The sequence below is a fragment of the Gordonia sp. VNK21 genome (assembly GCF_046098115.1).
In the GTDB taxonomy this organism is placed as follows: Bacteria; Actinomycetota; Actinomycetes; order Mycobacteriales; family Mycobacteriaceae; genus Gordonia.
Genome location: NZ_JBJURU010000006.1, coordinates 1 through 57,671, shown reverse-complemented (window position 1 = coordinate 57,671; position 57,671 = coordinate 1). Strand labels below are relative to the sequence as shown.

At 70.3% G+C, this 57,671-nt stretch carries 46 protein-coding genes and 1 pseudogene (1 of these 47 running past the window's edge); 40 read left to right on the top strand and 7 right to left on the bottom strand.

Annotated elements, in window-relative coordinates:
• The 5 genes from ACJMNC_RS08120 to ACJMNC_RS08100 all read left to right on the top strand — a co-directional run.
• Nucleotides 1-1,105 carry the 3' portion of an acetyl/propionyl/methylcrotonyl-CoA carboxylase subunit alpha gene (locus ACJMNC_RS08120; protein WP_408947439.1) on the top strand. It extends 923 nt beyond the left edge of the window, so 1,105 of the gene's 2,028 nt are visible here — the last part of the coding sequence; its start codon lies off the left edge, out of view; its stop codon occupies nt 1,103-1,105.
• A gap of 87 nt (nt 1,106-1,192) precedes the next feature.
• Entirely contained in the window at nt 1,193-2,350 is a 1,158-nt protein-coding gene (locus ACJMNC_RS08115) for an acyl-CoA dehydrogenase family protein (RefSeq protein WP_408947438.1), read from the top strand.
• A gap of 36 nt (nt 2,351-2,386) precedes the next feature.
• On the top strand, nt 2,387-3,208 hold the full coding sequence (locus tag ACJMNC_RS08110; protein ID WP_408947437.1) for an enoyl-CoA hydratase family protein: 822 nt from the start codon (nt 2,387-2,389) through the stop codon (nt 3,206-3,208).
• Nucleotides 3,205-3,810 carry a TetR/AcrR family transcriptional regulator gene (locus ACJMNC_RS08105; RefSeq protein WP_408947436.1) on the top strand — a complete coding sequence of 202 codons (606 nt, stop codon included), beginning with the start codon at nt 3,205-3,207 and terminating at the stop codon, nt 3,808-3,810. Before ACJMNC_RS08110 ends, ACJMNC_RS08105 begins: the two co-directional genes overlap by 4 nt.
• Nucleotides 3,811-3,946: 136 nt before the next feature.
• On the top strand, nt 3,947-4,831 hold the full coding sequence (locus ACJMNC_RS08100) for an exodeoxyribonuclease III (protein WP_408947435.1): 885 nt from the start codon (nt 3,947-3,949) through the stop codon (nt 4,829-4,831).
• A 26-nt stretch (nt 4,832-4,857) separates the two neighbouring features.
• On the opposite strand, the gene ACJMNC_RS08095 is transcribed toward ACJMNC_RS08100, so the two are convergent.
• On the bottom strand, nt 4,858-6,225 hold the full coding sequence (locus ACJMNC_RS08095) for an MFS transporter (RefSeq protein ID WP_408947434.1): 1,368 nt from the start codon (nt 6,223-6,225) through the stop codon (nt 4,858-4,860).
• A 125-nt stretch (nt 6,226-6,350) separates the two neighbouring features.
• Here ACJMNC_RS08095 and ACJMNC_RS08090 point away from each other — a divergent pair, with 125 nt between their 5' ends.
• The gene (locus ACJMNC_RS08090) at nt 6,351-6,809 is read left to right on the top strand and encodes a MarR family winged helix-turn-helix transcriptional regulator (RefSeq protein WP_408947433.1); all 459 of its coding nucleotides are present in this window, start codon (nt 6,351-6,353) and stop codon (nt 6,807-6,809) included.
• A gap of 82 nt (nt 6,810-6,891) precedes the next feature.
• Here ACJMNC_RS08090 and ACJMNC_RS08085 read toward each other — a convergent pair whose 3' ends face one another.
• From ACJMNC_RS08085 to ACJMNC_RS08065, 5 genes are all read right to left on the bottom strand, one after another.
• On the bottom strand, nt 6,892-8,004 hold the full coding sequence (locus ACJMNC_RS08085; RefSeq protein WP_408947432.1) for an NDMA-dependent alcohol dehydrogenase: 1,113 nt from the start codon (nt 8,002-8,004) through the stop codon (nt 6,892-6,894).
• Between the two features lie 54 nt (nt 8,005-8,058).
• Complete coding sequence (locus ACJMNC_RS08080) at nt 8,059-9,558, bottom strand: aldehyde dehydrogenase family protein (protein ID WP_408947431.1); 1,500 nt, start codon at nt 9,556-9,558, stop codon at nt 8,059-8,061.
• Between the two features lie 136 nt (nt 9,559-9,694).
• Nucleotides 9,695-11,305, bottom strand: a complete 1,611-nt coding sequence (locus ACJMNC_RS08075) for a sigma-54-dependent Fis family transcriptional regulator (protein ID WP_408947430.1) — start codon at nt 11,303-11,305, stop codon at nt 9,695-9,697.
• Between the two features lie 76 nt (nt 11,306-11,381).
• Nucleotides 11,382-12,287, bottom strand: a complete 906-nt coding sequence (locus ACJMNC_RS08070) for a universal stress protein (protein ID WP_408947429.1) — start codon at nt 12,285-12,287, stop codon at nt 11,382-11,384.
• Between the two features lie 38 nt (nt 12,288-12,325).
• Entirely contained in the window at nt 12,326-13,585 is a 1,260-nt protein-coding gene (locus tag ACJMNC_RS08065) for a CynX/NimT family MFS transporter (RefSeq protein ID WP_408947428.1), read from the bottom strand.
• Between the two features lie 478 nt (nt 13,586-14,063).
• Between ACJMNC_RS08065 and rpsL the strand changes: the two genes are divergently transcribed.
• The 16 genes from rpsL to ACJMNC_RS07985 all read left to right on the top strand — a co-directional run bounded on the left by rpsL (nt 14,064) and on the right by ACJMNC_RS07985 (nt 29,171).
• Entirely contained in the window at nt 14,064-14,435 is a 372-nt protein-coding gene (gene rpsL, locus ACJMNC_RS08060; protein ID WP_008376090.1) for a 30S ribosomal protein S12, read from the top strand.
• A gap of 3 nt (nt 14,436-14,438) precedes the next feature.
• Nucleotides 14,439-14,909 (top strand): 30S ribosomal protein S7, encoded by a 471-nt coding sequence (gene rpsG, locus ACJMNC_RS08055; RefSeq protein ID WP_408947427.1) that lies wholly within the window; start codon nt 14,439-14,441, stop codon nt 14,907-14,909.
• A 90-nt stretch (nt 14,910-14,999) separates the two neighbouring features.
• On the top strand, nt 15,000-17,105 hold the full coding sequence (fusA, locus tag ACJMNC_RS08050; RefSeq protein ID WP_408947426.1) for an elongation factor G: 2,106 nt from the start codon (nt 15,000-15,002) through the stop codon (nt 17,103-17,105).
• A 135-nt stretch (nt 17,106-17,240) separates the two neighbouring features.
• The gene (gene tuf / locus ACJMNC_RS08045; protein ID WP_408947425.1) at nt 17,241-18,431 is read left to right on the top strand and encodes an elongation factor Tu; all 1,191 of its coding nucleotides are present in this window, start codon (nt 17,241-17,243) and stop codon (nt 18,429-18,431) included.
• A 264-nt stretch (nt 18,432-18,695) separates the two neighbouring features.
• Nucleotides 18,696-19,589 carry a type IV toxin-antitoxin system AbiEi family antitoxin domain-containing protein gene (locus ACJMNC_RS08040; protein WP_408947424.1) on the top strand — a complete coding sequence of 298 codons (894 nt, stop codon included), beginning with the start codon at nt 18,696-18,698 and terminating at the stop codon, nt 19,587-19,589.
• 75 nt (nt 19,590-19,664) lie between these two features.
• The gene (locus ACJMNC_RS08035; protein WP_408947423.1) at nt 19,665-20,435 is read left to right on the top strand and encodes an alpha/beta fold hydrolase; all 771 of its coding nucleotides are present in this window, start codon (nt 19,665-19,667) and stop codon (nt 20,433-20,435) included.
• Nucleotides 20,436-20,456: 21 nt separating this feature from the next.
• Nucleotides 20,457-21,497 (top strand): o-succinylbenzoate synthase, encoded by a 1,041-nt coding sequence (locus ACJMNC_RS08030; RefSeq protein ID WP_408947422.1) that lies wholly within the window; start codon nt 20,457-20,459, stop codon nt 21,495-21,497.
• Between the two features lie 135 nt (nt 21,498-21,632).
• Nucleotides 21,633-22,973, top strand: coding sequence for a cytochrome P450 (locus tag ACJMNC_RS08025; protein WP_408947421.1), 1,341 nt, complete (start codon nt 21,633-21,635; stop codon nt 22,971-22,973).
• On the top strand, nt 22,973-23,557 hold the full coding sequence (locus ACJMNC_RS08020) for a TetR/AcrR family transcriptional regulator (RefSeq protein WP_408947420.1): 585 nt from the start codon (nt 22,973-22,975) through the stop codon (nt 23,555-23,557). The genes ACJMNC_RS08025 and ACJMNC_RS08020 overlap by 1 nt, the downstream gene beginning before the upstream one ends.
• 44 nt (nt 23,558-23,601) lie before the next feature.
• Nucleotides 23,602-24,474: an SDR family oxidoreductase gene (locus ACJMNC_RS08015; RefSeq protein WP_408947419.1), complete on the top strand. Its 873-nt coding sequence runs from the start codon at nt 23,602-23,604 to the stop codon at nt 24,472-24,474.
• A gap of 39 nt (nt 24,475-24,513) precedes the next feature.
• Nucleotides 24,514-25,101: a hypothetical protein gene (locus ACJMNC_RS08010; protein ID WP_408947418.1), complete on the top strand. Its 588-nt coding sequence runs from the start codon at nt 24,514-24,516 to the stop codon at nt 25,099-25,101.
• Nucleotides 25,098-25,616: a hypothetical protein gene (locus ACJMNC_RS08005; RefSeq protein ID WP_408947417.1), complete on the top strand. Its 519-nt coding sequence runs from the start codon at nt 25,098-25,100 to the stop codon at nt 25,614-25,616. The genes ACJMNC_RS08010 and ACJMNC_RS08005 overlap by 4 nt, the downstream gene beginning before the upstream one ends.
• Nucleotides 25,613-26,233: a hypothetical protein gene (locus ACJMNC_RS08000; protein ID WP_408947416.1), complete on the top strand. Its 621-nt coding sequence runs from the start codon at nt 25,613-25,615 to the stop codon at nt 26,231-26,233. The genes ACJMNC_RS08005 and ACJMNC_RS08000 overlap by 4 nt, the downstream gene beginning before the upstream one ends.
• Nucleotides 26,230-26,745, top strand: a complete 516-nt coding sequence (locus ACJMNC_RS07995; RefSeq protein WP_408947415.1) for a hypothetical protein — start codon at nt 26,230-26,232, stop codon at nt 26,743-26,745. The genes ACJMNC_RS08000 and ACJMNC_RS07995 overlap by 4 nt, the downstream gene beginning before the upstream one ends.
• Before the next feature lie 289 nt (nt 26,746-27,034).
• The gene (locus ACJMNC_RS07990; protein ID WP_408947414.1) at nt 27,035-27,718 is read left to right on the top strand and encodes a response regulator transcription factor; all 684 of its coding nucleotides are present in this window, start codon (nt 27,035-27,037) and stop codon (nt 27,716-27,718) included.
• Between the two features lie 10 nt (nt 27,719-27,728).
• Nucleotides 27,729-29,171 carry an ATP-binding protein gene (locus ACJMNC_RS07985; protein WP_408947413.1) on the top strand — a complete coding sequence of 481 codons (1,443 nt, stop codon included), beginning with the start codon at nt 27,729-27,731 and terminating at the stop codon, nt 29,169-29,171.
• 162 nt (nt 29,172-29,333) lie between these two features.
• Here the strand turns inward: ACJMNC_RS07985 and ACJMNC_RS07980 are convergent.
• Nucleotides 29,334-30,962: pseudogene (locus tag ACJMNC_RS07980) on the bottom strand (AMP-binding protein); the annotation flags it as partial.
• 492 nt (nt 30,963-31,454) lie between these two features.
• On the opposite strand from ACJMNC_RS07980, the gene rpsJ reads away from it, so the two are divergent.
• From rpsJ to ACJMNC_RS07890, 18 genes are all read left to right on the top strand, one after another.
• Nucleotides 31,455-31,760, top strand: a complete 306-nt coding sequence (gene rpsJ / locus ACJMNC_RS07975; RefSeq protein ID WP_003938093.1) for a 30S ribosomal protein S10 — start codon at nt 31,455-31,457, stop codon at nt 31,758-31,760.
• 16 nt (nt 31,761-31,776) lie between these two features.
• The gene (gene rplC / locus ACJMNC_RS07970; protein ID WP_408947412.1) at nt 31,777-32,433 is read left to right on the top strand and encodes a 50S ribosomal protein L3; all 657 of its coding nucleotides are present in this window, start codon (nt 31,777-31,779) and stop codon (nt 32,431-32,433) included.
• Nucleotides 32,430-33,095: a 50S ribosomal protein L4 gene (gene rplD / locus ACJMNC_RS07965; protein WP_408947411.1), complete on the top strand. Its 666-nt coding sequence runs from the start codon at nt 32,430-32,432 to the stop codon at nt 33,093-33,095. The genes rplC and rplD overlap by 4 nt, the downstream gene beginning before the upstream one ends.
• 2 nt (nt 33,096-33,097) lie before the next feature.
• Nucleotides 33,098-33,403, top strand: coding sequence for a 50S ribosomal protein L23 (gene rplW / locus ACJMNC_RS07960; RefSeq protein ID WP_408947410.1), 306 nt, complete (start codon nt 33,098-33,100; stop codon nt 33,401-33,403).
• A gap of 33 nt (nt 33,404-33,436) precedes the next feature.
• Nucleotides 33,437-34,276 carry a 50S ribosomal protein L2 gene (gene rplB / locus ACJMNC_RS07955; protein ID WP_408947409.1) on the top strand — a complete coding sequence of 280 codons (840 nt, stop codon included), beginning with the start codon at nt 33,437-33,439 and terminating at the stop codon, nt 34,274-34,276.
• An 18-nt stretch (nt 34,277-34,294) separates the two neighbouring features.
• The gene (rpsS, locus tag ACJMNC_RS07950) at nt 34,295-34,576 is read left to right on the top strand and encodes a 30S ribosomal protein S19 (protein ID WP_006899370.1); all 282 of its coding nucleotides are present in this window, start codon (nt 34,295-34,297) and stop codon (nt 34,574-34,576) included.
• A gap of 2 nt (nt 34,577-34,578) precedes the next feature.
• Nucleotides 34,579-34,989, top strand: coding sequence for a 50S ribosomal protein L22 (gene rplV, locus ACJMNC_RS07945; RefSeq protein WP_408947408.1), 411 nt, complete (start codon nt 34,579-34,581; stop codon nt 34,987-34,989).
• Between the two features lie 2 nt (nt 34,990-34,991).
• Complete coding sequence (gene rpsC, locus ACJMNC_RS07940; RefSeq protein WP_408947407.1) at nt 34,992-35,819, top strand: 30S ribosomal protein S3; 828 nt, start codon at nt 34,992-34,994, stop codon at nt 35,817-35,819.
• Nucleotides 35,820-35,823: 4 nt separating this feature from the next.
• Nucleotides 35,824-36,240 carry a 50S ribosomal protein L16 gene (rplP, locus tag ACJMNC_RS07935; protein ID WP_408947406.1) on the top strand — a complete coding sequence of 139 codons (417 nt, stop codon included), beginning with the start codon at nt 35,824-35,826 and terminating at the stop codon, nt 36,238-36,240.
• A complete protein-coding gene (gene rpmC / locus ACJMNC_RS07930) occupies nt 36,240-36,473 on the top strand; it encodes a 50S ribosomal protein L29 (protein WP_408947405.1) in 234 nt (77 codons plus the stop codon). Before rplP ends, rpmC begins: the two co-directional genes overlap by 1 nt.
• A complete protein-coding gene (gene rpsQ / locus ACJMNC_RS07925) occupies nt 36,470-36,751 on the top strand; it encodes a 30S ribosomal protein S17 (protein ID WP_408947404.1) in 282 nt (93 codons plus the stop codon). The genes rpmC and rpsQ overlap by 4 nt, the downstream gene beginning before the upstream one ends.
• A gap of 132 nt (nt 36,752-36,883) precedes the next feature.
• A complete protein-coding gene (locus ACJMNC_RS07920) occupies nt 36,884-38,128 on the top strand; it encodes a sensor histidine kinase (RefSeq protein WP_408947403.1) in 1,245 nt (414 codons plus the stop codon).
• Complete coding sequence (locus ACJMNC_RS07915) at nt 38,128-39,135, top strand: hypothetical protein (protein WP_408947402.1); 1,008 nt, start codon at nt 38,128-38,130, stop codon at nt 39,133-39,135. Before ACJMNC_RS07920 ends, ACJMNC_RS07915 begins: the two co-directional genes overlap by 1 nt.
• Before the next feature lie 119 nt (nt 39,136-39,254).
• Nucleotides 39,255-40,742, top strand: a complete 1,488-nt coding sequence (locus ACJMNC_RS07910) for an ATP-binding cassette domain-containing protein (protein ID WP_408947401.1) — start codon at nt 39,255-39,257, stop codon at nt 40,740-40,742.
• Nucleotides 40,739-41,569, top strand: coding sequence for an ABC transporter permease (locus ACJMNC_RS07905; protein WP_408947400.1), 831 nt, complete (start codon nt 40,739-40,741; stop codon nt 41,567-41,569). The genes ACJMNC_RS07910 and ACJMNC_RS07905 overlap by 4 nt, the downstream gene beginning before the upstream one ends.
• Entirely contained in the window at nt 41,566-42,426 is an 861-nt protein-coding gene (locus tag ACJMNC_RS07900; protein WP_408947399.1) for an ABC transporter permease, read from the top strand. The genes ACJMNC_RS07905 and ACJMNC_RS07900 overlap by 4 nt, the downstream gene beginning before the upstream one ends.
• Nucleotides 42,427-42,691: 265 nt before the next feature.
• The gene (locus ACJMNC_RS07895) at nt 42,692-50,719 is read left to right on the top strand and encodes an amino acid adenylation domain-containing protein (protein WP_408947398.1); all 8,028 of its coding nucleotides are present in this window, start codon (nt 42,692-42,694) and stop codon (nt 50,717-50,719) included.
• The gene (locus ACJMNC_RS07890; protein ID WP_408947397.1) at nt 50,716-57,558 is read left to right on the top strand and encodes an amino acid adenylation domain-containing protein; all 6,843 of its coding nucleotides are present in this window, start codon (nt 50,716-50,718) and stop codon (nt 57,556-57,558) included. Before ACJMNC_RS07895 ends, ACJMNC_RS07890 begins: the two co-directional genes overlap by 4 nt.
• Nucleotides 57,559-57,671: the final 113 nt, after the last annotated feature.

Sequence of the window (57,671 nt, the reverse complement as noted above, 5' to 3'; positions counted from 1 at the left end):
ACTGACCACCGGCCAGGACCTGGTCGAATGGCAGTTGCGGGTGGCCGGCGGTGAGGCGCTGCCCCGATCGGAGCCGGTCACCACCGGCCACGCCATCGAGGTGCGGCTCTACGCCGAGGACCCGGCGCACGACTGGCAGCCGCAATCCGGCACGGTCAGCACCATCGACATCCCCGCCGACACCCGCTTCGCGCTGCTCGACCGGCCCGGGATCCGGGTGGATTCGGGGATCGCCGACGGCAGTGAGATCTCCACCTTCTACGACCCGATGCTCGCCAAGGTGATCTCCTGGGCGCCGGAGCGCCGGCGGGCCGCCGCCATGCTGGCCCGGGCCCTGGACTCGGCCCGCATCCACGGCCTGGTCACCAACCGGGACATGCTGGTCAACACCCTGCGCGAGAAGCGCTTCCTGTCCGGGGTCACCGACACCGGCTATCTCGACACCGTGGGGCTGGACACGCTGTCGGCGCCGCTGGCCGGCGAGGACGACGTGCAGCGGGCACTGGTCGCGGCCGCACTGGCCCAGTCCGAACGCAACCGGGCCGGCGCCCGGGTGCTGGGATCGCTGCCGTCGGGCTGGCGGAACCTGGCCGCGGACTATCAGCACAAGAGCTACCTGCGGCCGGACGGCGGGGAAGCGCTGGTGAGGTACCGCCGCACGCGCGACGGCGGCGTGGAACTGCCGGATCTCCCCGGGACCCGACTGATCTCGGCGACGCCCACACAGGTCGTGCTCGCCGACGACGGCGTCAGCCGGCGCTACCGGGTCGACGTGGACGGCGATCGCGTCTACGTGGACTGGCCGGGCGCCTCGGTGGCGCTGACCCGCTGCCCGCGCTACGTGGATCCGGCCGCGGTGACCCGGCCCGGTTCGCTGCTCGCCCCGATGCCCGGATCGGTGATCCGGGTGGAGGTGGCCGAAGGCGAGCGGGTGAGCGCCGGGCAGCCGCTGCTGCGCCTGGAGGCGATGAAGATGGAGCACACCATCTCCGCTCCGGCCGACGGCGTGGTCTCCGTGCTCGCCGTCACCGAAGGCCGCCAGCTGAGCGTGGGGGAGGTGCTCGCCGTCATCACCGCCGACGACGAATCCGCGCCCGCCGGCTGAACCCCAGACGGCCACCGGCCCGGCCGGGTGCGCCGTGACTCACCACCCGAACATCCATCGAATCGACCCGAAGAGGACTGAGAACCAATGACTTTCGTCGAAACCCAGGAACGCGCCGAACTGCGTGCCGCCGTTGCGGCCCTCGGGGCCAAATACGGTCAGCAGTACTTCCAGGACTGCGCCCGGCAGGGCCGCAAGACCGACGAACTGTGGGCCGAGGCCGGTGAACTCGGCTTCATCGGCGTGAACCTGCCCGAGGAGTACGGCGGCGGCGGTGCCGGCATGTACGAGCTGTCGATCGTGATGGAGGAGCTGGCCGCCACCGGCACCGGACTGCTGATGATGGTGGTCTCCCCGGCCATCTGCGGCAACATCATCGCCCGCTTCGGCACCGACGACCAGAAGCAGCGCTGGATCCCGGGGCTGGCCGACGGCTCGCTCACCATGGCCTTCGGCATCACCGAACCGGACGCCGGCTCCAACTCACACCAGATCACCACCACCGCCCGCCGTGACGGCGACGACTGGATCCTGTCGGGCCGCAAGGTGTTCATCTCCGGGGTGGATCAGGCGCAGTCGGTGCTCATCGTCGCGCGCACCGAGGACGCCAAGACCGGCAAGCTCAAGCCGGCGCTGTTCGTGGTGCCCACCGACTCCCCGGGGTTCGAGTACTCGCTGATCGACATGGAACTGCTCAACCCGGAGAAGCAGTTCGGGCTGTTCCTCGACGACGTCCGGCTGCCCGCCGACGCGCTGGTGGGCTCGGAGGATGCGGCACTGAGTCAGCTCTTCGCCGGGCTGAATCCGGAACGGATCATGGCGGCCGCCTCGGCCGTGGGCATGGCCCGCTTCGCACTCGGCAAGGCCGTCGAGTACGTCAGCGACCGCACCGTCTGGAAGGCGCCGATCGGCACCCACCAGGCGATCGCCCATCCCCTGGCCGAGGGCAAGATCCAGCTGGAGATGGCCAAGCTGATGATGCAGAAGGCCGCCACCCTCTACGACGCCGGCGACGACTGGGGCGCTGCCGAACCGGCGAACATGGCCAAGTACGCGGCGGCGGAGGCCGCGGTGAAGATCGTCGACCAGGCCGTGCATTCGCTCGGCGGCAACGGCCTGACCTCCGAGTACGGGCTGGCCCCGCTGCTCTCGCTGGTGCGCATCTCGCGGATCGCGCCGGTGAGCCGGGAGATGATCCTCAACTTCGTGGCGCAGACCAGTCTGGGACTGCCCAAGTCGTACTGATCTACTGGTCCCATTCGATCGAAAGCAGGTGAGCAGATGACGGATGAGCAGCAGGAGCTGGTCCGGTGCGAGCAGTCCGGGCCGGTGCTGGCGCTGACCCTGGATTCGCCGGACAACCGCAATGCGCTCAGTTCGGCACTGGTGAGCCGGCTCCGGGACGGGCTACGCCGTGCCGCCGACGATCCGCAGGTCCGGGTGGTGGTGCTCACGCACACCGGCGGAACCTTCTGCGCCGGAGCCGATCTCGGTGAGGCACTGCGCCGCGGACTGGACCCGGAGCAGGCGACAGCCGAATCCGGGGCGGCGATGGTGGAGTTGATCAAGGCCGTCCTCGAGCTCGAGGTGCCGGTGGTCGCCGTGGTCGACGGTCACGTGCGGGCCGGTGGTCTGGGGCTGGTGGCCGCCGCCGACATCGTACTGGCCGGCGAGTCCGCCAGCTTCGCGCTCACCGAGGCGCGGCTGGGTCTGGCCCCGTCGATCATCTCGGTGCCGCTGCTGGCCAAGATCTCCGCCCGGGCCGCCGGCCGGTACTTCGTCACCGGGGAGACCTTCGGGGCGCAGACCGCCGAACGCATCGGACTGATCACCACCGCGGTGACCGCCGAGAAGCTCGACGCCGAGCTGGCGGCGGTGCTGACCGGCATCGCCAAGGCGTCCCCGCAGGGGCTGGCGGCCAGCAAGAAACTGACCACCGCGGCCCTGCTCGACGGCTACGACGTCGCCGCGCAGGCCCGAGCGGCCGAGTCGATGGCGCTCTTCGGCAGTGACGAGGCGCGGGCCGGCATGACCGCCTTCCTGAGCAAGGAGCCGCCGCCGTGGGCGGTCGAGGCGCCCGCGGTTCAGGTGCGCCGGCCGTGAGCGTGTCGGCGCGGCAGCCGCAGCAGGACCGTTCCCGGGCCACCCGGGAACGGCTGCTCGCGGCCACCGTCGACCTGCTGGCCACCGAAGGGTGGGCGGCGGCGACGGTGTCGGCGGTCGCCGAGGCCGCCGGGGTCTCGCGCGGCGCCGCGCAGCATCACTTCCCGACCCGGGAGGCGCTGATCACCGCGGTTCTCGAGGAGATGTTCGAGGAGATGACCGCCGAGGCGGCCGCCACCGTGGCCGATCTGCCCGACGGTCCCGAGCGGATCGACACGGTGGTCGACCGCGCGGTGTCGATCTACACCGGCAAGCAGTTCAAGGCGGCCCTGCAGGTGTGGGCGGCCGCGGCCTCCGATCCGGTGCTGCGGGAGGCGATCCTGCCGCTCGAGGCCAAGCTGGCGCGGGCCGCGCATCGGCTGACGGTGTCCGGACTGGACCCGGCCGGCACCAACCCGCAGACCCATCGGCTGGCCCAGGTCACCCTGGACCTGGCACGCGGACTGGGTCTGGCCGACACCCTCTCCGACGACTCGGCCCGACGCGCCCAGGTGACGGCGGCCTGGGCCGAGCAACTGCGCGCCGCGCTCGGTTCCGGCTGAACCGCCGCGGGCCCCGAACCCGGAGAACTTGGGCTGCCTGACCGACCTCAGAGGTCGGTCAGGCAGCCCAAGTTCTCGGCCACACCGGGTATACAGCCGCGTCGGGTGCCGTGACGGCGCGCAGTACGCTGAGCGCATGCGTGTGGTGACCTGGAATGTGAACTCGATCAAGCAGCGCGTGCCCCGCTTCCTGCCCTGGCTCGACGAGCGTGCCCCGGACGTGGTGTGCCTGCAGGAGACCAAGGTCTCCGACGAGGTCTTCGCCGAGGAGCTCGGCGACGAACTGTCCTCCCGTGGTTACGAATTCGCGCACGCCGGCCAGGGCCGCTGGAACGGGGTGGCGCTGCTGAGCCGGGTGGGTCTGACCGATGTGCAGGTGGCCTTTCCGGATGCCCCGGGCTACCCCGACCCCGCGGATCCGCCGGAGGGCCGGGCGATCTCCGCGGTCTGCGACGGCGTCCGGATCTACTCGGTGTACGTGCCCAACGGCCGCGAGGTGGACTCGGACCACTACACCTACAAGCTGACCTGGCTCGATCGGCTGCGCGCGGCCGTCGCCCCGGAGGCGGCCGGCACCATGGTGTGCGGCGACTTCAACATCATTCCGGCCGATCAGGACGTCTTCGATCCGCTCGCGCTTGCGGGGCACACCCACGTGACCGAACCCGAGCGCGCCGAGCTGGCCGGCTTCCTGGCGCTGGGCATGGACGATGTGGTCCGCGAGCACTGGCCGCACGAGCGCATCTACTCGTACTGGGACTACCGCGGCGGCATGTTCCACCGCGATCTGGGCATGCGGATCGACCTGATTCTGGCCGGTGCGCCGCTGGCGCAGCGGGTGCAGGCCGCCTGGGTGGACCGTGCCGCCCGCAAGGGCACCAAACCCAGCGACCACGCGCCGGTGGTGGTGGACCTCGACACCGCGCCGGACGGGAACGTGGGACCGGTGGTGCCGCCGCCGTCGCGCCCGGCCACGATCACGCCCGGCACCGTCACGCTGCCGCACACCGTGGCCGACTGACCGGCGAACCTCTCCGGCGGCCGCGCTCAGCGGGAGCGGTCGGCGATCGTCTCGTCCCGTCCGCCGAACTCCTGCCCGCTGAACTCCCGGTCGCCGTGCAGGGCGTCCTCGGCGAGCACCGCCTCCTCCTCGACGGCCGGGATCTCCCGGACCGCTTCCTCGGAGTCGCGGCGTTCATTCGAGACCGCCTGGCGCGATTCGGCGTCGGCCGCGTCGAGATCGCTGCGCAGGGTGGCCAGCAGCAGCCCGCCCAGACAGACCGCGGCCGCGCCGATCAGGAACGGGATGCGGTAGTCGGTGGCCTCCGGGTGGCTGCCGCTCATCACGGTCTCGGCGATCTTGCCGCCGGCGTAGGGGGCCAGGCCGCCGCCGATGAAGCGCGCGAAGCCGTAGGTGGCCGAGGCGGTGGGCCGCGGCACCGGCGCGATGCTCATCACCGCGGAGGTGACCAGGGTGTTGTTCAGGCCGACGAAGACGCCCGAGGCGATCACCGCGACGATCACCGCCACCTTGGTGTCGGCCCAGATGCCGATCACCAGGGAGACCACCACCATGCCGCCGAGCGCGATGAACAGCGCATTGGTGGTGCCGATCCGGGACTTGAGGAACGGGGCGCCGAAGACGGCGAAGACGGCGACGAGGATGCCCCAGCCGAAGAAGATGCCGCCCATCGGGATCGGCTTGAACTCGATGAGGAACGGCGAGACCGCGAGAATGGTGAAGAAGCCCCAGTTGTAGAGCAGGCCGACGACGCTGGTGGTCGCCAGGCTGCGATGCCGCAGGGCCTTGATCGGTTCGAGGACCGACTGCTTCTCGGCGGGTTTCGGGGTGGGCTCGACCAGCACCACGGTGGCGACCAGGGCGATCAGCATCAGCACGGCCACACCGAAGAACGGCCCGCGCCAGCTGACCTCGCCGAGCAGCCCGCCGATCAGCGGGCCGGTGGCGATGCCCACGCCGAGGGCGGTCTCGTAGAGCACGATCGCTCCCTCGAAGCCGCCGCTGGCCGCGCCGACGATGACCGCCAGCGAGGTGGCGATGAACAGGGCGTTGCCCACGCCCCAGCCGGCCCGGAAGCCGATGATCTGGCTGATCGAGTCGCTGGCGCCGGCCGCTGCGGCGAAGGCGACGATCAGCACCAGGCCGGCGATCAGCGTGTTCTTGGCGCCGATCCGGGACGAGACCGCGCCGGTGATCAGCATGGCCACGGCGGTCACCACCAGATAGCTGGTGAACAGCATGGTGGTCTGCGAGTCGGTGGCGCCGAGATCTCCCTTGAGGGAGTTGAGGATCGGGTCCACCAATCCGATGCCCATGAACGAGACGACGCAGGCGAAGGCGACCGCCCACACCGCCCGCGGCTGCTGGAACGGACTTGCCGAGGAATGAGCCATATAAAGATAGATAGGCTATATAGATAGTCAATGCAAATTGGCGTCGGCGGCGACCGCATAGACTGGGCGGATCACCCCCGCCCGGTCCGGTCGTCCCGGACGGGGACGGATCGAAGGAGGACTCGATGGCCGAAGCGGCCGCGACCGACGACCAGCGCGGCGCTCAGTCGTACGAACTCGCCGAGGTCCTCTACTCGCTGTTCTCCCAGCTGCACCGCCAGATACCGCGCGAGATCAGCCCCACCGCCGGGGCGACGATGGCGCGGCTCAACGACGTGGGCCCGCAGCGCATCACGGTGCTCGCCGAGCAGCAGGGCGTGGCGCAGCCGTCGATGACCGCACTGGTGTCCGGGCTCGAGCAGTCCGGCTCGGTGGTGCGCCGCAGGGACCCCGCCGACGGCCGGGCGATCCTGGTGGAACTGACCGAGCAGGGCCGCGACGAGGTCGCCGCCCGCAGGCGCAGCCGGGCCGCCTGGTTCTCCGGGTACATCTCCGAACTCAGCGCCGTGGACCGCGAGCGACTCACCGCCGCCGTGCCCGCGCTGCAGTCCCTCGACCAGCTCATGCGCGGCGCCGGCTCCTGACCGCCGAGCCGCAGCGCGCGATGCGCTGAGCCGCCCCCGGGCGGGGGCGGCTCAGCGGTGTCCGGGGGGACCGGGGGCGGTGCTACACGGCGTGATCGATGACGCCCCGGATGTTCACTCCGTTGCGCAGATCCTCGTAGCCCTGGTTGACCTCCTCGAGGGAGTACCGCGTGGTCACCAGCTCATCGAGCTTGAGCTCGCCGGCGTCGTAGAGCCGTAGAAGCCGGACGATGTCGTACTGCGGGTTCATCGACCCGAACAGGGTGCCCATGATGGTCTTCTGGTTGAGCGTGAGATCGGTGCCCGAGACGTGCACCGTCAGCTTGGTCGGATCGGCCAGTCCGGTGATGACCACCTTGCCGCCCTTACCGATGACCGCGGTCGCCGCGCTCACCACGGCCTCGTCGACGGTGCCCACCAGGATCAGGGCCGCATCGGCGCCCTGCCCCCAGGTCAGCTCGGTCACCTTGGCGTGCGCCTCCTCCGCCGTCGCGAAGGCGTGTGTGGCACCGAACTTCAGTGCCGTCTCCCGCTTGAGCGGGATCGGATCGACCACGACCACGTACTTGCAGCCGGCCGACACCGCGCCCTGCACGGCGTTGATGCCCAGCCCGCCGATGCCGTAGACGACGGCGGTGTCCCCGGCGCGCAGATCGCCGGCGCTGACCGCCGTGCCCCAGCCCGAGGGCACTCCGCAGCCGACGAGCACCGCGGTCTCGAGCGGCAGCCAGTCGTCCACCTTGACCACCGAGTGCTGCGAGATGGTGGCGCGTTCGGCGAAGGTGCCGAGCATGCACATGGCACCGAAGTCCTTGCCGTCGGCGTGGAAACGGTACGTGCCGTCGGGCATACAGCCCTCGAGGATGGTGGCACCCATGTCGCACAGGTTCTGGCGACCTGTCGAGCAGTACCGGCAGGTGCCGCAGTTGGGGATGAAGCTGCACACCACGTGGTCGCCCGGCTTGACCTTGGTCACGCCCGGTCCCACCTCTTCGATGACGCCCGAGCCCTCGTGGCCGCCGACGATCGGATACCGCGGCGGGAGGTCGCCGTCGGTGAGGTGCAGATCGGAGTGGCACAGGCCGGCGGAGGTGTATTTGATGAGCACCTCACCCGGTCCGGGACCGTCGAGCTCGAGTTCCATGATCTCGAAGGGCTTGCCGGCCTCGAGGAGCACAGCGGCTTTGGTCTTCATGACGTCCTGCTTTCTTGGTCGATACTTGTCGTGAGTCGAGCGGGAGGGGAGTGGTCAGAGTGCGACGTTGACGGCTTTGGTCTGGGTGTAGAGGTCGATGGCGCAGTCGCCGAGCTCCCGGCCCCAGCCCGACTGTTTGAAGCCGCCGAACGGCAGGGCGGTGTCGAAGCCGTTGTACTGATTGACCCAGACCGAGCCGGCCTGCACGGCGGCGGCGGTGCGGTGCGCCTTGGAGATGTCCCTGGTCCAGATGCCTGCGGCGAGGCCGTAGATCGAGTCGTTGGCGGCCCGGGCGACGTCGTCCTCACCGTCGAAGGGCAGCGCCGCGACCACCGGACCGAAGATCTCCTCTTCGACGATCGAGAAGTCCGGCCGTACGTCGACGAAGACGGTCGGCTCGACGAAGTAGCCCTCGGTGCCCCAGCGCTTGCCGCCGGTGAGCGCCCGTGCGCCGTCGGCCAGGCCCTGCTGGATGTAGCCGTCGACCCGGTCGAACTGCTCCTGCGAGACCAGCGGTCCGAGTTCGGTCGCGGGATCGAGGCCCGGGCCGATCTTGGCCTGCGCTGCCGCGTCGGCCACCGCCTGGGTGAAGTCGTCGAAGATCTCCCGCTGGACGAACAGCCGGGTGCCGGCCACACAGCACTGACCGTGGTTGAACATCCAGGCAGCCACCGAGCCGGCGACGGCGGCGTCGAGGTCGGCGTCGGCGTAGACGATGTTCGGGCTCTTGCCGCCCAGTTCGAGGGAGACCTTCTTCAGGTTCCCGGCCGCGGCGTGCACGATCTTCTTGCCCACCTCCGTCGAGCCGGTGAAGGCGACTTTGTCGACGCCGTCGTGTGCGGAGAGCGCGGCACCGGCGTCGCCGTAGCCGGTCACGATGTTGACCACGCCGGGCGGGAAACCGGCCTCCTCGAAGACCTCGCCGAGCAGCAGTGCGGTCAGCGGCGTCTGCTCGGCCGGTTTGAGGATGACCGTGTTGCCGGCGGCCAGCGCCGGTGCGAGCTTCCAGCTGGCCATGAGCAGCGGGAAGTTCCACGGCACGATCAGGCCGCACACGCCGAGCGGCTGCCGCAGCGTGTACGCGTGGAAGCGGCCGTCCGGTGAGAACGGCATCGAGACGTTCACCGAGTCGCCCTTGATCTTGGTGGCCAGGCCGGCGTTGTAGCGCCACACGTCCGCGGCCCACGCGGTGTCGACGGCGGTGGCGATGGTGGCGGCCTTGCCGTTGTCGAGTGCTTCGAGCTGTCCGAAGATCTCGGCCCGCTCGGACAGGATGTCGCCGACCCGCCAGAGCAGCCGTTCGCGCTCATTGGGTTTCATCCGGGCCCACGGACCCTCCTCGAAGGCGATCCGGGCGGCCTGCACGGCGCGGTCCACGTCCTGCGCGTCGCCCTGGGCGACCCGGGTGATCGGCCGGCCGGTGGCCGGGTCCTCCGTCTCGAAGGTCTGGCCGGACTGCGCGGGCACCCATGCGCCGCCGATCAGCAGACGCTTGTCCTGCGCGACGAATTCCGCGACTTCGGGGAGCAGCCGGGATTCGGTGGAAGTGGTCATCGGGGACTCCATCACTATGTCGTCGACCACGCGGAAGAGAAATCGTGATCGGCACCACTGTGTGTGCCCCTTCAGTTCTGCCAGGTCCGGCCGGGGCCGCGATGTCCAGAAACTGAACAGTTGTGCGCGGTGCGGCTCAGAGGTCGACGCCCAGCGCCCGGATCCGGGCGTACAGGGTGGTCCGGCTGATGCCCAGGGCGCGGGCGGCGTGCACCTTGTTGCCGCCGGCCGCCTCGAGGGCCTCGATGATTGCCAGCCGCTCGGCCTGTTCGCGTCCGGACAGGCGCGCCGCCCGGGTGGTGGTGCGGTACTCGGTGGGCAGATCGCCCACATCCACCCGGTCGGTGCCGCGGGCGGCGGCCGCGGCCGCGGCGCGTTCGAGGACGGCGTGGAGTTCCCGGAGATTGCCCGGCCAGCTGCGGCTGAGCAGCGCGTCGACCGCCGGGCCGGTCAGCGCCGGTGCCGTCGGTGCGCCCTCCCGCAGGCGGGTCAGCATCGCCTGGGCCAGCGCGGCGAGCTCGTCGGGCCGGCGGCGCAGCGGCGGCGTCTCCACCCGGCGGCCGCAGCGGTGAAGCAGCGACGCGACCGCCGGCCGCGGGTCGTCGCCGGCCACCAGCACCAGGGCGTGGCGCCCCACCGCGCGCTCGACGGCGGCGGCGAGCAGCGCCAGCGAACGATCGTCGAGCAGGTCGACGCCGTCGACGAGCAGAGACCGCCCTCCCGCCCATGCCCGGCGCACCGCACCGGTCACGTCGACGGTGTCGGTCCCGAGGATCCTGGCGGCCACGTCGAGTTCGTCGGCCGGGCGTCCGGCGAGCAGGGTGCGGGCCCGGGTGGTGCGGCCGCTGCCGGGCTCCCCGAACACGGCGACCGCGGCGGCCTCCGATCCGATGGCCGCCGCCGGAGTCCCGGCCGGCTCCGCCGGGGCCGCTTCGCGGAGCGTGAACAGGGCCGCGTCCCGGATACCGGGCAGCCGCTCGACGAGGACCTCCACGACGGCACCGGACGACAGACTGAGGGTGTGCATCCGGCCGTCGGGGGCGTTGACGAGCATGCGGAGCAGCCCCATGTCGGCGATGTCGAGCAACCGTGCGGCCCGCGCATTGGTCAGCTGCACGTCGTGGCCGAGGGCGACGACCGGCGCTCCGCCGGCGGCGGTGGCGCGTTCGAAGGCGCTGAGTACCAGGTGCTTGTCCCGGTTGGAGCGGCTGAGCAGACGCTCGCCGATGCCGTCGACCAGACTCCGGACCATCGGCACCGACAGCGGTGTCGCCTGATCGGCGGATTCGGCCAGGCACAGCACACCGGCCAGCCGGCGGGTCACCGGGTGGATGATCGGCTGCCCGAAGCAGCTGATCCCGCGGAACTGTTCGAGATAGTGGTCGGCGCCGTGCACGGTCACCTGACCGCGGACTTCCGCGACGGTGCCGAGCGCGGTGGTGCCGATGCTGTCCTCGTCAACCCGCGCGCCCGGCTCGATGCCGTTGGCGCGCAGGGTTCGCTCCAGCGTCGATCCGCCGGACACCGACGAGACGAGCCGGCACCGCTGATCCATCAGCAGCAGCGCGGTCTCCGTCCCCTGCAGCGCCGACGCCGCCTGGGCGAGCACCGGCCGGGCCGCGTCGAGCAGCGGGTCGGCGTCGTAGATGTCGGCGAACTCGGGCGACGGTCGTGCGTCCCGGCTGAGCCCGGCCGCTTCGGACCGTTGCCACGACGCAGTGATCAACGTCTGCTGTGGTGCCGTCATGGTTCCTCGGTGCCTCCGGATCCCATCCCTGACCGCCACTGTGCCACAGTTCACAGCGGAGGTGGAGCGCTGATCGTCAGTGCACGACGAGCAGCGGGCAGCGCGCGTGATGAAGCAGCGCCTGGCTCACCGAGCCGAGCACCGCGCCGGCCAGCCGGCCGCGGCCGCGGCTGCCCACCACCAGCAGCTGCGCGGATCCGGAGACCTCCGTCAGCCCCTTGATCGGGGTGGTGTCGGTGCGCACCTCCACCTGGTGCACATGCGGGAAGTCCGTGGCGACCGGTGCCACCAGCGCGGTGATCTGCTGTTCCTGCTCGGCTTTGAGGACATGTTCGAGGGGCCAGTCGGTGGGGCCCTCGCCGTAACCCAGGCCCACCGCCGCACCGGTCTCCCACATGTGGGCCACCTGCACCGGCGCGCGCAGCACCGCCGCGGCGGCGAAGGCCGCGCGGACGGCGCGCTCAGCGGGTTCGGACTCGTCCACGCCCACCGCCACCGGCAGCGGCGGCCCGGTCCGGGTGGCCTCCGGGGCGCGCCAGACCACGACCGGCACCGGTGAGCTGAGCACCGTGCGGGTCACGTGGCCGCCGAGCATCGCCTCGCGCAGCCCGCCGCCGGCGCTGCCGGCCGCGATCACCAGCAGGAGTGAGTCGGCCGCCGCCTGCGCGAGGGCCTCGGCCACGGCGCCGCCGTCGAGCACCTGGGTCTGCACGGACAGCCCGGGGGCCGCCTCGCGTGCGGTGGTCGTCGCCCGGGCGAGGACCTCGTCCGCGTGCTGAGACAGCTTGGCGCCCAGCCCCTCCGGGGAGAAGGCGACCGCGGCGCCGAACATCCACTCGACCGGTGCGATCGCATGGACCAGGCGCAGTCCGGTGTTCGCCGCATCGGCGTAGCGAGCCGCCCAGGCCACGGCGCCGAGCGCCTCGTCGGATTCGTCGACGCCCACGGTCACCGGGGCGGGCGGGCTGGCAGGGGTCGTCACCGGACTTCGGTCCTTTCGGCGGCAGCGGGATCTGCCGCTCAGCCTAGAGCGTCCGGCGCGGCCGCGGCGGAGCGCCGGGCCAGATCGTCCTCCAGGTTCCGCGGCCGGCAGATGATCCACGCGCCGATGGTCATCAGCGTGGTGGCCACCAGCAGCACCCCGAAGGACAGGTCCCAGCCGCCGGAGGCATCGTGCAGCACCCCGAAGAGCAGCGGTCCGGCGCAGGCCAGCAGGTAGCCCAGGCCCTGCCCGAAGCTCGAGAGCGCCGACGAGCCGTCGGCGGTGCGCGTGCGCACATTGATCAGCGTCAGCGACATCGGGAACGAGCAGACGCCGACACCGGTGAGCAGCGCCCAGAAGATCCAGCCGTCCATCGGCGCCCACCGCAGCCCGGCCAGACCGGCCAGCATGCACACCGCGAAACCGGCGACGAAACCGAACGGATTGGCGAACCGGACGGTCAGCCAGGGCACCACCACCGTGGCGGCCAGACCCACGCCGGAGAAGACCGCCACCGCGGTGCCGCCGAGCGACTCGCTGCCGCCGGCGTCGGTGATCACCTTGGGCATCCAGGTCAGCAGCGAGTACGTCAGCAGTGAGGTCATGCCGAACATCAGGGTCAGGCCCCAGGCGATGGGCGAGCGCCAGACCGGCAGCTTCCGGCGCTCGGCGACGCCGGCGTCGTCGACCGGAGCCCCGCGGCGCTCGCGGACCACCATCAGCCAGGCCGGCAGCGCGATCAGCGGCACCAGCGCCCACAGGGCCAGCGAGACGCGCCAGCCGGCGGCGTCGGCCACCGGCACCGCGATCGCGGCCGGGACGGTGGTGCCCAGCTGCACGCAGAGGATGTAGACGGTGCTCACCACCGCGATCCGGTCGGCGAAGTACCGCTTGACCAGGGGCGGCACCAGTACGTTGCCCAGCCCCATGCCGAACAGGGCGAGCGTCGAGGTGAGGATGAGCGACCAGGCCGACGAGCAGAAGGCCCGGGTGCCGATACCCACCAGGGTGAGCACCACCGCGGCGGTGGTCACCTGCTCGAGCCCGAACCGCCGGCCCAGCCCGGCCCCGACCACCCCGGCCACACCGAAGAGCAGAGTCGGCAGCATGCCCAGCAGGCCGGTGGCCACGCTTCCGAAACCGAGGTCGTCGCCGATCCGGCCGAGCAGCGGGGTCAGCGAGGTGACGGCCGTGCGCAGACTGAGGGAGAAGACCAGGATCGCGATCAGCACCAGGACCCGGCCCCGCCGGCCGGTGCCGTGCAGGGACGCCCGGAGGCCGCCGACGGTGGGGGACATGGGCACCATGCTGTCACCGCCCACCCGATCCGGCTCGGCCGGGGCGGGCCGGACGTGACCGGCCGCACCCCCGTCCGATGCGCCGCACCGTGTGGTGACCGGGCCGGTGCCGTACCCTGGAATCCGGGGTCGCCGAGACGGCGTCCACACCAGCCCTGAACAGCGATGTCAACGATTTTGACCTGTCGAAATCTGGCCTGTAAAGTATGTCGACGGCGCCCAGCCCGCTGGGTGCTGCCCAGCTGTCGTCTGCCGGTACGGAGATGACGGTGCGTAAAGACCTGCACCGAACCGGGCTGCACGACACGCCCGACCTCGGGTGCAAAAAACCATCACTGACCAGTGTGAGAACGCTGGTGGGGCGAATCGCGGAAGTCGCCGGCGGGGCACCTGCCCGTGCCGACGGCCTGCCCGGAGCACCAACCGCGATGGCAGACAGGACCGGCGCACTGCCGGACCACGAGATGAGAGATAACTAGTGCCAACCATTAATCAGCTGGTCCGAAAGGGCCGCAAGGACAAGGCTTCGATCAAGAAGACCGCAGCCCTGAAGGGGAGCCCGCAGCGTCGCGGCGTGTGCACCCGCGTCTACACCACCACCCCCAAGAAGCCGAACTCCGCTCTGCGTAAGGTCGCCCGTGTGCGCCTGACCAGCGGCGTCGAGGTCACCGCTTACATCCCGGGTGAAGGCCACAATCTGCAGGAGCACTCGATGGTGCTGGTGCGCGGTGGTCGTGTGAAGGACCTTCCCGGTGTTCGCTACCGGATCATCCGCGGCTCGCTCGACACCCAGGGTGTCAAGGACCGCAAGCAGGCTCGCAGCCGTTACGGCGCCAAGAAGGGAAGCTAAGTCATGCCACGTAAAGGACCCGCTCCCAAGCGCCCCCTCGTCCAGGATCCGGTCTACGGTTCCACTCTGGTCACCCAGCTGGTGAACAAGATCCTGCTGGACGGCAAGAAGTCCACCGCCGAGCGCATCGTCTACCAGGCCCTCGAGCAGACCCGTGAGAAGACCGGCACCGATCCGGTGATCACCCTCAAGCGTGCGCTCGACAACGTCAAGCCCACCCTCGAGGTGAAGAGCCGTCGCGTCGGTGGCGCCACCTACCAGGTGCCCGTCGAGGTCAAGCCCGGCCGCGCCAACACCCTCGCCCTGCGCTGGCTGGTCACCTTCAGCCGGCAGCGTCGCGAGAAGACCATGGTCGAGCGTCTGGCCAACGAGCTGCTGGACGCCTCCAACGGTCTCGGTGCCGCGGTCAAGCGTCGTGAGGACACCCACAAGATGGCCGAGGCCAACCGCGCCTTCGCCCACTACCGCTGGTGATCTCCGCTGCGCGGGGCCCAGGCCCCGCGCAGCGCTTCGCCGAACAGTAACGACAGGCCCAAGCCCTCACGACTTCCCGAAGGGAACGACATGGCACAAGAAGTGCTGACCGACCTGAAGAAGGTCCGCAACATCGGCATCATGGCGCACATCGATGCCGGTAAGACCACCACCACCGAGCGCATCCTGTACTACACGGGTGTCAACTACAAGATCGGTGAGACCCACGACGGTGCGTCGACCACCGACTGGATGGAGCAGGAGAAGGAGCGGGGTATCACCATCACCTCGGCCGCCGTCACCTGTTTCTGGAACAAGAACCAGATCAACATCATCGACACCCCGGGCCACGTCGACTTCACCGTCGAGGTGGAGCGTTCGCTCCGCGTGCTCGACGGCGCCGTCGCCGTCTTCGACGGCAAGGAGGGCGTCGAGCCCCAGTCGGAGCAGGTCTGGCGTCAGGCCGCCAAGTACGACGTGCCGCGCATCTGCTTCGTCAACAAGATGGACAAGATGGGCGCGGACTTCTACTTCACCGTGCAGACCATCATCGACCGCCTCGGCGCGAAGCCGCTGGTGCTGCAGCTGCCGATCGGTGCCGAGGATGCCTTCGACGGCGTCGTCGACCTGATCGAGATGAAGGCCATCACCTGGCGGGGCACCGTCGAGATCGGCGCCGAGCCGACCATCGAGGAGATCCCGGCGGATCTGGCCGACAAGGCCGCCGAGTACCGCGAGAAGCTGCTCGAGACCGTCGCCGAGTCCGACGAGGAACTCATGGAGAAGTACTTCTCCGGCGAGGAACTGACGGTCGACGAGATCAAGGGCGCCATCCGCAAGCTGACGGTGAACTCCGAGCTGTACCCGGTGCTGTGCGGTACCGCGTTCAAGAACAAGGGCGTTCAGCCCCTGCTCGACGCGGTCATCGACTACCTGCCGGACCCGCTGGACATCGGCGAGGTGCACGGCCACGCCCTGGGCAACGAGGAAGAAGAGCTCACCCGCAAGCCGAGCAAGGACGAGCCGTTCTCGGCGCTGGCCTTCAAGATCGCGGCGCACCCGTTCTTCGGCAAGCTCACCTTTGTGCGCGTCTACTCCGGCCAGGTGGAGCCGGGCACCCAGGTGCTCAACGCCACCAAGGGCAAGAAGGAGCGCATCGGCAAGCTCTTCCAGATGCACGCCAACAAGGAGAACCCGGTCGACGAGGCGGTGGCCGGCCACATCTACGCGATGATCGGCCTGAAGGACACCACCACCGGTGACACCCTGTGCGCCTCGGACGCCCCGATCGTGCTCGAGTCGATGACCTTCCCGGACCCGGTCATCAAGGTTTCCATCGAGCCGAAGACCAAGTCCGACCAGGAGAAGCTGGGCATCGCGATCCAGAAGCTCGCCGAAGAGGACCCGACCTTCTCGGTCGAACTCGACGAAGAGGCCGGCCAGACCGTCATCGGCGGTATGGGCGAGCTGCACCTCGACATCCTGGTCGACCGCATGAAGCGCGAGTTCAAGGTCGAGGCCAACGTGGGCAAGCCGCAGGTGGCCTACCGCGAGACGATCCGCAAGACCGTCGACAAGCACGAGTTCACCCACAAGAAGCAGACGGGTGGCTCGGGTCAGTTCGCCAAGGTCATCATCAAGCTCGAGCCGCTGGTCGACGCCGAGGACGGCGCCACCTACGAGTTCGACAACGCCGTCACCGGCGGTCGTGTCCCGCGCGAGTACATCCCGTCCGTGGATGCCGGCGCCCAGGATGCGATGCAGTACGGTGTGCTGGCCGGCTACCCGCTGGTCAACGTGAAGGTCACCCTGCTCGACGGTCAGTACCACGACGTCGACTCCTCGGAGATGGCCTTCAAGATCGCCGGTTCGCAGGCCCTCAAGGAGGCTGCGAAGATGGCTCAGCCCGTCATTCTGGAGCCGATCATGGCCGTCGAGGTCACGACTCCCGAGGACTACATGGGCGATGTCATCGGCGACCTGAACTCCCGCCGTGGCCAGATCCAGGCCATGGAGGAGCGCAGCGGTGCGCGAGTCGTCAAGGCTCAGGTTCCGCTGTCGGAGATGTTCGGCTACATCGGAGACCTTCGGTCGAAGACTCAGGGCCGGGCGAACTACTCCATGGTTTTCGATTCGTACGCTGAAGTTCCGGCGAACGTCTCGAAGGAGATCATCGCGAAGGCGACGGGCGAGTAGTCGCCCGCCGGCTCGGCGACCGCGCTACGGCGCACAAACGAATACCCCCGGTCAACGGTGTGAAGTCGGCGACCGGAACTGTAAACCCCATCTGCTGGGAACCACCCGGCAGACGATAAGTCCAGGAGGACACAAGTGGCGAAGGCGAAGTTCGAGCGGACCAAGCCGCACGTGAACATCGGCACCATCGGTCACGTCGACCACGGCAAGACCACCACCACGGCCGCCATCACCAAGGTGCTGGCCGACAAGTACCCGGATCTGAACGAGAGCTTCGCTTTCGACCAGATCGACAAGGCGCCGGAGGAGAAGGCTCGTGGTATCACGATCAACATCTCCCACGTCGAGTACCAGACCGACAAGCGTCACTACGCTCACGTCGACGCCCCGGGTCACGCCGACTACATCAAGAACATGATCACCGGTGCCGCCCAGATGGACGGCGCGATCCTGGTCGTGGCCGCCACCGACGGCCCGATGCCGCAGACCCGTGAGCACGTGCTGCTCGCGCGTCAGGTCGGCGTGCCGTACATCCTGGTCGCCCTGAACAAGGCCGACATGGTGGACGACGAGGAGATCATGGAGCTCGTCGAGATGGAGGTCCGCGAACTGCTGGCCGCCCAGGAGTTCGACGAGGACGCCCCGGTCATCCCGATCTCGGCGCTGAAGGCGCTCGAGGGCGACGAGAAGTGGGTCAAGTCCGTCGAGGACCTGATGACTGCTGTGGACGAGTCGATCCCGGATCCGGTCCGCGAGACCGACAAGCCGTTCCTGATGCCCGTCGAGGACGTCTTCACCATCACCGGCCGCGGCACCGTGGTCACCGGTCGTGTGGAGCGCGGCGAGATCAACGTGAACGCCGAGGTCGAGATCGTCGGTATCCGCGAGAAGAGCACCAAGACCACCGTCACCGGTATCGAGATGTTCCACAAGCTGCTCGATTCGGCTCAGGCCGGCGACAACGCGGGTCTGCTGCTGCGCGGCCTGAAGCGTGAGGACGTCGAGCGCGGCCAGGTCGTCGTGGAGCCGGGCACCACCACCCCGCACACCGAGTTCGAGGGCCAGGCGTACATCCTGTCGAAGGACGAGGGCGGTCGCCACACCCCGTTCTTCAACAACTACCGTCCGCAGTTCTACTTCCGTACCACGGACGTGACCGGCGTCGTGACCCTCCCCGAGGGCACCGAGATGGTCATGCCGGGCGACAACACCGAGATGAGCGTCAAGCTGATCCAGCCGGTCGCCATGGACGAGGGCCTGCGCTTCGCCATCCGCGAAGGTGGCCGCACCGTCGGTGCCGGCCGCGTCACCAAGATCATCAAGTGATCGGTTGATCGCATGATCTGATCCGTCGGTTCCCTCGCGGGGACCGAAGGAGACTCCCAGAGCGCCCGCTCCCGAGACATCGGGGCGGGCGCTCTGCGCATCCCGCGCCGGTTCCGGGCCTCTCCCGCCCACCGCGGCGCACGCGCGCGGATCCGGTAGCGGAAGTCGCCCTCAGGCCCGCGAACGCTACCGGATCGGCCCCGACGGCGGGCCGTTCCCGGAGTGTCGGGGAACCGCGCACCGGCCCCATGCGTCCAAGTCCGTATGGGAGACACGGGGGAGATCGCGCGGCTGCTGGCCGCGCAGGACGGCATCGTCACGGCGCGGCAGGCGGCCGGGCACGGTCTGAGCCGCGACCGGATCCGCGGGCGGGTGGGCCGCGGAGAGTGGATACCCGTGGCGCGGGGCGTCTACCGCAGCGCCGGCCACGAATTCACCGAAGCGGCACTGGTCCGGGCGGTCGCCGCCGCTCATTGCGGCATCCCCGACCGGCTCACCGCCTGCTGGTGGCACGGTCTGATCGAGACTCTGCCGGCGCCGCTGACCATCGCTGTGACCGGTCCGGTACGCACGGATCGCTGGCCGGGTTGCGAGGTCCGGGCGCTGCGGCGGCGCATACCGAGCCAGGACCGATGCCGGGTGCGCGGACTGGAGGTGACCGCGCCGGCGTGGAGCCTGCTCGGTTCCCTGGTCCTGCTCGACGATGCCTCCCGCGTCCTCGATCGGGCGCTGCAGCAGGGGGCGGTGACTCTTGCGCAGCTGCGCGCGACCCTCGAGCGCAATGCCGGAGCCGCGGGACTCGCGGGAGCCCGGCGGCTCGTCGCCGCCCTCGACGGCGATACCGAATCCGACGCCGAGCGCACCTTCGCCGGTCTGCTGCGCGGCGATCGGATCACCGGCTGGGTTCAGCAGCTGCCGTTCGGCCGCTGGCGGATCGACTTCGCCTGGCCGGAGCTGAAGGTGGCGGTGGAGATCGACGGGTGGGCCTTTCACCGCGATCACCGGCGTTTCCGCAGCGACATCCGCAAGCGGAACCAGCTGATCGCCGCCGGCTGGCTGCCGCTGACGTTCAGCTGGCACGATCTGCAGGAGAACCCCGTCGGCTGCCTGGAGTTGCTGGTGCGGGTGCTTCGCGAGCGGGCGAGCACCCTCGGATGACGGCCGGACACCGCGCGGTGCGATCGTGGGGACGGCGCCCGGAGGCCGGCGGCATGGTTGGTTAGCATGGTCGGCATGCGCGTGATCTCCCGGCCGGACCGCCGGCACCCCGACCTGGCCGTGGCCGTCGCCGGGCCGCTCGGCGACACGGCTCAGCGGCCGGTGGTGCTGGTGCACGGCATGGGCGGCGACCACACCGCCTGGCGACGCTTCACCCGCGACCTGCGCTCGGCCGGCCGCCCGGTGGTCGCCGTCGACCTGCGCGGCCACGGCCGCAGCGGGCACGCCGAGAGTTACCGGCTCGGCGAGTTCGCCGACGATCTGCGGGTGGTGGCCGACGAGCTCGGCCTGGACCGCTTCGATCTGGTCGGTCACTCGCTGGGGGCGCACACCGCGCTCCGGGTGGCGATGACCGAGGGCGATCGGGTGCAGCGGCTGGTGGTCGAGGAACCGCCGCCCATGCCGCGCAACGACGACGACCTCGCCGAATCGATCGTGCCCACCGCGAGCCTGGGGGAGCGGATCCGCGGGCTGCGAGCGCTGGCCGCGAACCCCCGCCCCTTCCTGGCCTTCGACCGGGCACTGCCCGACCAGGTGGGGAGCCAGTTCCAGGCGATCGATACCCAGTGGTGGGACGAGCTGTCGCAGATCAGTGCCTCCGCGCTGGTGATCTCCGGCGGTGCGGCCAGCTTCCTGCCGTCACGGCACCTTTCGGCCCTGGCCGAGGCGATCCCGGCGGCCGGGTTCACCACCATCGAGACCGGGCACAGCGTGCACCGCGACCGGCCGCGCGAGTTCGCCGAGCACGCACTGGGACATCTGAACGCGGCCGCGCCGGGCGCCTGAGGCATCCCCTACGCTGGCGGCATGGTCTATCAGCCCGGCGGTACCAACGTCTTCGGTCTCGGCGTCAACAAGAAGGGCGAGGTGCCCACGTTCACCTTGCGCGCCAGCAAACCGACCGTGCCCCCGGTCGACGAGATCCTGGCGACCGCCGAGGTGGTGGCGCTGCCCATGCGGACACGCTTCCGCGGCATCACCGTGCGCGAGACCATGATCTTCCGCGGCCCCAAGGGCTGGGGCGAGTTCGGCCCGTTCACCGAATACGACGACGCCGAATCGGCGCCGTGGCTGGCGGCGGGCATCGAAGCGGCCTGGCAGGGGCCGCTGCCGGCGGTCCGTGAGCAGATTCCGGTCAATGCCACGGTGCCGGCGGTGCCGGCCGACCAGGTGGCCGCGGTGCTCGCCCGCTATCCGGGCGCCACCACCGCCAAGGTGAAGGTCGCCGAACCCGGGCAGAGTCTCGACGACGACGTCCAGCGGGTGGCCGCCGCGCGCGAACTGGTGCCGACGGTGCGGATCGACGCCAACGGCGCCTGGGATGTGCCCACGGCGATCGACGCGATCGAGGCGATCGGCGAGGTGGAGTACGTGGAGCAGCCGTGCGCCAGCGTCAAGGAGCTGGCGGTGGTCCGCAAGTCGGTGAGCGTGCCGATCGCCGCCGACGAATCGATCCGCCGGTCCGACGATCCGCTCAAGGTGGCCCGCGCCGAGGCCGCCGACATCGCGGTCCTCAAGGTGGCCCCGCTCGGCGGTATCCGGGCCACGCTGGCGATGCGGGCGCGGCTGAACCTCGACGTGGTGATCTCCAGTGCGCTCGACTCGGCGATCGGCATCTCGGCGGGCCTGGCCGCCGCGGCCGCGCTGCCCACCCTGAACCACGCCTGCGGGCTGGGCACCGGGGCCCTCTTCGAGCAGGATGTGGCGCCGTCGTTCGAGATGCGCGACGGTGTGCTGGTGCCGCGCCGGGTCGAACCCGACGACGACCTTCCGCTCGCCTCGCCCGAACGGAAGCAGTGGTGGGAGGACCGGCTGCGCCGTTGCCACGCCCTCCTCTCCGCGGCGTAACCGGGAGCGGGACCGCTCCGGCCGGACCGACGACGCTCCCGCACACCCCGAAAACTAGAAACACAGCGTGAAATCTGTTCCAATGGAATGAGGCACATCACAGTCCGATGCCGCCGACGTCCGAGGGAGGATCTCATGGCCACGCCACTGCTCGCCCAGCCCGCTGACGGCAGCGAACTGTTTCCGGTGCCGGTCAGCGAGCGCAACGGGGTCCTGGAAGTGCTCAGCATGCGCCGCGATCCGTTCGCCTTCGCGACGAAGCGGCGCGCACAGTACGGCGACCTGTTCGCCATGAATGCGCTCGGCGTCCAGCTGGTCAACGCCTTCGGGGCCGAGGCCGCCGCCGAGATCCTCATGAACAAGGACAAGGCCTTCGCCAACGCCCCCGCGTGGAGCTACTTCATCGGCCCGTTCTTCAACCGCGGCGTCATGCTGCTCGACTTCGACGAGCACCGCCATCACCGGCACATCATGCAGGCCGCATTCACCCCCAAGAAGCTGGCCGGTTACTTCGGCGAGATGGAACCGCTCATCCGGGATCGGGTGGCGGCGCTGCCCACCGGCCGGGTGAAACTGTTCAGCGAATTCAAGCAGCTCACGCTCGACGTGGCCCTGGAGATCTTCCTCGGACTGGAACTGCCGCAGGACGAGGCCGACCGGCTCAACAAGGCGTTCATCGAGACGGTGCGCGCCGGCGTCGCCTTCGTCCGCAAACCGGTGCCCGGCGGGCGCTGGTGGAAGGGACTGCGCTCGCGCAAGGTCCTCGAAGAGTTCTTCTACGCCAACATCGCCGCCAAGCGCGCCGCTGAGACGCCCGACCTGTTCTCGGTGCTCTGTCATGCGCAGAGCGACGACGGTCACCGGTTCACCGACGAGGACGTGGTCAATCACATGATCTTCGTGCTGATGGCGGCCCACGACACGTCGACCATGACGATGACGCAGATGGCCTACCGGATGGCCGAGCACCCGCAATGGCAGGACCGGGCCCGCGCACAGGCGCTGGAGCGGCCGGAGGTGCTGGCCTACGACGACCTCGCCGAGATGGACGTGCTCGATCTGGTCATGCGCGAGTCGCTGCGGCTGTGCCCGCCGGTGCCGGCGCAGCCCCGGATGGCGATCAAGGACACGCAGGTCCTGGGCCACTTCATCCCGAAGGACACCATGGTGGTGATCCCGCAGATCTCCAACCATCGCGACCCGAAGTACTTCACCGACCCGGACACCTTCGATCCGGAGCGATTCTCACCCGAACGCGCCGAGGACAAGGGGCACCGGATGGCGTGGATGCCGTTCGGCGGGGGCGTGCACAAGTGCATCGGCTTGTACTTTGGACAGATGGAGATCAAGACGATCATGCACAATCTGCTGCGCGACTACGAGTGGTCGGTGCCCTCCGGATACCAGATCCCGATGGACTACAGCGCCCTGCCGGTACCCAAGGACAAGCTGCCCGTCGCACTGGTGCGCCGCTGATGGCGCGCAAGGCACGGGTCACCGCCCCGCCCCGCGAACAGGAGGCCGCCATCCTGCGTGCCGCCGCCGCCGAATTCACCGAGGCCGGGGTCCGTCAGGCCAACATGGATGCGATCGCCACCACCGCGGGCGTGAGCCGGTCCACCCTGTACCGGCGCTTCCCGAGTAAGGACAATCTGCTTCTGGCGCTGGCCAACGACACCTTCGAACGCGGCATGGCCGACCTCGAGCGGGCCACCGAGGGGCTGGCGCCGGCCGACGCCGTCGTGGAGGCCTTCACACGCGGCGCGACCATGATCAACGAAGACCCGCTGCTGCGCCGGATGGTGCTCGAGGACTCCGAGATCCGCGGGCTCACCGCCTCACTGAGCAGCCTGTTCATCGACATGGTGACCGAGCGGGTGGCCGGCACCCTGCGGGAGGCCGGTGCGCAGATGCCCGATCACGCTCTGCGCCGGGCCGTGGAGATCCATGTGCGCCTGGTGATCTCATATCTCGAGGTGCCCAGCTCCGACGAGTCGGTGCACACTCCGGCCGGCGCCCGGGCGCTGGCCGCCGAATTCCTCGCGCCGATGATCCACTGATCCGACCGGCCGAACCCCCGATCACCCGTCTCCCAGGAGCTTTCATGCAGTTGCCGATCCCGGCCGTGTTCGACCGGCGCGCGCAGAACCGGCTGGCGCGCCGGCGTGCCGCCCTGAACGGCAAGGTGGTGGCCATCACCGGCGCCGCCCGCGGTATCGGATTCCAGACGGCCACCGACCTGCTCGGCGCGGGGGCGCGGGTGGCGATCGGCGACATCGACGCCGAGGCGGTGGGCAAGGCGGCCGCCGACCTCGGGGTGGAGGGCATCGAACTCGACGTCACCGACCCGGCATCGGTGCGCCGCTTCCTCGACGAGGTGGAGCAGCGCGTCGGCCCGGTGGACGTGCTGATCAACAACGCCGGGATCATGCCGGTCGGTTCGTTCCTCGACTACGACGAGACGCTGATCCGCCGCACCCTCGAGATCGACCTGATGGGGGTGATGCTCGGCACCCAGGAGGCGGCCCGCCGGATGGTGGCCCGCGGGCACGGGCAGATCGTCAACGTCGCCTCCGTGGCGGGCCGGCTGCCCACCCCGGGGCTGACGGTCTACAACGGCGCCAAGGCCGGGGTCATCGAATTCTCCGAGGCCGTCGACGCAGAACTGTCCGGCCGGGGTGTGCGGGTCTCCACCGTGATGCCCACCTTCACCCGCACCGGGCTGATCGACGGTCTGACCACCAACGCCATGGTGCAGTCGGTGCCGCCGCAGGAGATCTCCGCGCAGATCGTCGGCACCATCGTGCGTCCCCGCGTCCGGGTGGCGGCTCCGCGCGCGATGGGCTGGGTGAACGTCAATCCGGCACTGCCGCAACGACTCAAGGCGGGTATGCGCCGGCGGACCGGGATCGACACCATGTTCCTCGACTACGACCCCGCGGCGCGCGCCGACTACAGCGCCCGCATCGGTCAGTAGCCGGCCGGAGGGCCGGGGCGAGCCACTAGGGTGTGACGCGTGTCCCGATCCAGCACCGGCCTGCAGGCCTGGCGCCGTGCGCGCGCCGATGCCGCCGCCGCCCGTGACGAGCTCGCGGTGGCCGAGGCCGAGGCCGGACTGCGCCCGCGCGGGGATCGCCGGCTCCGGCTGGTGCTCACCGCCGCGCTGACCGTGGCCCTGGTGCTGGCCGCAGTCGCGGTATGGCAGGCGGTGGTGCGCACCCCCGAGTTCACCGACCGGCAGATCGTCGACGCCGCCCGCGACCGCACCAGGCTGCTGCTGACCGCCGACGCCGGCGACGCGGATCGCGCGCGGCAGATCCTCGCCGGTGCCACCGGGGGGTTCCACGACAGCTTCGCCCAGTCGGCGGAGGCCTACACCCAATACATCGAGAAGGCCGGCAGCCGCGGCGAGGTGCGGATCGACGCGGCGACGCTGGCCCGGCGCGGCGACCCGGACTCGGTGGTGCTGATCGTCGCCTCGCTCAAGGTGGGCGGCACCGGGGTCTCCGCCGATGCCGCCGGCACCCAGCAGCTGCGGCTGCGGGTGGTGGTCACCCCCGACGACGGGGTCCTCAAACTCTCCGGCGTGGGATTCGTCGAATGAGTGTCCGCAGCCGCGTGCTCGGCCGGCTCGAAGCGCCCATGACGCCGGCCGGTGCTGCGGTCCGGCTCGCCGCGGCCGGACTGCTGGTGGCCGCCGGTCTCGCCGCCCTGATCCTGGTGCAGCTGTGGCGGGCTCCGGTGGCCGAGCGGATCGACACCGGCGACGAGCTGCGCGCACAGGCCGGGATCGTGATCTCCGAGGTGTTCTCCGCCGACGCAGGCAGCTGGCAGGCCGATCGCGCCCGGGCCCGCACCCTGGTGGGCGGTCCGCTGCAGACGTCGATGGCCGAGGCCCTCGGCGCTCCGGTGCCGGCAGGGGTGAGCGCGGTGCGCTGGCAGCCGCTGGCCGTCGGCGTCGTCGACGAACAGGCGGACAGCGGCACCGCCGTGATCGTGGTGCGGGTGCTGGTGATCCCGGAGAGCGGGCAGAGTACGGAGTCGATCAAATCGGTGAACGCCGACTTCGCCCGCAGCGACGGGCGCTGGGTGCTGACCGGGATGGACGAGCTGCAGTGAACCACATCGACCACCGGCCCGCGGAGACCGTGCGATTGCGCACGGCCCGTCAGAAGTATGCGGAGGCCCGGCGCACCGAACGGCTGGCCCGGATCGCGGCCGCCGACGAGCTGCGGGTGCGGGCGCGCCGCCGACGGGCCGGGGTGCGGCTGGCGCTGCTCGCCGCAACCCTGGTGACCGTCGTCCTGCTGGCGATCACCGTCACCGATGTGGTGCTGCGCCACCGTGACACTGACCGGCTGGAACGGCACGCGGCGGCGCGGGAGGCCGCGATCAGCGCCGTGACCACCATGCTCGACGCCGACCCCGCCCGGCCGGACGAGTATCTGCGTGCGGCGCTGGCGGTGACCACCGGACAGCAGCACGAGCGGCTCGAGAAGGCGACGCCCGCGCTGCGGGAGGCGGTCGCCCGACTCGGGCGGCCGGCCACCGGGCAGGTGCTGTCCGCCGGCGTCGCCGCAGATGCGGGGGATCGGGTGGACGTGGTGCTGGTGGCGCAGGCGAGCGCACCGGAGCTGATCGGGGCGGAGGCGGCGGCCAACCGGGTGGCCTTGCGGGTGACCATGGTCCGTCACGACGGGACGTGGCTGGTCGGTGCGACGGAGCCGGTGTCGTGACGGGCTGGTGGCACCGGCTGCTGCCGGCCGATCGACGATGGGTTCTGCTCTCCGGGGTGCTGACGGTGCTGGTGCTGGCCGTCGCGGTGGCCGCGACCGTGGTGGCCGTGCGGGCCGGCTCCGACGACGACGCCGAGCGCACCGCCGCCGGAACCGCGGCCGCCCACGCGGTCACCGAGCTGATGACCTTCGGCCCCGGCGACGACGCGGCGCGCCGCGCGCAGGTGCGCGAGCTGCTCACCGGTGCGCTGGCCGCCGACTACGCCGGTCGCGGCCCGGACGTGGTGTTCTCCGGCGCCGTGGAATCGAAGGTGAGCATGTCGGCGAGGGTGCTCGACGTGGCCGTCGGCCGGCTCGACGAGAACCGGGCGCGGGTGCTGGTCTTCGTCGACCAGTCGGTGTCGGTGGCCGGCGATCCGGCGACCGACCGGCTGCCGGTGAGCCGGTGGGCCACCCTGCAGCGCTCCGGCGGACACTGGCGGCTCGCCCGCCTCGAACCGGTGTCCGGCTGACGCCGCGCCTCTCCCGGGGCGGGGTCTCGATACGCCCGCCTCGGCTAGCGCCTCGCCGGGCACTCGACCACCGAGAACAAGCGCCGCGGACCCTGATCGGTGGTTGAGTGGGCCGTACGGCCCTGAGCTACGCCACCGAACACCTCGACGCGGCCCGGCGCGCCGGCCTCCGCGCCCGCTGATCCCGTGCCCGCCGGCCCCGCTCCGGCAGTATTCGCACCGGTGGCGGGGCTGCGACACGTGCGGCATCCTCAGACCACTCTCAGCCCGGGTGGATAAGACTGTAGACATGCGCATTCTCGTAGTGGACGACGACCGGGCGGTCCGGGAGTCGCTGCGCCGCTCCCTGACCTTCAACGGGTACACCGTGGAGACGGCGGGCGACGGGCTCGAAGCACTGGAGAAGGTGGTCGCCGACCGGCCCGACCTGATGGTGCTCGATGTGATGATGCCGCGGCTGGACGGTCTCGAGGTGTGCCGTCGGCTGCGTTCGGCCGGCGACGATCTGCCGATCCTGGTGCTCACCGCCCGCGACTCGGTGTCGGAGCGGGTCGCCGGCCTCGACGCCGGCGCCGACGACTATCTGCCCAAGCCGTTCGCGATGGAAGAACTGCTGGCCCGGCTGCGGGCGCTGTCCCGGCGCACCGCTCCCGACGAGGAGGACTCGGAGGCGATGACCTTCGAGGACCTCACCCTCGATCCGGTGACCCGGGAGGTGACCCGCGGCGAGCGCCAGATCAGCCTCACCCGCACCGAGTTCTCGCTGCTGGAGATGCTGATGGCCAACCCGAAGCGGGTGCTCACCCGCAGCCGCATCCTCGAGGAGGTGTGGGGTTACGACTTCCCCACCTCGGGCAACGCCCTCGAGGTGTACATCGGCTATCTGCGCCGCAAGACCGAGGCCGACGGCGAATCCCGCCTGATCCACACCGTGCGCGGCGTGGGCTACGTGCTGCGCGAGACCGCCCCGTGATGCCGCACCCGTGAAGGCCGTCTACCCCGAACTCAAACCGCTCCGGGATCCCAATCCGCTGACCCGTTCGGTGTCGCTGCGCACCCGGGTGGCGTTGCTGGCCGCGGCCGTGGTGCTGCTGTCGGCGTCGCTGATGGCCGCGGCCACCTACATCTTCGTGCATCGGGCGCTCTACGCCGATGCCGACGACCAGCTCACCGCCCGCGCCGACGGCATCACGGTGCTCGCCAAGGCCGGTGGGCTCAACGATCCGCGCGGCCTGCTCTCGGGCACCGTCTTCTACAACACGATCAGCGTGGCGCTGGTCGACTCGAGCGGTCAGGCCATCGGCGCCGGCGACGTCCCGTTCGGCATCCCGGAGCGCCAGGTGATGCTGGCCTCGCTCAAGGGCGAGCACAAGCAGAGTCTGCGCACGGTGGGCCACTACCGGGTGCTGGCCCGGGCACTGCCCGACGGGCGGTCGGTGATCCTGGCGCAGAACCTCGACCACATCGAGGCGATGCTCCGCCGGCTGGCCACCGTGCTGCTGATCGCCGCGGGAATCGGGGTGGCGTTCGCGGCGCTGGCCGGCACGCTCGTCGCCCGGGGCGGTCTGAGACCGGTGTCCCGGCTCACCGCGCACGCCGAACGGGTGGCGCGCACCCAGGATCTGACACCGCTGCCGGTGACCGGCAAGGACGAGATCGCCCGGCTCACCGAGGCCTTCAACTCCATGCTGGCCGCGCTCGCCGAGTCACGCGCCCGGCAGGTGCGTCTGGTGGCCGACGCCGGCCACGAGTTGAAGACGCCGCTCACCTCGTTGCGCACCAACCTCGAACTGCTGATCGCCGCCTCCGAGCCGGGCGCCCCGCCGGTGCCGGCCACCGACATGGTGGAGCTGCGCTCGGATGTGATGGCGCAGATCGAGGAGCTCTCGACCCTGGTCGGCGACCTGGTGGATCTGGCCCGCGAGGACGCCCAGGACGTGGTCTTCGAAGAGGTGGACCTCGAGGAGGTGATCGACGGCGCGCTGGCCCGCGTGCGGCGCCGGCGTCAGGACGTCGACTTCGTGGTGAACTCCTCGCCCTGGTTCGTCTTCGCCGAGCAGAGCGGTATCTCCCGGGCAGTGCTCAACGTGCTCGACAATGCGGCCAAGTGGTCGCCGCCGGGCCGTACGGTGCGGGTGCTACTCCGGCAGGTCGGCCCGGAATGGGCGGAGCTGTCGGTCACCGACAGCGGCCCGGGGATCCCGCCGGAGGACCGGGAACTGGTCTTCGAGCGCTTCTACCGCGCCGACACCACGCGCTCGATGCCCGGTTCCGGGCTGGGGCTGGCCATCGTGCGGCAGGTGGTGGTGCGTATGGGCGGCAGCGTGGTGGCCGAGCAGTCGCCGGAGGGCGGCGCGCTCATCCGCATGATGCTGCCCGGGCACCCGGTGCACACCGAGCCCGAGCCGGTCCGCATGCCGCGCTGACCCTAGAGGCGGGTTTCGATACGCGTCCTCGTCGCAGGCTCCTCGGCCGCTACTCAACCAGCAAGGATCCGTGGCCCGCCCCGGCTCGTACATAGAGGATTGGTGCCCGGCGTATCGAGGTCCCGCGCCGAGGTCCCCTCGAAAGACCCGGCTACTCGTCGAGGGGCCGGTGGGGAGGAGGCGGCGGACGAGCTTGCCGGTCGGGTTGCGCGGCAGGTCGTCGACGATCACCACATCGCGCGGGACCTTGTAGCGGGCCAGATGCGCCTTGACGTAGGCGCGCAGCTCGTCGGCGTCGGGTTCGGCGCCCTCGGCGGCGACGATGAAGGCCCGCAGCCGGGTGCCGTACTCGTCGTCGTCCACGCCGATCACCGCCACGTCGGCGACCGTGGGATGGGTGGCGAGGTGGTTCTCCACCTCCAGGGGGTAGAGGTTCTCGCCGCCGGAGACGATCATGTCGTCGTCGCGGCCGGCGATGAACCACAGACCGTCCTCGTCGACGTAGGCCATGTCGCCGGTGGACATGTAGCCGTCGATCTCGGCCTTGGTCCGGCCGTCGGTGTAGCCCTGGAACGGGGCCAGGGTGCGGGCGAAGAGCCGGGCCTTGACGTTCGGACTGCTCACGCGGCGGCCGTCGTCGTCGAACAGCGCCAGGTGGCTGGTGGTGGGCGGCCGGCCGATGGTGCCGGGCCGGGCGCGCAGTTCGGCGGGGGTGGCGATGGCCACCACGCCCACCTCGGTGGACCCGTACAGGTTGTAGAGGACCTCCCCGAAGGCGTCCTGGAAGCGTTCGCACAGGGTGGGGGAGAGCGACGAGCCGGCGACCACCACGGTCGTCAGCGCGCTCAGGTCGTATTTGCCGATGATCTCCGGACCGAGCTCGATCATCCGGTGCAGCATGGTCGGCACCGCGACGAGCCCGGCCGAGCGGTGTGCGGCGAGCGCGGCGAGGGTGGCTTCGGCGTCGAAGCGGCGCATCACCACCGTCTCGTTGTGCAGCGCGGTGCTCACCGACCACAGGGCGAAGCCGGTCGAGTGGAACAGCGGGGAGACGATCACCATCGAGCCGTCGCGCGGGAAGCCGATGCGGTCGAGCAGCAGCACCGAGGCGAACGGGGAGAACTTGGCGCGGTTGGCGCCCTTGGGCAGTCCGGTGGTGCCGCTGGTGAGGATCACCATCCCGCCCCACTTCTCCGGCTCCGGCGGCGGCACCCGGCTGCCGGAGGCGACGGCCTCGTCGAGGGTGAGGACACCGTCGGGGACGAGCGCATCCGGCTCGTGCCAGGTGAGGATGCGCGGCAGATCTGCCGGCAGGTCGGCGGTGACCTCGGCGAACTCCTCGTCGTAGAGCAGCGCGTCGAGCTTCTCCCTGGCGGCCACCTCGGTGAACTGTGCGCGGCCGGTGCCGGTGTTCATCAGCGCGAGCCGCAGTCCGGCCCGGCCTGTCCCGGCCAGCGCCAGCGGCACCGCCCGCGAGTCGCGTGCCATCAGGCCGACGGTGTCACCGGGCTGCAGGCCTGCGGTCAGCAGCGTGTTGGCCAGGGCGTTGGCCTGCTCGTCGAGGTCACGCCAGGTCAGGGTGCCGTGTTCGTCGGTGAAGCCGGGGGCGTCGGGAACGTCGTGCGCATTGTGCTTGAGGACGGTCGCCGGCGGTCCCACGGTCTTGTTGCCTTTGGCCAGGTCGACGAAGCGCCCCGGATCCCGGACGTCGATCAGCCCCTCTCGGTGCAGGCATCTGATGGCGCCGGCGGTGTCGGTCAGCTGGCCGCGGATGTCCCCGAGCTTTCCCATGCGGCCTACCCTAGGGGGCGTCATCGGCGCCCACAGGCGGTTCCCGAGACCGCCGGAGGTTCCCGAGACCGATCAGCCGGTCTCGGGAACGCGCCACGGTCGCGCCGAACGCGGCAGTCTCCGCGCTCGGGGGCGTCGGACCGGCCTCGATTTGTCCTGAGTCCGGCCGTACTGCATACTGGTCAGGTTGCCTCTGATGAGGCGATGAACTCCACCGGACCGCAGACGCGGATCCGGGCGTGTAACGCGTGCCCGCCTCTGGCGGAGCCACGGTCACGACACGCCCGACCGCGGGTACCGGGGAAGCTGCCGGCGGAAGCCGGCGCCGGATCGTGGGATCCGGCAGCGTACAACGACGAAAAGAACAGCGTCGATCACCGCCTTGTCAGGCGTGGTCATGTGGCTCACGTTGCCGCTCGCGCCCTGCTGCGCGAGTGTTGGTCCACGCGGTGTTCTGCTCGTCGAGAGACCCAGAGACGAAGAGGACACAGCGTGGCGGGACAAAAGATCCGCATCAGGCTCAAGGCCTACGACCACGAGGCGATCGACGCTTCGGCGCGCAAGATCGTGGAGACCGTCACCCGTACGGGTGCGCGCGTGGTCGGCCCGGTGCCGTTGCCCACCGAAAAGAACGTGTACTGCGTCATCCGTTCGCCGCACAAGTACAAGGACAGCCGCGAACACTTCGAGATGCGCACTCACAAGCGACTCATCGACATCCTCGACCCGACGCCGAAGACCGTCGACGCGCTCATGCGCATCGACCTGCCGGCCAGCGTCGACGTCAACATCCAGTGACGGGGGCGAAGAGATAATGAGCAATCAGACTGCAACCAAGGGCCTGCTGGGCACCAAGCTCGGCATGACCCAGGTCTTCGACGAGAACAACCGGGTGGTCCCGGTGACGGTCATCGCGACCGGCTCCAACGTCGTGACTCAGCTGCGCACCGCCGAGCGTGACGGCTACACCGCCGTGCAGCTCGCCTACGGTGCCATCGATCCCCGCAAGGTGAACAAGCCGGTCACCGGCCAGTTCGCCAAGGCGGGCGTCACCCCGCGCCGGCACCTCGCCGAGATCCGGGTGGCCGACACCGCCGAGTTCGAGGTGGGCCAGGAGCTCAGCGCCGACATCTTCACCGACGGTGTCAAGGTGGACGTGACGGGCACCTCCAAGGGCAAGGGCTTCGCCGGCGTCATGAAGCGTCACGGCTTCGCCGGCCTGGGCGCCAGCCACGGTGCGCACCGCGTGCACCGTGCGCCGGGCTCGATCGGTGGCTGCGCCACCCCGGGCCGTGTGTTCAAGGGCATGCGTATGGCAGGCCGTATGGGCAACGACAAGGTGACCACGCAGAACCTCACCGTCCACAAGGTGGACGCCGAGGCCGGTCTCCTGCTGATCAAGGGCGCGATCCCCGGCCGCAAGGGCGGCATCGTGGTGATCCGCGACGCAGTGAAGGGTGGCGACAAGTGAGCACCGAAACCGCAACCAAGCTGACGCTGGACGTCCGCAACGCCGACGGCAGCACCGCCGGCACCGTGGACCTGCCGGCCGAGCTGTTCGACCAGACCGCGAACATCGCGCTCATGCACCAGGTGGTCATCGCCCAGCAGGCGGCCGGCCGTCAGGGCACGCACTCGACCAAGACCCGCGGCGAGGTCCGCGGCGGCGGCGCCAAGCCGTACCGCCAGAAGGGCACCGGCCGGGCGCGTCAGGGTTCGACCCGCGCTCCGCAGTTCGTCGGCGGTGGCACCGTTCACGGTCCGCAGCCGCGCGACTACACGCAGAAGGTCAACAAGAAGATGAAGGCCGCCGCGCTGCGCGGTGCCCTCTCCGACCGGGCGCGTAACGAGCGGATCCACGTGGTGACCGAGCTGGTCGCCGGACAGACCCCGTCCACCAAGGCGGCCCGGACCTTCCTCGAGGCGCTCAGCGCCCGCCGGAAGTTCCTGGTGGTCCTGAACCGTGAGGACGAGGCGGCTCGCAAGAGCGTCGCGAACCTGCAGAACGTGCACGCGATCACTCCGGATCAGCTCAACACCTACGACGTCATCGACTCCGATGAGGTGGTCTTCAGCGTCGCTTCGCTGAACGCCTTCATCGAGGCGAACACCAAGACCGTGAAGGAGGCGTGAGGATGGCTACCATCGCTGACCCGCGCGACATCATCCTGGCGCCGGTGATCTCGGAGAAGTCCTACGGGCTGATCGAAGACGACGTGTACACCTTCCTGGTGCACCCGGACTCGAACAAGACCCAGATCAAGATCGCCATCGAGCAGATCTTCGATGTGAAGGTCGCCAGCGTCAACACCGCCAACCGGCAGGGCAAGCGCAAGCGCACCCGCTACGGCTACGGACAGCGCAAGAGCACCAAGCGTGCCATCGTGACCCTGGCCGAAGGCAGCAAGCCCATCGAGATCTTCGGAGGCTCGGTCAGCTGACCGGGGCTTCGAAAGAAGAGGGACTAGAGACTCATGGCTATTCGTAAGTACAAGCCGACTACCCCGGGCCGCCGCGGCTCGTCGGGTGCCGACTTCTCCGAGGTGACCCGTAACCACCCCGAGAAGTCGCTGGTGCGCCCGCTCCACGGCAAGGGTGGGCGTAACGCCCACGGTCGTATCACCACCCGTCACAAGGGTGGCGGCCACAAGCGCGCCTACCGCGTCATCGACTTCCGTCGCAACGACAAGGACGGCATCAACGCCAAGGTCGCTCACATCGAGTACGACCCCAACCGCACCGCGCGGATCGCGCTGCTGCACTACGTCGACGGCGAGAAGCGCTACATCATCGCCCCCAAGGGCCTGAAGCAGGGCGACGTCGTCGAGTCGGGTGCGAACGCCGACATCAAGGCGGGCAACAACCTGCCGCTGCGCAACATCCCGACCGGTACCCAGATCCACAACGTGGAGCTGCGTCCGGGCGGCGGGGCCAAGCTGGCCCGCAGCGCCGGCGCCTCGATCCAGCTGCTGGGCAAGGAGGGCACCTACGCCTCCCTGCGCATGCCGTCGGGTGAGATCCGCCGTGTCGACGTGCGCTGCCGCGCCACCGTCGGCGAGGTGGGCAACGCCGAGCAGGCCAACATCAACTGGGGCAAGGCCGGCCGCATGCGGTGGAAGGGCAAGCGCCCGACCGTCCGCGGTGTGGTCATGAACCCGGTGGACCACCCGCACGGCGGTGGTGAGGGCAAGACCTCCGGTGGCCGCCACCCGGTCAGCCCGTGGGGCAAGCCCGAGGGCCGCACCCGCAAGCCGAACAAGCCGAGCGATCAGCTCATCGTCCGCCGCCGTCGTACCGGCAAGAACAAGCGATAACAAGGAGGAGGTAAGAAAATGCCACGCAGCCTGAAGAAGGGCCCGTTCGTCGACGACCACCTCCTGAAGAAGGTGGACGCGCAGAACGAAAAGGGCACCAAGCAGGTCATCAAGACCTGGTCCCGGCGTTCGACCATCATCCCGGACTTCATCGGTCACACTTTCGCCGTCCACGACGGCCGGAAGCACGTCCCGGTGTTCGTGTCCGAGTCCATGGTCGGCCACAAGCTGGGCGAGTTCGCACCCACCCGTACCTTCAAGGGTCACATCAAGGATGACCGGAAAGCGAAGCGCCGGTAATCATGACTACCAAGACTGAGAACGACGTGCAGACGGCACGCGCCACCGCGCGGTTCGTTCGCGTCACGCCGATGAAGGCGCGTCGCGTCCTGGACCTGATCAAGGGCAAGAGCGTCGACGAGGCGCTCGACATCCTGCGGTTCGCCCCGCAGGCCGCCAGTGAGCCTGTCGCCAAGGTGCTTGCGAGCGCCGCGGCCAACGCCGAGAACAACCAGGGCCTCGATCGCCGGACCCTGGTCGTGAGCGAGGCCTTCGCCAACGAGGGCCCGACCCTCAAGCGGTTCCAGCCGCGTGCGCAGGGTCGTGCTTTCCGGATTCGCAAGCGCACCAGCCACATCACCGTGGTGGTGGCCAGCGTGGGCGAGGCCGGCGGCCGTAACCGCTCGCGTCAGCAGAAGAAGAAGGGAGCCTAGTAGTGGGCCAGAAGATCAATCCCCACGGCTTCCGTCTGGGCATCACCACCGACTGGAACTCGCGTTGGTACGCCGACAAGCAGTACGCGGATTACGTGAAGGAAGACGTCGCGATCCGCAAGCTGCTGAGCACCGGCCTCGAGCGGGCCGGCATCTCCAAGGTGGAGATCGAGCGCACCCGTGACCGGGTCCGCGTCGACATCCACACCGCCCGTCCGGGCATCGTCATCGGCCGCCGCGGCGCCGAAGCCGATCGCATCCGCGGCGAGCTGGAGAAGCTCACCGGCAAGCAGGTCCAGCTGAACATCCTCGAGGTGAAGAACCCCGAGTCGGATGCGCAGCTGGTGGCGCAGGGTGTGGCCGAGCAGCTGAGCAACCGTGTGGCGTTCCGCCGCGCGATGCGCAAGGCGATCCAGTCGGCCATGCGTCAGCCGAACGTGAAGGGCATCCGGGTCCAGTGCTCGGGTCGTCTGGGCGGTGCTGAGATGAGCCGCAAGGAGTTCTACCGCGAGGGTCGCGTCCCGCTGCACACGCTGCGTGCCGACATCGACTACGGGCTCTACGAAGCCAAGACCACTTTCGGCCGTATCGGCGTGAAGGTGTGGATCTACAAGGGCGACATCGTCGGCGGACGCCGCGAGCTGGCTGCGGCCGCTCCGGCCGCCGAGGACCGTCGTTCGCGTCGTCCCAGCCGTCCGCGTCGCAGCGGTGCCTCGGGCACCACCGCGACCGGTACCGAGGCCGGCCGCTCCGCGGCCGCCGAGGCCACGGCTGCCGACGCTCCCGCGACCGCGTCTGCGCCCGCGCAGGCCGAGAACCAGGAGGGCTGAGGCAATGTTGATCCCTCGTCGGGTCAAGCACCGCAAGCAGCACCATCCGAGCCTGAAGGGTCAGGCCAAGGGCGGCACCAAGGTCACCTTCGGTGACTACGGCATCCAGGCCCTGGAGGGTGCGTACATCACCAACCGTCAGATCGAGTCCGCTCGTATCGCGATCAACCGCCACATCAAGCGTGGCGGCAAGGTCTGGATCAACATCTTCCCGGACCGCCCGATCACGAAGAAGCCGGCCGAAACCCGCATGGGTTCCGGTAAGGGTTCGCCCGAGTGGTGGGTCGCCCCGGTCAAGCCGGGCCGCGTGCTCTTCGAGATGACCTACCCCAATGAGGAGATCGCTCGCGAGGCCCTGCGTCGCGCGCAGCACAAGCTCCCCATCAAGACCCGGATCGTGACCAGAGAGGAGCAGTTCTGATGGCACTCGGAATCGCTGCGTCTGAGCTCCGCGAGCTCAGCGACGATGATCTGGTTTCGCGGCTGAAGGAGTCGAAGGAAGAGCTGTTCAACCTTCGTTTCCAGATGGCCACCGGCCAGCTCGACAACAACCGCCGACTGCGGACCGTGCGTCGCGAGATCGCGCGCGTCTACACCGTCATGCGCGAGCGCGAGCTGGGCCTGGCGTCGGGTCCGGAAGGTGAAGACGCATGAGTGAGGACCAGAACGTGAACGTCGAAGAGCGCAACCGCCGCAAGGAGCGGATCGGTTACGTCGTCAGTGACAAGATGCAGAAGACCATCGTGGTCGAGCTGGAGGATCGTAAGCGCCACGCGCTGTACGGCAAGATCATCCGGACCACGAGCAAGGTCAAGGCGCACGACGAGCAGGAGGAAGCCGGTATCGGCGACCGCGTGCGGATCATGGAGACCCGCCCGCTGTCGGCCACCAAGCACTGGCGCCTGGTCGAGGTGCTGGAGAAGGCCAAGTAAGGTCCCTCCGGCACTCGCCGCACAGCAACAACCGCCGGCCCGGCTTCCCCTCGGGGGAGCCGGGCCGGCGGCATCGGTGCGTCCGGTGCCGGTGGTTGGGCCGTCGGGCGAAGCCCGCACATGGGAAGATCAGTGATCGTGGTGACTGTGGACGCGGCGGGTGAGGCGTCGGGCGCGCTGGCGGTCCGGTTGCGTCGCAGCCTGGCCGACGGGGTCGCCGGGAAGATGCAGCGGCTCTTCGCCGGGCTGCTGGGGGTGGGCTATCTGGCGTTCGCCGGGGCCGCCTTCGAGGCGGCCGGCCGCAACGGACTGGTGGACGTCGCGTGGTGGCGCTGGGTGTACTCCGGCGCACCCTTGATCGCGGCGGTGCTGCTGCTCGTCGTCGCGGCCACGGGGTGCCAGCGGTTGCTGCTGGTGGTCGGTGCGATCGCCGCGGTGGCCGCGCCCGTTCTTGCGGCGCTGTTCCTGCTGGCCCGCAACGGTGAGACCGGTGAGAGCGCGCTGATCGCCCAGCCGGTGATGCCCGGTATCACGCTGCACATGTCGGCGCTGATCCTGGTGCTCGCCCGGCGGTACCGGTGGGCGTTGGCCGCGGTCGTGGTCACCTCGGTCGTCGGCACCACGTGTGTGGTGGTGGCCGTCTACGGCGCGATGACGGTCGACGGGGCGGCGCAGATCGTCTGGGCCGTGGCAGTGGGCATCGTGTACGTCGCCGTGACCCGGCTGATGATGATGACCGCCGACCGGTACGACCGGGAGCAGCAGCGGACCGCTCATGCGCTGGAAGTGGACTCCTGGCACAGCCGGCGCGGCCGGGAGGAGGCGCGCATCGACGCCCTGGTCCACGATCAGATCATCGCCCTGCTCAACTCGATCCGGCCGGGTCCGGTGCACCCGGACGCGCAGGCCTATGCGCGCGGGGTGCTCGACACCATCGACTCCTGGCACGACGACGCCGACGACGAGACCGAGGCGACACAGTCGGCTGAGGCGGCGTTGCGCCGGCTCCGTGCCGCCGTGACGGAGTACGGCGACCGCCCGGAGATCGTCGAGGATCTCAGTGCGCCGCGTGAGCGCTACCCCCGGGAGGCCGTCACCGCTGTGGCCGATGCCGCCGGGGAGGCGGTGCGCAATGCGCTGCGGCATGCGGGGCCGGAGGCCGGCATCCTCGCGGTGATCGTGCTCGGCGACGGTGTGCTCGGGGTGACCGTCGTCGACGACGGCCCGGGCTTCGACCCGGCATCCGTGCGGCCGACGGCGATGGGTCTGGCCGTGGCGATCGAGGGACGGATGCAACAGCTTCCCGGAGGTTCGGCGGCGGTCCGCACCGAACTGGGCACCGGCACCCGGGTGCGGGTGCAGTGGAGCAGGACCTGATGCGCGCGATCTCGGCGTGGGGCGGCGTCCGGCTGGCGGTGGCGCTGTGTGCGATCGCGCAGCTGGCGGTGGTGCCGTTCGCCCCGGATCCGAGCCGGTCGCCGGCCGCGTACTGGACGCTCGTCGGCCTGTGCGCGGTGCTGATCAGTGCGGCACTGGTGATGGAGGTCTTCCTCTGGGAGAAGGTGCCGTCGTATGCGGGTGCGGTCGGGGCGGCGGTCGCCGCGGTGGGAGCGGTGGCTGCCCGCTGGGGTGCGCTGCTGGTGGGCGAGCCGGACAGTCTGAGCGCGACGGTCACGATGATCTCCGGTGTGCTGCTGGTGCTGCTCTTCCTCATTTTCCGCGGTCACACCGCGGTGGCCGTCGCGGCGGTGGCGGGAGGATTGACCGTCGGGCTGCTCATGGGAGCGCACACCGACTACCAGAACTGGCTCCGTCTGGCGGTGCCTCCGGTGGCCCTGTCGATGTTTCTGGTGGTGGCCGTGGCCGGAGTGGGCGTGCGGCTGATGGCCGGTGAGATCGGTCTGCTGCAGCAGTCCCGCTCGCGGTCGCGGACCCGGGTGGGGCAGGAGCGCCAGGCCAGTGCACGCCGGCGTACCCGCTTGGACCGGATCAACGCGCAGGTGCGTCCGCTGATCGAGCGGATGGCCGACGGCGGCGACCTCGATGACGGCGACGTGGCTCAGGCCCGCCTGCTGGAGGCGCGGTTGCGCGACGGTATCCGCGCGCCGGCCCTGGACTCGCCGGTGCTGGCGGTGATGGTCGGCGAGGCGCGCCGGCGCGGCCTCACGGTGACCCTGCTCGACGACGGCGGCCTGGACGGCCTGCCCGACACCGAACGCGCACGGGCGGTGCAGGCCGTCTCGGTGACGCTGATCGACGAACTGGAACGCCTCGAGCACGGGCGGGTCACCGCCCGGATTCTGCCGCCCGGCCGGGAGCAGATCGCGATCATCACCGTGCACGAACAGTCCGGGACCCGGTTGGTGGAGGTCGGTCCGCCCTGAACGCCGGGCCGGCCGATCCTGGCTGTTCAAGCGATTTCGGCCGTCCGGAGTGAAACACTCGGTGCTGCGGGGACGGATAAGCACTAGGGCCGGTTCCGTCCGACCAGAGGATCGGGACAATGACGGTCGGCTGCGCCGATCGCCGAGTCGACAGATGGGACGCCATGCCGGAGGACGAGGTCGCCACCAGTGAGCGGCGGAGCACCACGGGAGCCGAGCCGGCGGCGGGTGTACCGTCCGCCCGGCACGCCGACCCCGGCGACTGGGCGGCGGACGTCGATACGGCGGCCGACCAACTCAAGCAGTGGCGCGCATCGCTGGACGCGGCCGCCCCGGCCCCCGCCGTCACCCGCGGACCCGACGACCCGGGCCGCTCACCCGGCGGCTCCGGCCGGACGACGCCGTCTCCGGTCTTTCCCGTCGACGTGCCCATGGTGCCGTCGCGTCAGTTCCCGACGGGCGGCCAGCGCAGGCTCAAGCGCGCCGAACCGATCGCCGACGCCGGTATGCCCGTGGGCGCGCACCGGCCGGAGCCGGACCAGAAGTACTGGAGTGTGATCGCGCCGGGGCCGGGACGGCATGCGGCGCCCCCCGAGCGGCCCGCCGAACCGGTGGAGCCCGAGCCGGAGACGGTCGCCTTTCCCGCATTGCCGGCCTCCGTCGCGGCGTCGGACGAACTCGCGATCGAGGTCGTCGGTCTCCGCAAGAGCTTCAAGGACATGGTGGCCGTCGACGGGGTCAGCTTCAGCGTGCCCAAGGGCCGGATCCTCGGTCTGCTCGGACCGAACGGTGCCGGCAAGACGACCATCGTCAACATGCTGACCACGCTGCTCCGGCCGGATGGAGGCTCGGCGAAGGTCGCCGGGCACGACATCGTCGGCGAGACCGCCGCGGTGCGGCGCTCGATCATGCTCACCGGCCAGTTCGCCGCACTCGACGAGGCGCTCAGCGGCCGCGAGAACCTGGTGATGTTCGGCCGGCTGCTCGGTCTTCGCAAGTCCGTCGCCAAGCGGCGTGCCGAAGAGCTGCTGGCGGTGTTCGGTCTGACCCAGGCCGGAGACCGCAAGGTCCGGGAGTATTCGGGAGGTATGCGCCGGCGCATCGACATCGCGTGCGGTCTGGTCACCGAGCCGAAAGTGGTGTTCCTGGACGAGCCGACCACCGGACTGGACCCGCGCAGCCGGCAGGACGTCTGGAACCTCGTCGAGCAGTTGCGTGAGGTCGGGGTCACCGTGCTGCTGACCACGCAGTATCTCGAGGAGGCCGACCTGCTGGCCGATCGGATCGTGGTGATCGACAAGGGCCGGGTGATCGCGGAGGGGACCGCCGACGAGCTCAAGGAGCAGACCGGGGCCGCGTACTGCGAGCTCACGCCGGCGCACCCGGCGTACCTGCCCAGGCTCAAAGCCAAGCTGAGCGCTCAGCTCGGGCTGCAGGCGATCTCCGAGAACGGGCGGGTCGCGGTACCGGCGCCGGAGGGCGCGCAGACGCTCAGCGAGGTGCTGCGCTGTGTGGAACAGGCGCAGATCCCGCTGGCCGACATCAGCCTCCGGAAGCCCTCGCTCGACGAGGCCTTCCTGGCACTGACCGAGGTCGACGACGCATGACCGGTGTGAGCGTGCCTGCCGGCGAGCACCTGTCGTTCGACCTTCCCGTCGGACGGCTCAGTGCCGCCCAGCAGTGGTGGGTGCTGACGGTCCGCGGCCTCACCCAGGTGCTCCGCAACGGCGAGTTCCTCTTCGCCTTCCTCTCGCCGGCGATGTTCGCGGTGTGCTTCTTCGTGCCGCTGCGCAAGGTCATGGACACCCTGGGCGTGGACTATGCGCAGTTCCTCATGCCGATCATCATGCTGCAGTCGATGTCGTTCGTGGCGTCGTCGGCGGCCATGCGCTCCTCGCTCGACGGGCACTTCGGCGTCAGCGAACGGTTCCGGGTGATGCCGATGCCCGCCCTGGTGCCGGCGTCGGCGCGGATGGTGACCAATCTCGTGCTGCTCGGCGTCGCACTCGTCTGCGGGCTGATCGCCTGCGTGCTGCTCGGCTGGCGGCCGTCGGCGGTCGATCAGGGCGGCGGCGGGTGGTCGGGTGCGCTGCTGGCGGTGGTCATCGTGGGCGCCGTGGGGCTGGTGCTCGCGGCGGTGGCCGACGCCATCGGGCTGGTCTCGTCGAGTCCGGCCATGACCAGCCAGGTGCTGTACTTCCCGACCCTGATCCTGGGCATGCTCTCCAACGGTTTCGTGCCGACGGAGAGATTCCCGGAGTGGATCCGCGGCTTCGTCCGCAATCAGCCGATCTCGCAGTTCGTCGCGTCGATCCGGCTGGCCCAGGACGGCGCGTTGACCTGGCACGCCTTCTGGCCGTCGCTGTGCTGGCTGGCCGGACTGCTGGTTCTGGCGGGCGTCCTGTTCACGATCGCGGTGCGGAGGGGACGATGACCGCTACCGCCACCCGGACGGGTCTGCCCCAGAGCGTCGGTCCCGGGGCCTTCGCCGTCGCCGACCGGCAGGCCTCGGAGCGGTCGCTGCGGGGCTGGCTGAAGCAGACGTGGGTGCTGACGGTCCGGCAGCTGCTGGTGGTGTGCCGGGAGTGGCCGATCCTGGCGCAGATCATCCTGATGCCGGCGGTGACCATGCTGATGTTCAAGGTGGTGCTCGGCGACGTGGTCGGGGAGGCGACCGGGACCGACAGCGCTTTCGGCACCGTGCCGCTGATCATTCTGGTGAGTGCGATGAACGGCAGCATGGTCGCGGCGGTCAAGCTCAACCTGGAGCGCCAGAACGGCGTCCTCGCCCGCCTGTGGGTGATGCCGATCAACAGGATGGCCGACTTCAGCTCACGTCTGGCCGCCGAGGCGCTGCGCATCGTGATCACCACGGCTGTGCTCGTCGCCGCCGGGCACCTGATCGGATTCCGGTTCACCCAGGGCGTCGGCCCGGCGATCGGCTTGTTCGCCGTCGCCGTGGTCTTCGGCCTGGCCTTCGCCGTGCTCACGCTCGCGCTCGCGGTGAATCTTCCGGCCGGCGTGCCGGTCGCGCTGTACCTGAGCCTGCTGATGACCCTGCTGATGTTCTTCAATTCGGGGTTCTGTCCGATCGATCAGTATCCGGGCTGGCTGCAGCCGATCGTGGCGAACCAGCCGATGACGCCGGCCATCGACGCGATGCGGGCGATGGCGGCCGGTGGACCGCTCGCCGCGGATCTGTGGAAGGTGGCCGGCTGGGCGGCCGGGATCGCCGCAGTTCTCGGCTACCCGGCCCTGCGCGGCTATCGCCGCGCTGCTGTCGGCCGCTGATTCGCCCGATATGCGCTGAACCGATCGATTGATTCTGCAACCGGTATATGCCGTGGTCGCTGCACCGAAAGCGCAGGTCAGCGACGCTGCAATCTGTTGCAGTCTGTGATCGGTGAGGTAATAAGAGGGCATTGTGGTCCCGATCACTAGTAACCTCGACGTCGTGTGACACCGATATGTCTTGGAGACAGCGGAGTAACTGTGGACGAGGCGACACTGCACGCGAGGTCGGGGGCGCGGCTGAGACGATGCAGAAAGGTGACGGGTGCCAGACGACGGCAGCGCGGTACGGGCGGCGGGGCGACCGGGGACAGCGACAGCGACCGGTGCGCTGCAGTCGCTGAGCACTGCACAGCGGGGGATGTGGTTCGCCGAGAACCTGTCGGACGGGTATTCGGTCAACATCGCCCAGTACATCGACATGTCCCACGCGCGCGGCGGCGTGGATCTGACCCTGCTGGGCGACTGCTGTAAATCCGAGGCGCAGCGGCTCGAGTCGCCGTTCCTGCGGCTGACCGAGGTCGACGGGGTACCCATGCAGTACGTCGACCTGGAGCTGGACCTGAACGCCGAGACCCACGACTTCCGCGCGGTCGACGATCCGGAGCACGCCGCGCTGGCGTGGATGAACGACGACTACCGGCGCCCGGTCGACCTGGTCGACGACAAGCTCGTGGTCAACGCCTTTCTGCGGATCTCCGACGAGCGCACCCTCTGGTACATGCGCGCGCATCACATCGTGCTCGACGGCTACGGCGCCCAGACGCTGGTGCGCAGCATCGTCGGAAGCTACAACGCACGCCGGCGCGGGCAGGAGTGGCAGGTCAAGACGCCTGCGTCGGTCGCCGAACTGGTGGAGTACGAGAACGCGTACCAGACCAGCACCCGGCGCGAACGCGATCGGGACTACTGGCGATCACGGCTGGCCGACTTTCCGGAGCCGGTGACCCTGGCCAAACACCAGACGGCCGCTCCTCTGGCCTTCGACAACGAGACGGCGGGCGAGGTGCTCTCGCCGGATCTGCAGCACAGACTCGACGGTCTCGCCCGGGAGCTGAACAGCTCGGTGGCGATGATCCTGTCGGCGGCCTTCAGCGCCTTCCTGTCCCGGATGGCCGACAGCGACGACATCGCGCTCAGCCTCCCGGTGACCGGCCGGGCCAGCGCTGCGGTCAAGAACGCCGGCGGCATGTTGTCGAACATCGTTCCGATCCGGGTCGAGGGCGTCCGGGACCTCTCGATCCGCGACCTCATCAAGGTCGTGCAGCTGGAGATGCTCGGCGCTCTGCGCCACCAGCGGTACCGCAGCGAGGACATCCGCCGCGATGCCGGTCTCGACGACAATGCGCTGACCTTCGGTCCCAGCGTGAACATGATGTTCTTCGAGCAGCCGCTCGAGATCGACGGTGCCGACGCCGACTACCGCGTGATCACCGTGGGGATCCTCGACGATCTGCTCCTGCTGCTCTACCGGTCCGATCCGCACGCGCCGATCCGGCTCGAGCTGCACGGCAGCCCCCACCTGTACTCGGCCGACGAGATCGCCGGGCATCACACCCGGCTGATGACCTTCGTCGAACGTTTCGTCGGCGACCTCGACCGGCCGGTCGCCGGGATCGACCCGCTGCTCCCCGGTGAGGCCGGGGCGCTCGCCGAACGCGAACTCGGGCCGGCCGTCCCGCACGACCCAGCACAGACCGATTTCGCCACCGCCTTCCGGCGCACGATGAGTGTCGACGACGACGCGGTCGCGATGGTCTTCCACGGCGTTCGCTGGAGCAGGAAGCAGTTGGCGGACCGGACGCTCGCACTGGTGGCGGAGCTGCAGGCGGCCGGCGTCGGACCCGGCGACGTGGTCGGCGTGGAGCTCGACCGGGGACCGCAGCAGGTGATCGCGGCCTATGCCGCGCTGCTGGCCGGAGCGGTGTACCTGCCCCTCGACCCGGCGATGCCGCAGGCCCGGCGCGATCTGATCGCGGCGATCGCCGAGCCGCGCGTCCGGGTGACCGGGGAATGGCTGGCCGACCGCGGATTCGACACCACGCCCACCGACCTCGCCCCGGAGTGGGACCGGCTGACCCCGGTCCCGCCGGACTATCCCGCCTACATCGTGTTCACCTCCGGGTCGACCGGCGTCCCCAAGGGCGTCGTGGTGCAGCGTCGGGCCCTGGCGAACTTCCTGTCGTGGAACCACACCGCCTTCGGGCTCGACGGCGCCGACGCGATTCTCTACAAGACCCCGGTCGGCTTCGATGCGTCGCTGGCCGAACTGCTGGTTCCGCCGGTCTGCGGGGCCCGCATCGTGGTGGCCGAGCGCAACGGGCACGCCGATCCCACTTACCTGCTCGATCTCGCCCGCGCCGAGCAGGTCACCGTGGCGCAGTTCGTGCCCACGGTGCTCGACGTCTTCCTCGAGGTCGCCGAACAGCGCGGCGGGAATCCGCTTCCCGCGCTGCGGCTGCTCTTCTCCGGCGGCGAACGGCTGAGCGTGGTGGACTCGGCGCGGGCGCAGCGACTGTTCACCGGGGCCCGGGTGGTGAACGTGTACGGGCCGACGGAGACCGTCGTCGACGCGACGGCCGCGGTCCTCAACGGCGAGGTCACGATCGGGCGTCCGGTGGCCAATGTGCGGGTGCGGGTCCTCGATCGGCATCTGCGGCCCGTCCCGGTGGGTGTGCCCGGCGAGATCTATGTGGCCGGCCCGCAGCTGGCCATGAGCTATCTCGGCCGCGCGGCTGCCACGGCGCAGCGTTTCGTGGCCGCCCCCGGGGCGCCCGGCGCCCGGATGTATCGCACCGGCGACATCGCCCGCTGGAACGACGACGGCGCCATCGAATACCTGGGCCGGACGGACTTCCAGGTCAAGTTGCGTGGTCAGCGGGTCGAACTCGGCGAGGTCGAGGCGGCGTTGCTCGAAGCCGACGAGGTCGATGCCGCCGCGGCCGTGGTGCGCACCGATACCGGTTTCCCGTCGCTGGTCGCCTATGTGCGGCTCACCGGTGACGCCGGTCAGGACGAGTCCGGCCGGATCGCACACGATCTGGAACTGTGGTGCGCCAGGCGCCTGCCCACGTACATGGTGCCGTCGACGGTGGTCGTCCTCGACGAGTTCCCGGCCACCGCGGTGGGCAAACTCGATCGCGCGGCACTGCCCGCGCCACCCGCGCGCACCGCCCGGTTCGTGGCCCCGCAGAGCGCCACCGAGCTCGCCGTGACCGAGATCCTCCGCGATCTGCTCGGAGCCGAGCAGATCGGGCTCTCGGACAACATCTTCGAACTGGGCGCGGATTCGCTCACCGTGGCCCGGCTGCGGGCCCGGCTGCGGGCCACATCCGGCCTGGACCTGTCGCTGTCCGATGTCTTCGCGGGCCGGGAGGTCAGCGATCTGGTCGCGGCGGTCCGGCCGATGGCCGACGGCGAGGTGCCGGCGCTGGTCTCCGGATCGCGGCCCGACCGGATCCCGCTGTCGCATGCACAGACCCGCTTGTGGTTCATCAACCGCGTCGACACCTCGTCGCCGGCCTACAACATTCCCGGGGCCGTCGAGATGCCGGCCGGGACCGATGTGGACCTCGACGCACTGCAGCTGGCGATCGCGGATCTGCTCGGCCGGCACGAATCGTTGCGGACCCGGTACCCGGTGGTCGACGGCGAGCCGGTCCAGGAGATTCTGTCGGCCGATTGGGCCGAACAGCACTGCAAGCTCGCCTCGATCGAGGTCCGCGAACAGGACCTGGCGCGGATTCTCGCCGCCGAGGCGTCCCGGGGATTCGACGTGGTCGCGGAGCCGTCGGTGCGCTTCATGCACTTCGCGGTGCGCGACGACTGCACGGGGCCCTCGCGCAATGTGCTGATGGTGGTCTTGCACCACATCGTCGCCGACGGCAGTTCGCTGGGCACACTGATCGAGGATCTGCTGTCGGCCTATGCGGCCCGGGCGGGCGGCCGGGCGCCGCAGTGGGAGCCGCTCGACGTGCATTACGCCGACTTCGCGCTCTGGCAGCGCCGTCTGCTGGGCGAGTCCTCCGACCCGGGCTCGCGGCTGCGCCGGGACCTGGACTACTGGCGGGGACAGCTGACCGGCGCGCCGGACGTGCTCGCCCTGCCCACCGACCGTCCGCGGCCGGCCTTGGTCTCCGGCTCCGGCGGCTATGTGGACCTGGTGCTCGATGCGTCGATCACCGCCGCGATCCGTGGGCTGGCGGCACACTCGAGGGTCACCCGGTTCACCGTTCTGCATGCGGCGTTCGCGGCGGTGATGGCGCGGCTGGCCGACACCGACGACGTGGTGGTCGGTACCGCGGTCAGCGGCCGCAATCATCCGGCCACCGCATCGCTGATCGGCATGTTCGTCAACACCGTCGCGCTGCGGACCCGGCCCCAGCCGGACTGGTCCACCACCGCCTATCTGCAGCACAGTGCAGCGGTCCGGGCCGAGGCGATGGAACATGCGAGCACACCGTTCGAGCAGGTCGTCGACGAGGTCGGTGCCACCCGCTCGCTGTCGCACAGTCCGGTATTCCAGACGGCCGTGACCCTGGTCGACGACCATCGTGCGGCGTTCGCGGGTCACGGAGTCCGGCTGCTGGACACCCGGGTCCCGGCCGCCAAATACGACCTCTCACTCACCGCCGTGGAGGTGGCCGGCGCCGAGACCGACGGCGGGCATATGGAGCTCGAGCTCTCGTATTCCACCGACCTGTTCGACCGCGGAACAGTCGAACGGATCGGGCGCTACCTGCGCCGGATGGTGTACGGGATGGCGGCGGCCCCCGACCGCGCCCTCGGCACGATCGATCTGCTCGGCCCGGAGGAGATCGCCGCCTCGACGGCCGCGGTGACGGGTACCGAACCGGTGAGTCTGCGGGAGATCGTGCTGGCGGCCGACGACGGCGGCATCCGGATGATCGAGGGGGACCGGCAGTGGGGCAGCGCCGAGGTGAGCGCCCTGAGCAACCGCTTGGCCCGCACCCTGCTTCACCGCGGCGCGGGGCCGGGCACCGTGGTCGCCGTGTCGATGCCGCGCTCGCTGTGGTCGGCGGTGAGCATTCTCGCCGTGATCAAGTCGGGTGCCGCCTTCGTCAGCGTCGACCCGGGACAGCCGGCCGAGCGCCGGGCCGCGATGATCGCCGACAGCGGTGCCGTGGCCGGCGTGACCCTGGCGGTCTGCGCAGAGGAGGCCGCCGCGGCCGGTGACCTGAACTGGCTGGTGGCCGACGGGCCGGAGGTGATCGAGGACGGGGCTCCGGTCCGCGTCGACGAGCTGCCCCGGCCGGTGCACCTCGACGACACCGCCTATCTGATCTACACCTCCGGGTCGACGGGACTGCCCAAGGGCACGCTGGTGAGCCACCGGGGCGTGGCGAATCTGGTGTCGGCGCAGCGATCGCTGCTCGGCACGGCGCCGCAGTCGCGGGTCCTGCATGTGGCGTCGACGAGCTTCGACGCCTCGGTCTTCGAACTGCTGATGGCCGTCGGGGCCTCCGCCACCCTGGTCGTCGCCGATCCCGACGCCTTCGCCGGGCCCGATCTGGAGCGCGTGATCGCCGACGGCGGGGTGACCCACGCGGTGATGACGCCGTCCGTCCTGGCCACGCTCGATCCCGGCGCACTGCCGAGCCTGCAGACGGTGATGTCGGCGGGCGAGGCATGCCCGCAGGATCTGCTGCGCCGCTGGACCGCGGGTACGGGCACACGGTTCTTCAACCTGTACGGGCCCACCGAGGCGACGGTGTGGGCCACCTCGGCCGGCCCGCTGGCGCCGGGCGATCCGCCGTCGATCGGGCATGCGATTCCCGGCGTGGGGACCAGGCTGCTGGATCGGGGCCTGCGCCCGGTGCCGATCGGTGTCCCCGGCGAGCTGTATCTGACCGGTCTTCAGCTCGCGGGCGGTTATCTGCACAAGCCCGGCGTGACGGCGACGGCCTTCGTCGCCGATCCGTTCGCGGCGGGCCGCCGCATGTACCGGACCGGGGACCGGGTGGTCCGCACGGCCGACGGCACGCTGACCTACCTGGGGCGGTCGGACTTCCAGCTCAAGATCCGCGGTATCCGGGTCGAGCCCGGTGAACTCGACGCCGTGCTCACCGCCCACCCGGCGGTTCAGAATTCGCTGAGTCTGGGGGTGCCCGGCCCCAGCGGCGATCTGGAACTGGTGTCGTACGTCGTGCTCGACGACGGTGCACAGCTGGGCAGCGCCGAACTCGTCGACTACGCGAAGACCGTGCTGCCCGGGCATCTCGTACCGCGGGCACTGACGGTGATCGACGAGTTCCCCACCACATCCGTCGGCAAAATCGATCGGCGGCGACTGCCCGAGGCGCACTTCGACGCGGACCGCGCCCCCGAATACGAAGGCCCGCGCACCGACCGCGAGGCACAGGTGGCGGAGGTCTTCGCTCAGGTGCTCGGCGTCCCGCAGGTCGGCGTGCACGACAGCTTCTTCGAGCTGGGCGGCAACTCCCTCGGCGCCGCCAAGCTGGCGTCGGCGCTGCTGGCCGTGACCGGCCGGCGCATCCCCATTCACACCGTTCTCGAAGCGCCGACCGTGGACGCCGTCGCCGCGTACCTCGAGACGGCCGCCAGGGACGAGCACTCCAGCCGGCTGCGGGCGCGGCCCGAGGTCGAGAACCGCCCGCTCTCCGAGGTACAGCGGTCGATGTGGCTGGTCAACCGCACCGACCCGGACTCGCCGGCCTACAACATCGCGGTGGCCCTGCGCCTGGAGGGGGAGCTGGATCAGCCCGCCCTGCGGGCGGCGCTGGGCGATCTCCTCCAACGGCAGTCGGTCCTGCGCACGTCCTACCCGATGGTCGGCGACGATCCGCAGCAGCGCCTCCATCCGGCGGAGGAGGTGCTCGCCGGGCTCGATCTGACACCGGCCGACGTCGACGATGTGCCGGCGGCGGTGGCCGCGGTCACCGGCCGCGGCTTCGATGTCACCACGGCGCCGCCGATCCGGTCGGCGCTGCTGAGGCGCCGGCCCGGCGACCACGTGCTGGTCTTCGTCATCCATCACATCAACGGGGACGGTGCGTCGACGAGGCCGCTCGCGGCCGATCTGATGACCGCGTACTCGGCCCGGGTGCACGGCACGCAGCCGCAGTGGACTCCGCTGCGCGTGGACTACGGCGACTTCGTGCTGTGGCAGCGCGAGCGCCTGGATGCGGTGGAGCCGGACGGCCGGTCCGAGCGGGCCCGCCAGCTCGCCTACTGGGAGCGCAGACTCTCCGGCGTCCCCGACGTGATCGAACTGCCCACGGACCGGCCCCGGCCGGTGACGCCGAGCTTTCAGGGCGGCAAGGTGACCTTCGAGATCCCGGCGCACCTGGTCACAGAATTGCGGCGGCTCGCCCAGACGCATCACTCCACCCTGTTCACGGTGACCCATACGGCGCTGACGGTGTTGCTGGCACGGCTGAGCGGCAGCGGGGACGTGGTGGTCGGCAGCCCGTACGCGGGCCGCCCCGAGCCGGCGCTCGACGATCTGGTCGGCATGTTCGTCAACACGCTGCCGCTGCGGACGCAGGTCGACGTCGCCGAGCCCTTCGATCGGCTCCTGCGCCGCGTCACGCACGACGACCTGACCGACATCGAGCATGCCGATGTCTCGTTCGATGCGATCGTCGACGCCGCCGGGGTGAGCCGCAGCACCGCCCACAACCCGCTCTACCAGGTCATGTTCTGGTTCCAGAACTTCGAGTTCCCGACCGTGGAGTTGGACGGCCTCCGGGTTTCGCTGGCGCCGGAGGAACTGGATGCGGCGCAGGCGGATCTGCGGATGACGCTCTACCCGACGGATCCGGCCGGCATCGGCGAGGGCACGATCGTCGACGGGATGCGCGGCGAGATCGTCTACGCGAGGGACCTCTACGACGAGTCCACCGTGCACACGATGGTCGAGCGCTACCTCCGGATCCTGGGCGAGATCGCCGGCGAGCCGGGGCAGGTGGTCGGCGACGTTCCGATCGGCACGGGGACCGAGGAGAGCGCGGACCACTCCGATGCGGAGCCGGCGGCGTCATTGCCGGAACTGATCCGCCGCGCCGCCGAGCAGGCGCCCGAGGCGGCCGCGTTCGGGACCGACGGCGCTCCGGTCAGCTTCCAGGCGCTGTCGGCGATGGCCGCCGCCATGGCCGCCGCGATGCCGGACGAGGACTCCGCCTTGGTGACCGCCCTGATGAGCTTGGCGCCGGGCCTGGCTGCCGGAGGCCCGGACGCGCTGGGCGAGCTGCTCGGGGAGATCCGGGACACGGCGTCGACCCTGATCAGCCGGGAGGCAGCCGACCGATGACGGTGAACATCACCACGATCTGGGGTGATAGCGCGGCCACGGCGGACCTGGTGGCCTTCGCGGCAGCCCACGAGCCTCAGCGGACCGCCTTCGAGGGCGCGGCCGGACCGGTGCCGTTCTCCGTGCTGAACCAGCAGGTGTCGGCGACTGCGAGCGTGCTCGCCGCGCAGGGACTCGACACCGAGGCCGCCGTCGGTGCGATGGTCACCGGCTCGCTGCCGACGGCAGGCCTCGCGCCGGAGCAGATCGCTGCGAAGACCCGCGAGGTGATCGCCGGGATCCGCAGTGCCGCAAGCGAATCGAGCGGCAGCGCGGACCTGGCTTCGCTGCCGGGCATCTTCCGATCGGCGGCCGTCCGCTTCGCGGACCGGGTCGCGGTGACCGATGCCGCGGGCGGCCGCCTGACCTATGCCGATCTCGATGAACGGTCGGACCGGTTGGCGGCGGGGCTGATCGCCGGCGGAGCGGGTCCGGAGACGAGCGTCGGCGTCGCTCTGCCGCGCACCGTCGAATTGGTGGTCGGGTTGCTCGGCGTGATCAAGACCGGCGCCGCGTATCTGCCGTTGGACAGGTCGCATCCGGCCGATCGGCTGAGACGGATCGTCGACGATGCCCGGCCGGCCCTGATACTCACGGACGATGAGACCGTCGCCGCCTGGCGGGATTTCCCGGCGCCGACCACCACGGTCGCCGCGCTGAGTGCCGCCTCGCCGGACGTCGTCGAGCCGGTGAGCATCGACGCCAGGCAGGCCGCGTACGTCATCTACACCTCCGGCACCACCGGCATGCCCAAGGGGGTGAGCGTCACCCATGCCGACGCGGTGGCGCTGCTGAAGGGACTCGGCGCCGAGTACGACTTCTCCGAGGAGGACGTCTGGACCTGCCTGCACTCGTACGCCTTCGATCTGTCGGTGGGAGAGCTCTGGCCGCCGCTGATGTGGGGCGGACGGCTGGTCCTGGTGGACCAGATGACCACCCGGTCGCCGGATCAGCTGGCGGCGGTCCTCGACCGGGAACAGGCCACCGTCGTCAACCTGACGCCGTCGGGCTTCTATCAGCTGGCGCAGGCCGTGCGCGCACCGGGACGCGTGCCGCTGGCGCCGTCGATCCGGACGATGATCTTCGTCGGCGAGGCGCTGGACTTCGAGCAGGTCCGCCGCTGGCTGGCCGACCGGCGGGAGTATGACGGCGGCTACGGCCCGCAGCTGAACAACATGTACGGGCCGACCGAGGCGACGGTGTACCTGACCCGGCGCGAGCTGACCCCGGAGTTCGTCGCCGCGACCACCGCGAGCGATGTGGGTACGGCCCTGACCGGATCGGCCGTCCATGTGCTCGACGCCCGGCTGGCGCGGGTACCGGACGGTGTGCCGGGTGACCTGTATCTGGCCGGCGACCAGATCGCCCGCGGTTATCAGCGGCGGTTCGGGCTCAGCGCCACCCGCTTCGTGGCCGACCCCTTCGGCCCTCCGGGGCAGCGCATGTATCTGACCGGCGACGTGGCCATGGTCAAGGACGGCAGCCTGCAGTTCCTGGGGCGGGCCGACGATCAGGTGAAGGTGCGCGGATACCGCATCGAGCTCGGCGAGGTGGAGGCGGCGCTGCTCGCCGGTCACGGAGTGCGCTCGGCGGCGGCCGCGGTGAAGTCACGCGCCGGTCTGCCCGAACAACTCGTCGGTTATGTGGTCGGGGCGGAATCTTCCGATGGGGGCGAAGGTGCCGACGGGGACGGGCCGGATCCGGCGCAGGTGAAGGCGGCGGCCGCCACCAAGGTTCCCGACTACATGGTCCCCGACGTGGTGATGGTCCTGGACCGGCTCCCGCTGAACGTCAACGGCAAACTGGACCGGCGCGCCCTGCCCGAACCGGTGGTGGCCGGCCGAGCCGAATACGTGGCCCCGGAGGGACGCACCGAGGAGCTGCTGGCCGGAATCGTCTGCGAGGTGCTGGCCCTGGACCGGGTCAGCGCGATCGAGTCGGTCTTCGACCTGGGCGGCAACTCGCTGCTGGCCGCGCGGATCATCGCCCGCGCCGGGGAGGCGCTCGGAGCGGACCTGAACCTGCGGGACCTGTTCGAAGCGCCCACCATCCGCGAGTTCGCGGTGCGCGCCGAGCAGACCGAGCCCGGGCTGCCGCCGGTGACCGCCGTGGACCCGCGCCCCGACCGGATCCCACTCTCGCTGGCACAGCAGCGCATGTGGTTCATCAACCAGTTCGATCCGGAACAGTCGACGTACAACATTCCGGCCGTGATGCGGCTGACCGGTCGGCTGGACGTGCCCGCGCTGCACGCCGCAGTGGTCGATGTGGTGACCCGCCACGAGGTGCTGCGGACCACCTTCCCCGCCGTCGACGGTGTGCCCTTCGAGCTGATCGCGCCCGCCGGCGATGTCGCAGGCCGGCTGGACTGGCTGGAGGTGTACTCCGAGGACGAGCTGTATGCGGCCGCCGCCGCGGGATTCGACGTGACGACGTCCTGGCCGATCCGCGCACGGCTGTGGCAGTGCGGCGCGGACGAGTGGCTGCTGGCGCTGGTGGTACACCACGTGGCCGCCGACGGCGAGTCGCTGGCGCCGCTGGTCCGGGATCTGCTGACCGCCTACACCGCACGTGCGGCGGCAGAGCTCCCGGCGTTCTCGCCGTTGCCGGTGCAGTTCGCCGACTTCGCGCTGTGGCAGCGCGCGGTGCTCGGCGATCCGGACGACCCCGACTCGGTGGTGGGCCGGCAACTGGCGTTCTGGCGGCGGCATCTGACCGGCGCCCCCGACCTGCTGGCGATGCCCACCGACCATCCGCGGCCACCGGTGGCAAGCCACCGCGGCGGCCTGTGCGAGTTCGTGATCCCCGCCGACCTCGCCGCCCGCGTCGAGACGGCGGCCCGGGACCGCGGGGTGACCCCGTTCATGCTGACCCACGCGGTGTTCGCGTTGCTGGCGGGGCGGCTGGCCGGCACCGATGACGTGGTGCTGGGGACGCCGATCGCCGGCCGCGGACAGACCGTCCTCGAGCCCCTGGTCGGGATGTTCGTCAACACCCTGGTCCTGCGCACCCCGATCGATCTGAACGAGTCGTTCGAGCACTTCCTGACCCGGGTCCGGGAAATCGATCTCGAGGCGTTCGCGCACGCAGAGGTGCCGTTCGAGACCCTGGTGGACGCGGTGGATCCGGTGCGCACCGAGGCGTTCTCGCCGCTGGTCCAGGTGATCTTCTCCTTCGATCCGGCGGCCGGTGTGCGGACGATCGACGCGCAGCTCGACGGGCTGGCGATCTCCGAAGTGACCGGACTGCCCGCGGCCGCCCAGCTGGACATGAACTTCGTGGTGTCCACCGCCGGGCCCGGACAGGACTGGCGTATCGACGTCTCGTTTGCGACGGACCTGTTCGAGCCCGCGTCCATCGCGACGCTCGCCGGCCGGTACATCCACTTCCTCGACGTCCTGACGGCACGGCCGGAGACCGTGGTGGGCGACGTGGCGCTGCTGTCGGATGCAGACCGGGCGGCGCTGGCCCGGCGATCGGTGGGGGCCGAGGTCAGCGGGCCCGCCGGGACCCTGGCCGGGGCCTTCGCCGAGCAGGTGGCCCGTGCTCCGTCGGCGACCGCGCTGCTCTATGCGGGCCGCGAGGTGACCTTCGCGGAGTTCGGTGCCCGCACGGCGGCGCTGGGCCGGCAGCTCATCACACTGGGTGTGGGCCCCGACGTTCCGGTCGCGCTGTGCCTGGACCGCTCCGTCGAGCTGGCCGTGGCCGTCCAGGGCGTTCTGGCGGCCGGCGGGCAGTACGTTCCCGTCGACACCGCCGTGCCGCTCGACCGCGCCCGCTACCTGCTCGACACCGCCGGCGCGCGCATCGTGCTGGTGCACGCCGGGGCGCCGCGGCCGGCCGTGATCGCCGAGCTGGGCGACTCCGTCATGGTGATCGAGGTGGACTGTTCGTCTCCCGCGGATCTGTCGGTCGCGCCGATCACCGATGCCGATCGTCTCGCCGTGCTGCGGCCCGGCCACGCCGCCTACACCATCTTCACCTCCGGCTCGACGGGCCGCCCGAAGGGCGTCACCGTTCCGCACGGTGCGGTGCACAACTTCCTCGACTGGTTCGACACGCTGATCCCCAGGTCGGGGCGAGCACCGCGGATGCTCTACAAGACCCCGTACACCTTCGACGCCTCGGTGCTGGAGATCTTCTGGGGGCCGGTGTTCGGCGGCTGCACGGTGATCGCCGAACCGGACGGTCATCGCGATCCGGTCTATCTGGCCGAATTGACGGCCCGGGCGCAGGTGTCGGTGGTGCAGTTCGTGCCGTCGCTGCTCTCGGTGTTCCTCGACGTCCTGGCGGCCGAGGGCGGGGCGGCCGCCGGCGCCGCCTTCGGCTCGATCGAGGTGGTGTTCTGCGGCGGCGAAGCCCTGCCGCCGGCCGTGTACGAGCGGCTCGCCGCGACGGTGCCCGCCGTGCCGGTAGTCAATCTGTTCGGTCCCACCGAGGCCGCCGTGTACACCGAGGCGGCCCGCCTGGCACCCGGTGGCGCGGTGCCGATCGGCGAGCCGATGCCGGGCACCTCCGGCTGGGTGCTCGATGCGCGGCTGCGGCCGGTGCCGGTCGGTGTGGCCGGTGAACTGTATCTCGGTGGCGTGCAACTGGCGCGCGGCTACGCCGACCGCGCCGACCTCACCGCGGACCGGTTCGTGGCCAGCCCCTTCGGCGCGCCGGGCGACCGACTGTACCGGACCGGCGACCTGGTGCGCTGGACCGCTGCCGGCGACCTCGAATACCTCGGCCGCACCGACTTCCAGGTCAAGCTGCGCGGTCAGCGCATCGAGCTCGGCGAGGTGGAGGCCGCTCTCGCCGCCGGTCCGGGCGTGGTGCATGCCGCCGCGGCCGTGGCCGCCGGTGCCGGCGGCGAGCATCTGGTGGGATACCTGGCACCCGCGACAGTCGACGTCGAGCTGGTGAAGGCCCGCGCAGCGGCCGGCCTGCCGGGGTACATGGTGCCCACGGTGTGGGTGCTGCTCGATCAGATCGCGCTCAACGCCTCGGGCAAGATCGACCGGAAGGCGCTGCCGGCACCGGACATCGGTGCGCAGGACACCGAGTTCGAGGCTCCGCAGAACGCGGCCGAGGAGGCCGTCGCCGGAGTCTTCGCCGAGGTCCTCGGCCTGGACGCGGTCAGCGTGACGCAGTCGTTCTTCGAGGCGGGCGGCAACTCGCTCTCGGCGATGCGGCTCACCGCGCGCGCCGGGCGGGAACTCGGGGTGGACCTGAGCGTCCGGGACGTCTTCGACGCGCCGACGGTCCGCGCACTGGTGGCCCGGGCCGTGGACCGACCGGCCGCGCTGCCGCCGGTGACCGCGGTGGAGCCGCGGCCCGACCGGATTCCGCTCTCACTGGCGCAGCAGCGGATGTGGTTCATCAACCGGCTCGATCCCGACTCCCCGGCCTACAACATTCCCGCGGTGGTCCGGCTGCGTGGACGCCTCGACCTGGCGGCCTTCCGCCGGGCGATCGTCGACGCGGTGATCCGGCAGGAGGTCCTGCGGACCGTGTTCCCGTCCGAGGACGGGACGCCGATGCAGGTGATCGCCCCGGCCGGCCGGGTGGCCGGACAGCTGCCCTGGATCCAGGCCGGGACCGTCGCCGAGTTCGACGCCGCCGTGGCGGCGGGCTTCGACGTCACCGCGCAGTGGCCGGTGCGGGTGGTGGTCCACCGGATCGCCGACGACGATCTGCTGCTCGCAGTGGTGGTGCACCACATCGCCGCCGACGGCGAATCGGTGGCCCCGCTGCTCGCCGATGTGCTGACGGCATATGCCGCCCGGGCCCAGGGCGGCGAACCCGGATTCGCGCCGCTGCCGGTGCAGTTCGCCGACTATGCGATCTGGCAGCGCGAGGTGCTCGGGGCGCCCGACGATCCCGCATCGGTGCTCGGGAGGCAGGTGGCGTACTGGTCTGATCGGCTCGCCGGGCTGCCCGACGTCCTGGAGTTGCCCGCCGACCGCCCGCGGCCGTCCCGCGCCTCGTATGCCGGGGCGGAGGTCGGATTCCAGATCCCGCGATCGGTCGGCGAGCGGATCCGCGCAGTGGCGGCACAGGCCGGTGCGACGCCGTTCATGGTGCTGCACGCGGCACTGTCGGTGCTGCTGGCCCGGCTGTCGGGCACCGAGGACATCGCGGTGGCCACACCGATCGCCGGCCGGGGCGGGGCAGACCTGGACGGCCTGGTCGGCATGTTCGTCGGCACCCTGGTGCTCCGTGCCCAGGTGGCGCCGCACACCGTCTTCGAGGATCTGCTGTCGCAGGTGCAGACCGGCGATCTCGAGGCTTTCCTGCACTCCGACGCGCCCTTCGAGAGCGTCGTCGAAGCCGTCGACCCGGTCCGGAGCGAGGCCTTCTCGCCGCTGGCACAGGTGATGCTCTCCGTCGACCCCGGAGCCGCGGCGGTCCGCGGAGCATGGGAGATCGCCGGAGTCACCGTGGAGCAGGTGAGGCCGCCGGTGATCCCCGCACAGTTCGACCTGACCTTCCAGATCCACTCGGCGCCGGACGACGACTGGTCGGGGGTGGTCAACTACGCCACCGATCTGTTCGATGAGTCGACGGTGGTGGGTTTTGCTGAGCGGCTGGTTGCGTTGCTTGATGTTTTGACTGCTGATCCTGGTGGTGTTGTCGGGGACGTTGAGGTGTTGTCGTCGGTCGAGTTGGTGGCCGAGTCGGTGCGTGAGCAGGGGCCGGTGGTTGGGTTGCCGGGGTTTGTCTCTGTTGGGGATGCGGTGGCGGCGCAGGTGGCGGCGGTGCCGGGTGCGACGGCGTTGGTGTTTGGTGAGCGGGAGGTGTCGTACGGGGAGTGAACCACCCCAGGTTCTCTGCCGCTCCTATGCGGGCTGCAGCCTGAGGTTGAGGGCAGCGTAGTGGCTGTGTTCGTACTCGATGGGTGGGATGTGCCCGAGGTGTGAATGCAGCC

Coding starts and splice junctions, on each gene's coding strand:
- ACJMNC_RS08020 (WP_408947420.1), top strand. CDS start 22,973: ATGGCGCGCAAGGCACGGGTCACCGCCCCGCCCCGCGAACAGGAGGCC.
- rpsS (WP_006899370.1), top strand. CDS start 34,295: ATGCCACGCAGCCTGAAGAAGGGCCCGTTCGTCGACGACCACCTCCTG.
- ACJMNC_RS07990 (WP_408947414.1), top strand. CDS start 27,035: ATGCGCATTCTCGTAGTGGACGACGACCGGGCGGTCCGGGAGTCGCTG.
- ACJMNC_RS07900 (WP_408947399.1), top strand. CDS start 41,566: ATGACCGCTACCGCCACCCGGACGGGTCTGCCCCAGAGCGTCGGTCCC.
- ACJMNC_RS08015 (WP_408947419.1), top strand. CDS start 23,602: ATGCAGTTGCCGATCCCGGCCGTGTTCGACCGGCGCGCGCAGAACCGG.
- rplB (WP_408947409.1), top strand. CDS start 33,437: ATGGCTATTCGTAAGTACAAGCCGACTACCCCGGGCCGCCGCGGCTCG.
- rplW (WP_408947410.1), top strand. CDS start 33,098: ATGGCTACCATCGCTGACCCGCGCGACATCATCCTGGCGCCGGTGATC.
- ACJMNC_RS08035 (WP_408947423.1), top strand. CDS start 19,665: ATGCGCGTGATCTCCCGGCCGGACCGCCGGCACCCCGACCTGGCCGTG.
- ACJMNC_RS08100 (WP_408947435.1), top strand. CDS start 3,947: ATGCGTGTGGTGACCTGGAATGTGAACTCGATCAAGCAGCGCGTGCCC.
- rpsQ (WP_408947404.1), top strand. CDS start 36,470: ATGAGTGAGGACCAGAACGTGAACGTCGAAGAGCGCAACCGCCGCAAG.
- ACJMNC_RS07915 (WP_408947402.1), top strand. CDS start 38,128: ATGCGCGCGATCTCGGCGTGGGGCGGCGTCCGGCTGGCGGTGGCGCTG.
- ACJMNC_RS08025 (WP_408947421.1), top strand. CDS start 21,633: ATGGCCACGCCACTGCTCGCCCAGCCCGCTGACGGCAGCGAACTGTTT.
- rpmC (WP_408947405.1), top strand. CDS start 36,240: ATGGCACTCGGAATCGCTGCGTCTGAGCTCCGCGAGCTCAGCGACGAT.
- fusA (WP_408947426.1), top strand. CDS start 15,000: ATGGCACAAGAAGTGCTGACCGACCTGAAGAAGGTCCGCAACATCGGC.
- rpsG (WP_408947427.1), top strand. CDS start 14,439: ATGCCACGTAAAGGACCCGCTCCCAAGCGCCCCCTCGTCCAGGATCCG.
- ACJMNC_RS08065 (WP_408947428.1), bottom strand. CDS start 13,585: ATGTCCCCCACCGTCGGCGGCCTCCGGGCGTCCCTGCACGGCACCGGC.
- rplP (WP_408947406.1), top strand. CDS start 35,824: ATGTTGATCCCTCGTCGGGTCAAGCACCGCAAGCAGCACCATCCGAGC.
- ACJMNC_RS08085 (WP_408947432.1), bottom strand. CDS start 8,004: ATGAAGACCAAAGCCGCTGTGCTCCTCGAGGCCGGCAAGCCCTTCGAG.
- ACJMNC_RS08040 (WP_408947424.1), top strand. CDS start 18,696: ATGGGAGACACGGGGGAGATCGCGCGGCTGCTGGCCGCGCAGGACGGC.
- ACJMNC_RS08075 (WP_408947430.1), bottom strand. CDS start 11,305: ATGACGGCACCACAGCAGACGTTGATCACTGCGTCGTGGCAACGGTCC.
- ACJMNC_RS08095 (WP_408947434.1), bottom strand. CDS start 6,225: ATGGCTCATTCCTCGGCAAGTCCGTTCCAGCAGCCGCGGGCGGTGTGG.
- rplV (WP_408947408.1), top strand. CDS start 34,579: ATGACTACCAAGACTGAGAACGACGTGCAGACGGCACGCGCCACCGCG.
- ACJMNC_RS07890 (WP_408947397.1), top strand. CDS start 50,716: ATGACGGTGAACATCACCACGATCTGGGGTGATAGCGCGGCCACGGCG.
- ACJMNC_RS08110 (WP_408947437.1), top strand. CDS start 2,387: ATGACGGATGAGCAGCAGGAGCTGGTCCGGTGCGAGCAGTCCGGGCCG.
- rplC (WP_408947412.1), top strand. CDS start 31,777: ATGAGCAATCAGACTGCAACCAAGGGCCTGCTGGGCACCAAGCTCGGC.
- ACJMNC_RS08005 (WP_408947417.1), top strand. CDS start 25,098: ATGAGTGTCCGCAGCCGCGTGCTCGGCCGGCTCGAAGCGCCCATGACG.
- ACJMNC_RS07910 (WP_408947401.1), top strand. CDS start 39,255: ATGACGGTCGGCTGCGCCGATCGCCGAGTCGACAGATGGGACGCCATG.
- ACJMNC_RS08080 (WP_408947431.1), bottom strand. CDS start 9,558: ATGACCACTTCCACCGAATCCCGGCTGCTCCCCGAAGTCGCGGAATTC.
- ACJMNC_RS08115 (WP_408947438.1), top strand. CDS start 1,193: ATGACTTTCGTCGAAACCCAGGAACGCGCCGAACTGCGTGCCGCCGTT.
- ACJMNC_RS07905 (WP_408947400.1), top strand. CDS start 40,739: ATGACCGGTGTGAGCGTGCCTGCCGGCGAGCACCTGTCGTTCGACCTT.
- ACJMNC_RS08090 (WP_408947433.1), top strand. CDS start 6,351: ATGGCCGAAGCGGCCGCGACCGACGACCAGCGCGGCGCTCAGTCGTAC.
- ACJMNC_RS08030 (WP_408947422.1), top strand. CDS start 20,457: ATGGTCTATCAGCCCGGCGGTACCAACGTCTTCGGTCTCGGCGTCAAC.